The organism is Rhizobium sp. SRDI943 (assembly GCF_057653695.1).
This window is the reverse complement of sequence record NZ_JBYGKN010000003.1, coordinates 230,687-286,445: the sequence shown is the minus strand read 5'-3', so window position 1 is coordinate 286,445 and position 55,759 is coordinate 230,687. Positions and strand designations below refer to the sequence as shown.

Annotated in this window: 56 protein-coding genes (2 of these 56 cut by a window edge); 29 read left to right on the top strand and 27 right to left on the bottom strand. The window is 62.4% G+C overall.

Translation table 11 applies throughout. The features are described from left to right. The 8 genes from AC245Y_RS32570 to AC245Y_RS32535 all read right to left on the bottom strand — a co-directional run. A protein-coding gene (locus AC245Y_RS32570) for an ABC transporter ATP-binding protein (RefSeq protein WP_017997208.1) crosses the window boundary here: on the bottom strand, positions 1–733 show its 5' portion. 47 nt of this gene lie to the left of the window's left edge; the window shows 733 of its 780 coding nt (coding positions 1–733); the start codon lies at positions 731–733; its stop codon lies off the left edge, out of view. Continuing rightward, on the bottom strand, positions 730–1,518 hold the full coding sequence (locus tag AC245Y_RS32565; RefSeq protein WP_017997207.1) for an ABC transporter ATP-binding protein: 789 nt from the start codon (positions 1,516–1,518) through the stop codon (positions 730–732). Before AC245Y_RS32565 ends, AC245Y_RS32570 begins: the two co-directional genes overlap by 4 nt. Further along, the gene (locus AC245Y_RS32560) at positions 1,515–2,339 is read right to left on the bottom strand and encodes an ABC transporter permease (RefSeq protein ID WP_017997206.1); all 825 of its coding nucleotides are present in this window, start codon (positions 2,337–2,339) and stop codon (positions 1,515–1,517) included. Before AC245Y_RS32560 ends, AC245Y_RS32565 begins: the two co-directional genes overlap by 4 nt. Continuing rightward, on the bottom strand, positions 2,336–3,325 hold the full coding sequence (locus tag AC245Y_RS32555) for an ABC transporter permease (protein WP_017997205.1): 990 nt from the start codon (positions 3,323–3,325) through the stop codon (positions 2,336–2,338). Before AC245Y_RS32555 ends, AC245Y_RS32560 begins: the two co-directional genes overlap by 4 nt. Positions 3,326–3,365: 40 nt before the next feature. Then, positions 3,366–4,976: an ABC transporter substrate-binding protein gene (locus AC245Y_RS32550; protein WP_017997204.1), complete on the bottom strand. Its 1,611-nt coding sequence runs from the start codon at positions 4,974–4,976 to the stop codon at positions 3,366–3,368. A 220-nt stretch (positions 4,977–5,196) separates the two neighbouring features. After that, positions 5,197–6,594, bottom strand: a complete 1,398-nt coding sequence (locus AC245Y_RS32545) for an LLM class flavin-dependent oxidoreductase (protein ID WP_017997203.1) — start codon at positions 6,592–6,594, stop codon at positions 5,197–5,199. A gap of 16 nt (positions 6,595–6,610) precedes the next feature. Further along, a complete protein-coding gene (locus AC245Y_RS32540) occupies positions 6,611–7,672 on the bottom strand; it encodes an ABC transporter permease (RefSeq protein WP_017997202.1) in 1,062 nt (353 codons plus the stop codon). After that, positions 7,669–9,153: a sugar ABC transporter ATP-binding protein gene (locus AC245Y_RS32535; protein ID WP_017997201.1), complete on the bottom strand. Its 1,485-nt coding sequence runs from the start codon at positions 9,151–9,153 to the stop codon at positions 7,669–7,671. Before AC245Y_RS32535 ends, AC245Y_RS32540 begins: the two co-directional genes overlap by 4 nt. Positions 9,154–9,388: 235 nt before the next feature. Between AC245Y_RS32535 and AC245Y_RS32530 the strand changes: the two genes are divergently transcribed. Next, a complete protein-coding gene (locus tag AC245Y_RS32530; protein WP_017997200.1) occupies positions 9,389–10,435 on the top strand; it encodes a substrate-binding domain-containing protein in 1,047 nt (348 codons plus the stop codon). A gap of 77 nt (positions 10,436–10,512) precedes the next feature. Next, a complete protein-coding gene (locus AC245Y_RS32525) occupies positions 10,513–11,721 on the top strand; it encodes an acyl-CoA dehydrogenase family protein (protein WP_017997199.1) in 1,209 nt (402 codons plus the stop codon). Between the two features lie 80 nt (positions 11,722–11,801). On the opposite strand, the gene AC245Y_RS32520 is transcribed toward AC245Y_RS32525, so the two are convergent. Beyond that, entirely contained in the window at positions 11,802–13,019 is a 1,218-nt protein-coding gene (locus AC245Y_RS32520) for an SfnB family sulfur acquisition oxidoreductase (protein ID WP_026157696.1), read from the bottom strand. A gap of 170 nt (positions 13,020–13,189) precedes the next feature. Between AC245Y_RS32520 and AC245Y_RS32515 the strand changes: the two genes are divergently transcribed. Then, on the top strand, positions 13,190–13,333 hold the full coding sequence (locus AC245Y_RS32515; RefSeq protein ID WP_017997197.1) for a hypothetical protein: 144 nt from the start codon (positions 13,190–13,192) through the stop codon (positions 13,331–13,333). 8 nt (positions 13,334–13,341) lie between these two features. Continuing rightward, positions 13,342–14,676 carry an LLM class flavin-dependent oxidoreductase gene (locus AC245Y_RS32510; RefSeq protein WP_017997196.1) on the top strand — a complete coding sequence of 445 codons (1,335 nt, stop codon included), beginning with the start codon at positions 13,342–13,344 and terminating at the stop codon, positions 14,674–14,676. A 40-nt stretch (positions 14,677–14,716) separates the two neighbouring features. Here AC245Y_RS32510 and AC245Y_RS32505 read toward each other — a convergent pair whose 3' ends face one another. Continuing rightward, a complete protein-coding gene (locus AC245Y_RS32505; protein ID WP_026157695.1) occupies positions 14,717–15,760 on the bottom strand; it encodes a substrate-binding domain-containing protein in 1,044 nt (347 codons plus the stop codon). A gap of 134 nt (positions 15,761–15,894) precedes the next feature. Between AC245Y_RS32505 and AC245Y_RS32500 the strand changes: the two genes are divergently transcribed. From AC245Y_RS32500 to AC245Y_RS32425, 16 genes are all read left to right on the top strand, one after another. Further along, entirely contained in the window at positions 15,895–16,929 is a 1,035-nt protein-coding gene (locus AC245Y_RS32500) for a Gfo/Idh/MocA family protein (protein ID WP_017997194.1), read from the top strand. An 11-nt stretch (positions 16,930–16,940) separates the two neighbouring features. Continuing rightward, positions 16,941–17,843, top strand: a complete 903-nt coding sequence (locus AC245Y_RS32495) for a sugar phosphate isomerase/epimerase family protein (protein WP_012760055.1) — start codon at positions 16,941–16,943, stop codon at positions 17,841–17,843. Positions 17,844–17,905: 62 nt separating this feature from the next. After that, positions 17,906–19,138 carry an ABC transporter substrate-binding protein gene (locus AC245Y_RS32490; RefSeq protein WP_012760056.1) on the top strand — a complete coding sequence of 411 codons (1,233 nt, stop codon included), beginning with the start codon at positions 17,906–17,908 and terminating at the stop codon, positions 19,136–19,138. A 175-nt stretch (positions 19,139–19,313) separates the two neighbouring features. Then, the gene (locus AC245Y_RS32485; RefSeq protein ID WP_003552007.1) at positions 19,314–20,216 is read left to right on the top strand and encodes a carbohydrate ABC transporter permease; all 903 of its coding nucleotides are present in this window, start codon (positions 19,314–19,316) and stop codon (positions 20,214–20,216) included. Beyond that, the gene (locus AC245Y_RS32480; RefSeq protein ID WP_017997193.1) at positions 20,213–21,040 is read left to right on the top strand and encodes a carbohydrate ABC transporter permease; all 828 of its coding nucleotides are present in this window, start codon (positions 20,213–20,215) and stop codon (positions 21,038–21,040) included. Before AC245Y_RS32485 ends, AC245Y_RS32480 begins: the two co-directional genes overlap by 4 nt. Continuing rightward, positions 21,037–22,107, top strand: coding sequence for an ABC transporter ATP-binding protein (locus AC245Y_RS32475; protein ID WP_012760059.1), 1,071 nt, complete (start codon positions 21,037–21,039; stop codon positions 22,105–22,107). Before AC245Y_RS32480 ends, AC245Y_RS32475 begins: the two co-directional genes overlap by 4 nt. A gap of 254 nt (positions 22,108–22,361) precedes the next feature. Further along, the gene (locus AC245Y_RS32470) at positions 22,362–23,384 is read left to right on the top strand and encodes a LacI family DNA-binding transcriptional regulator (RefSeq protein ID WP_017997192.1); all 1,023 of its coding nucleotides are present in this window, start codon (positions 22,362–22,364) and stop codon (positions 23,382–23,384) included. 38 nt (positions 23,385–23,422) lie between these two features. Further along, positions 23,423–24,376 carry an ABC transporter substrate-binding protein gene (locus tag AC245Y_RS32465; protein WP_017997191.1) on the top strand — a complete coding sequence of 318 codons (954 nt, stop codon included), beginning with the start codon at positions 23,423–23,425 and terminating at the stop codon, positions 24,374–24,376. Beyond that, entirely contained in the window at positions 24,373–25,194 is an 822-nt protein-coding gene (locus AC245Y_RS32460; protein WP_012760062.1) for an ATP-binding cassette domain-containing protein, read from the top strand. The genes AC245Y_RS32465 and AC245Y_RS32460 overlap by 4 nt, the downstream gene beginning before the upstream one ends. Beyond that, positions 25,191–26,195, top strand: a complete 1,005-nt coding sequence (locus tag AC245Y_RS32455; protein WP_017997190.1) for an ABC transporter permease — start codon at positions 25,191–25,193, stop codon at positions 26,193–26,195. The genes AC245Y_RS32460 and AC245Y_RS32455 overlap by 4 nt, the downstream gene beginning before the upstream one ends. Before the next feature lie 4 nt (positions 26,196–26,199). Continuing rightward, positions 26,200–27,279 carry a phosphotriesterase family protein gene (locus AC245Y_RS32450; protein WP_012760064.1) on the top strand — a complete coding sequence of 360 codons (1,080 nt, stop codon included), beginning with the start codon at positions 26,200–26,202 and terminating at the stop codon, positions 27,277–27,279. 37 nt (positions 27,280–27,316) lie between these two features. Further along, positions 27,317–28,090 (top strand): glutamine amidotransferase, encoded by a 774-nt coding sequence (locus tag AC245Y_RS32445; protein ID WP_017997189.1) that lies wholly within the window; start codon positions 27,317–27,319, stop codon positions 28,088–28,090. 38 nt (positions 28,091–28,128) lie between these two features. Beyond that, complete coding sequence (locus tag AC245Y_RS32440; RefSeq protein WP_012760066.1) at positions 28,129–28,971, top strand: BtpA/SgcQ family protein; 843 nt, start codon at positions 28,129–28,131, stop codon at positions 28,969–28,971. Between the two features lie 2 nt (positions 28,972–28,973). Then, positions 28,974–29,621 (top strand): TenA family protein, encoded by a 648-nt coding sequence (locus tag AC245Y_RS32435; protein ID WP_017997188.1) that lies wholly within the window; start codon positions 28,974–28,976, stop codon positions 29,619–29,621. Positions 29,622–29,644: 23 nt separating this feature from the next. Beyond that, on the top strand, positions 29,645–30,538 hold the full coding sequence (locus AC245Y_RS32430) for a ribokinase (RefSeq protein WP_017997187.1): 894 nt from the start codon (positions 29,645–29,647) through the stop codon (positions 30,536–30,538). Positions 30,539–30,633: 95 nt separating this feature from the next. Further along, a complete protein-coding gene (locus AC245Y_RS32425; RefSeq protein WP_026157694.1) occupies positions 30,634–31,467 on the top strand; it encodes an inositol monophosphatase family protein in 834 nt (277 codons plus the stop codon). An 18-nt stretch (positions 31,468–31,485) separates the two neighbouring features. On the opposite strand, the gene AC245Y_RS32420 is transcribed toward AC245Y_RS32425, so the two are convergent. The 4 genes from AC245Y_RS32420 to AC245Y_RS32405 are packed head-to-tail and all read right to left on the bottom strand — an operon-like array spanning position 31,486 to position 35,456. Continuing rightward, entirely contained in the window at positions 31,486–32,565 is a 1,080-nt protein-coding gene (locus tag AC245Y_RS32420; RefSeq protein ID WP_020487150.1) for an ABC transporter ATP-binding protein, read from the bottom strand. A gap of 31 nt (positions 32,566–32,596) precedes the next feature. Then, on the bottom strand, positions 32,597–33,424 hold the full coding sequence (locus AC245Y_RS32415; RefSeq protein ID WP_017997184.1) for an ABC transporter permease: 828 nt from the start codon (positions 33,422–33,424) through the stop codon (positions 32,597–32,599). Beyond that, on the bottom strand, positions 33,421–34,311 hold the full coding sequence (locus AC245Y_RS32410; RefSeq protein WP_017997183.1) for an ABC transporter permease: 891 nt from the start codon (positions 34,309–34,311) through the stop codon (positions 33,421–33,423). The genes AC245Y_RS32415 and AC245Y_RS32410 overlap by 4 nt, the downstream gene beginning before the upstream one ends. Continuing rightward, on the bottom strand, positions 34,311–35,456 hold the full coding sequence (locus AC245Y_RS32405) for an extracellular solute-binding protein (RefSeq protein ID WP_017997182.1): 1,146 nt from the start codon (positions 35,454–35,456) through the stop codon (positions 34,311–34,313). Before AC245Y_RS32405 ends, AC245Y_RS32410 begins: the two co-directional genes overlap by 1 nt. 185 nt (positions 35,457–35,641) lie before the next feature. Between AC245Y_RS32405 and msrA the strand changes: the two genes are divergently transcribed. Further along, a complete protein-coding gene (msrA, locus tag AC245Y_RS32400; RefSeq protein WP_012760071.1) occupies positions 35,642–36,151 on the top strand; it encodes a peptide-methionine (S)-S-oxide reductase MsrA in 510 nt (169 codons plus the stop codon). A gap of 6 nt (positions 36,152–36,157) precedes the next feature. On the opposite strand, the gene AC245Y_RS32395 is transcribed toward msrA, so the two are convergent. Beyond that, the gene (locus tag AC245Y_RS32395; protein ID WP_017997181.1) at positions 36,158–37,030 is read right to left on the bottom strand and encodes a LysR family transcriptional regulator; all 873 of its coding nucleotides are present in this window, start codon (positions 37,028–37,030) and stop codon (positions 36,158–36,160) included. Positions 37,031–37,123: 93 nt separating this feature from the next. Here AC245Y_RS32395 and AC245Y_RS32390 point away from each other — a divergent pair, with 93 nt between their 5' ends. The 3 genes from AC245Y_RS32390 (at position 37,124) to AC245Y_RS32380 (ending at position 39,789) form a co-directional block, all read left to right on the top strand. Next, complete coding sequence (locus AC245Y_RS32390) at positions 37,124–37,909, top strand: SDR family oxidoreductase (protein WP_012760073.1); 786 nt, start codon at positions 37,124–37,126, stop codon at positions 37,907–37,909. Between the two features lie 27 nt (positions 37,910–37,936). Further along, entirely contained in the window at positions 37,937–38,635 is a 699-nt protein-coding gene (locus tag AC245Y_RS32385; RefSeq protein WP_017997180.1) for a ribonuclease activity regulator RraA, read from the top strand. A gap of 269 nt (positions 38,636–38,904) precedes the next feature. Continuing rightward, positions 38,905–39,789: a protein-L-isoaspartate O-methyltransferase family protein gene (locus tag AC245Y_RS32380; RefSeq protein ID WP_012760075.1), complete on the top strand. Its 885-nt coding sequence runs from the start codon at positions 38,905–38,907 to the stop codon at positions 39,787–39,789. Positions 39,790–39,943: 154 nt separating this feature from the next. Here AC245Y_RS32380 and AC245Y_RS32375 read toward each other — a convergent pair whose 3' ends face one another. The 6 genes from AC245Y_RS32375 to AC245Y_RS32350 are packed head-to-tail and all read right to left on the bottom strand — an operon-like array spanning position 39,944 to position 47,176. Beyond that, positions 39,944–41,233, bottom strand: coding sequence for an amidohydrolase family protein (locus AC245Y_RS32375; protein ID WP_020487149.1), 1,290 nt, complete (start codon positions 41,231–41,233; stop codon positions 39,944–39,946). 26 nt (positions 41,234–41,259) lie between these two features. Then, positions 41,260–42,204: an ABC transporter permease gene (locus AC245Y_RS32370; RefSeq protein ID WP_017997178.1), complete on the bottom strand. Its 945-nt coding sequence runs from the start codon at positions 42,202–42,204 to the stop codon at positions 41,260–41,262. Next, positions 42,201–43,250: an ABC transporter permease gene (locus tag AC245Y_RS32365; RefSeq protein ID WP_017997177.1), complete on the bottom strand. Its 1,050-nt coding sequence runs from the start codon at positions 43,248–43,250 to the stop codon at positions 42,201–42,203. The genes AC245Y_RS32370 and AC245Y_RS32365 overlap by 4 nt, the downstream gene beginning before the upstream one ends. After that, entirely contained in the window at positions 43,240–44,772 is a 1,533-nt protein-coding gene (locus AC245Y_RS32360; protein ID WP_017997176.1) for an ABC transporter ATP-binding protein, read from the bottom strand. The genes AC245Y_RS32365 and AC245Y_RS32360 overlap by 11 nt, the downstream gene beginning before the upstream one ends. Further along, a complete protein-coding gene (locus AC245Y_RS32355; protein ID WP_017997175.1) occupies positions 44,769–46,181 on the bottom strand; it encodes an amidase in 1,413 nt (470 codons plus the stop codon). Before AC245Y_RS32355 ends, AC245Y_RS32360 begins: the two co-directional genes overlap by 4 nt. 8 nt (positions 46,182–46,189) lie before the next feature. Next, on the bottom strand, positions 46,190–47,176 hold the full coding sequence (locus tag AC245Y_RS32350) for a BMP family protein (RefSeq protein ID WP_017997174.1): 987 nt from the start codon (positions 47,174–47,176) through the stop codon (positions 46,190–46,192). A 340-nt stretch (positions 47,177–47,516) separates the two neighbouring features. On the opposite strand from AC245Y_RS32350, the gene AC245Y_RS32345 reads away from it, so the two are divergent. The 3 genes from AC245Y_RS32345 to AC245Y_RS32335 are packed head-to-tail and all read left to right on the top strand — an operon-like array spanning position 47,517 to position 49,689. Further along, positions 47,517–48,146, top strand: coding sequence for a CDP-alcohol phosphatidyltransferase family protein (locus AC245Y_RS32345; protein ID WP_017997173.1), 630 nt, complete (start codon positions 47,517–47,519; stop codon positions 48,144–48,146). Beyond that, positions 48,143–48,763 (top strand): lysophospholipid acyltransferase family protein, encoded by a 621-nt coding sequence (locus AC245Y_RS32340; RefSeq protein WP_017997172.1) that lies wholly within the window; start codon positions 48,143–48,145, stop codon positions 48,761–48,763. The genes AC245Y_RS32345 and AC245Y_RS32340 overlap by 4 nt, the downstream gene beginning before the upstream one ends. Then, a complete protein-coding gene (locus AC245Y_RS32335) occupies positions 48,760–49,689 on the top strand; it encodes a phosphatidate cytidylyltransferase (protein WP_017997171.1) in 930 nt (309 codons plus the stop codon). Before AC245Y_RS32340 ends, AC245Y_RS32335 begins: the two co-directional genes overlap by 4 nt. 13 nt (positions 49,690–49,702) lie before the next feature. Here the strand turns inward: AC245Y_RS32335 and AC245Y_RS32330 are convergent, their stop codons facing one another. The 3 genes from AC245Y_RS32330 to AC245Y_RS32320 form a co-directional block, all read right to left on the bottom strand. Continuing rightward, complete coding sequence (locus AC245Y_RS32330; protein WP_026157693.1) at positions 49,703–50,026, bottom strand: chaperone modulator CbpM; 324 nt, start codon at positions 50,024–50,026, stop codon at positions 49,703–49,705. A 2-nt stretch (positions 50,027–50,028) separates the two neighbouring features. After that, entirely contained in the window at positions 50,029–50,943 is a 915-nt protein-coding gene (locus tag AC245Y_RS32325) for a DnaJ C-terminal domain-containing protein (protein WP_017997169.1), read from the bottom strand. A gap of 120 nt (positions 50,944–51,063) precedes the next feature. After that, positions 51,064–51,531: a universal stress protein gene (locus AC245Y_RS32320; RefSeq protein WP_017997168.1), complete on the bottom strand. Its 468-nt coding sequence runs from the start codon at positions 51,529–51,531 to the stop codon at positions 51,064–51,066. A gap of 159 nt (positions 51,532–51,690) precedes the next feature. On the opposite strand from AC245Y_RS32320, the gene AC245Y_RS32315 reads away from it, so the two are divergent. Next, complete coding sequence (locus AC245Y_RS32315; protein WP_017997166.1) at positions 51,691–52,590, top strand: NAD(P)-dependent oxidoreductase; 900 nt, start codon at positions 51,691–51,693, stop codon at positions 52,588–52,590. A gap of 6 nt (positions 52,591–52,596) precedes the next feature. Here the strand turns inward: AC245Y_RS32315 and AC245Y_RS32310 are convergent, their stop codons facing one another. Continuing rightward, positions 52,597–52,845, bottom strand: a complete 249-nt coding sequence (locus AC245Y_RS32310; RefSeq protein ID WP_017997165.1) for a type II toxin-antitoxin system ParD family antitoxin — start codon at positions 52,843–52,845, stop codon at positions 52,597–52,599. 216 nt (positions 52,846–53,061) lie between these two features. On the opposite strand from AC245Y_RS32310, the gene yghU reads away from it, so the two are divergent. Then, positions 53,062–53,937 (top strand): glutathione-dependent disulfide-bond oxidoreductase, encoded by an 876-nt coding sequence (yghU, locus tag AC245Y_RS32305; protein ID WP_017997164.1) that lies wholly within the window; start codon positions 53,062–53,064, stop codon positions 53,935–53,937. A gap of 84 nt (positions 53,938–54,021) precedes the next feature. Here yghU and AC245Y_RS32300 read toward each other — a convergent pair whose 3' ends face one another. Together AC245Y_RS32300 and AC245Y_RS32295 are read right to left on the bottom strand one after the other, a co-directional pair. Continuing rightward, positions 54,022–55,536: an ABC transporter substrate-binding protein gene (locus AC245Y_RS32300; RefSeq protein ID WP_017997163.1), complete on the bottom strand. Its 1,515-nt coding sequence runs from the start codon at positions 55,534–55,536 to the stop codon at positions 54,022–54,024. 19 nt (positions 55,537–55,555) lie between these two features. Then, a protein-coding gene (locus tag AC245Y_RS32295; RefSeq protein WP_017997162.1) for a dipeptide ABC transporter ATP-binding protein crosses the window boundary here: on the bottom strand, positions 55,556–55,759 show its 3' end. It continues 1,509 nt past the right edge of the window; only the last 204 of its 1,713 coding nucleotides appear in the window; its start codon lies off the right edge, out of view; the stop codon is at positions 55,556–55,558.

The window sequence follows — 55,759 nt, the reverse complement described above, 5'->3', positions numbered from 1 at the left end:
GGGCGGCCTCCGATTGCGGAGCGGCAACGACCGCCGCTGCCGGACCGGTCTCGACGATCCGTCCGCCATCGATAACGGCGATGCGGTGGGAAACGGCGCGCACCACGGCCAGATCGTGCGAAATGAACAGACAGGCAATGCCCTGTTCTTTCTGCAGATCGACCAGAAGCTCCAGGATCCTGCCACGCACGGTGACGTCGAGCGCCGAGACCGCCTCGTCGAGCACCAGCATCGACGGCCGCGTCGCAATCGCCCGCGCAATCGCCACGCGCTGGCGCTGGCCGCCGGAGAGCGAACGCACCGGCCGGGCGGCATAATCGGCGGTGAGGCCGACACGCTCTAGCAGATCGACGATCTCGCCGGGGCGCCGGTCTTTTGCGACGCCGTGGATGCGAAGCGGATCGTCGAGCACTGCACTAACGCTCGCCAACGGATTGAAGGCGGCGAGCGGATCCTGAAACACCATCTGCATACGCGCCCGCCGGCGGCGTAAAGGCGCGCCATTCAGCGCGAGCCAATCCTCTCCCTCGAAGCGAATCGAGCCGGCATCGGCAGCAACAAGCCGCAGCAGGATGCGCGACAGCGTCGATTTTCCGCTGCCGGAGGCGCCGACGAGGCCGAGCGTTTCCCCAGGCGCGATCGTCAGCGACACATTGTCGAGAGCGGCAACCTGGCGGCCCGCAGAAGCAAACCCTTTCGACAGGTTTTCGACGGAAAGCAGCACATCGTTCATGGTAGCTCCTCCGCGATCAGCGGCGGCGTCGCGAGGTCACGATGGCTGGCGATGAGGGCGGCAGTATAGTCGCTCTTGGGCGCTGAAAGCACCGAACGGACGGGGCCCGCCTCGACTAGCCTCGCATTGCGGAAGACGGCGATGCGATCGACGAAGCCGGAGACCAGCGCGATGTCATGGGTGATGAAGAGAAGCGTCATGCCATCCTCGCGCACCAGCCCGTCGAGCAGCCGGACGATCTCGGCCTGGACGACGACGTCCAGCGCGCTGGTCGCCTCGTCGGCGATCAGCAGCGCAGGCCTCGCGGCAATGGCCGCCGCAATCGCCACGCGTTGGCGCTGGCCGCCGGAAAGCTGATGCGGAAAGGCCCGCATCGCCTTGTCGGGCTGCGGTATCCGTACCCGCTCGAGTAATTCTTCGGCCCTGGCATAGGCCTGTTTCCAGCTGAGGCCGAGGTGGCGCCTGGCGCCCTCGGCGATCTGCTCGCCGATCGTCAGGACGGGATTGAGGCTGGAGCCCGGATCCTGGAAGACGAAGCCGAAATCGCGGCCGGGACGAGGCGGATGGCCAAGTGCAGGCCAGAGCATCTCGCCCCGGACCTTAGCGCCCTCCGGCAGCAGGCCTGCAAGCGCGCGGGCGAGCGTGCTCTTGCCGGAGCCGCTTTCGCCGATGATCGCCAGCCTTTCGCCGGCGGCGATATCGAGATCGACACTGTCGAGCGCGGCAGCAGCGCCGCGCCCATAGGTGACTGAAAGCTGCCGCAGGCTGCAGAAGATGCCGCTCATGCCGCCCTCGCATCGTTATCGCCGAGCGCCTTGCCGAGACCCTCGCTGAAGAGATGGACGCCGAGCACGGTGATGGCGAGCGCCGCGCCCGGTATGACGGAGAGATAGGATGCCGAGCGCAGCACGCTGCGGCCCTCGGCGATCATCGAACCCCAGGTGGCGATATTGGGGTTGCCGAGGCCAAGGAAGGACAGCGCTGCCTCGGTGAGGATCGCGCCGGCGACGATGGTGGCGGAGAGCGCCAGCACCGGCGGCAGCGCGTTCGGCAGGATTTCCCGGAAGGCGATCTCGGCCGGATGCATGCCGATCACCCTTGCCGAGGCGACGTAATCCTGCTCGCGGATGGCAAGCACCTGCGCTCGCGTCAGCCGCGCCGGATCGGCCCAGGTGCCGAGCGCAATGGCAATGACGACGACAGGCGTCGAGACGCCGATGGTGCTGACGAAGGCAAGGGCAAGCAGAAAAGCCGGCACGATCTGGAAGGCGTCGACCACGCGCATCAGCGCTTCGTCGACGAGCCCGCCGGCAAAACCGGCGGCCATGCCGACGCAGAGCCCAAGCACCATGGCCGAAAACGCTGCCGCAAGGCCAACGGCCAGCGAGGTCCGCGCGCCATAAAGCAGGCCCGCCAGCACGTCGCGGCCGAGCCGGTCGGTGCCGAGCGGAAAAGCCGGATCGGTGAAGGGCGTCAGCAGCGCACGGCCGGCAATCTTCAGTGGATCGCCCGGTGAAAGGATAGGGGCGAGCAGCCCGGCCGAAAGCAGGACGAGAAGGATCACAAGCCCGATCACGCCTTCCGGCGTGCGCAGCAGGCGGCTCATGTGCCGCCCTCCGAAGCGCCGATGCGCGGGTCGAGTGCTGCATAGACGAGATCGACGAGGAAATTGACGGAAATGACGAGGACGGCGCTGGTGACGACGATGCCCATCAACAGCGGCGCGTCGCGGCCATTGACCGCCTCTTGCGCCAGACGCCCGAAACCCGGGATCGCAAAGACGCTCTCGATCACCACGCTGCCGCCGAGCATCGCCGCCGATTGCAGTCCGAGCATGGTGACGAGCGGCAGCAGCGCATTGCGCGCCACGTGGCGCAGCACGATCCGGCTCCGCGACAGGCCCTTGGCGCGGGCGAAGAGCACGAAATCGAGCTTCCACGCCTCGACCATGCCGCTGCGCATCACCCGCAGGAACAAGGCGAGATAGATTAGGGCGAGCGCGCCGACCGGCAGAACGAGATGATCGGCGATATCGAGCGCGCGCGAAAATCCTGTCTTGCCGGAAGCGATCGTCTCGACGCCGGCGATCGGAAACCAGCGCAGCTTCACCGAAAAGGCGATACTCAGAACCAGGCCGAGCCAGAAGCTTGGAATGGCATAGACGATCAGCGAACCGATCGACAGCAGCCGATCGCGCATGCTGCCCGGCCGCGCGCCGGCAAGAATGCCCAGCGCCGAGCCGAGGCCGAAGGAGAGCGCGGTGGCGCTGCCCATCAGGAGCAGCGTATTGGGCAGGCGCTCGGCAATAAGCGCGCCAACCGGCCGGCCGAAGGCGACCGACCAGCCGAGATTGAGCCGCGCCAGCGATGAGAGATAGAGCCAGAGGCGCGCAAGCATGGACTGGTCGAGACCGTAACTCTCGCGCAGCGACTGCCTAAGTGCCGCATCGCCGCCGCCGATCGAGCCGAGATAGGCGTCGACCGCATCGCCCGAGGCTGACTCAAGCAAGAAAAAGGTGAAGATCACCACGATCAGCAGCACCGGAATACTACTGATCGCCCTGCGCCTCAGGAGGATGATGGCTCGTTTCACGCCTGACAGGGCCTCTGGAAGGGAATTGCCGCCGATCCTATCACGATTGCAGCGCGGTATCGCCCCAGTTCGAGACGGCCCAGCGCGGATTGTTCGAGACGTTAAGCACGGTGTCGCGCGCAACGGTTATGAAGCCCCATTCAGCGACGTTGATCAGCGGCAGGTCAGCGACGACGAGCTGCTGGAACTTGCGGTAGAGATCGGTGCGCGCCGCCGTGTCGACGGTTTCGGAGGCCTGCTTGATGATCTTGTCGAGCTCCGGATTGACGTAGCCGCCCTGGTTGGAAAAGGGCACGCCGGCTGGGGTGCCGGACTGGACGAGAATGGTGGTGGAGATCGCCGGATCGCCGCGGAAAACCGGTGGGCCGACGGCGAGGTCGAAGTCGTGGTCGGTATAAACAGCCTTCTGGTGTGCGGCCGCATCGGCATTGACGATCTCGGCATTGATGCCGATCACGGCCAGCGCCTGGCGAAGATAATCGCCGAACTGGCGGGTCTCGTTGAAATAGGGCGCGGGGCGGAGCTTCAGCGTAAAGCGGTTGCCATCAGGGCCCTGCTTATATCCGGCCTTGTCGAGAATGTCGTTGGCCGCAGCCGGATTGAAATCATAGGCCGCGACATCCGGCGTATAAAACTGCAGCGCATTCTTCGGCACCGGGCCGGTCGCGGCGGCGGCGTAACCGAGGAAGATCGTGTCGACCACGAATTTCTTGTCGATCGCCTGCGCGATCGCCTGACGGACCCTGAGGTCGGCCAACTCCTTGCGGCGGTGATTGATCTCGACGACGAGCTGATAGGTCAAAGCCTCATAGCCCTTCGAAATCACCTTGATGCCGGCGACCTTCGAGATGCGGTCGAGATCGGCCAGCGGCACCGCCGAGAAGGCGGCAAGCTGGATTTCCTCGGCTTCGAGCGCCGAACCCGCCGCTTCGCGATCGGGCAGCACGCGGAAGACGATCTCATCGAGTTTCGGCTGGTCCTTGTCCCAATAATTCTCGTTGCGCGCCAGCCGGTAATATTCGCCAGGCTTGTGTTCGGCGAACTTGAACGGGCCGGTGCCGATCAGCGTGTTGTTGGCCGGGTTGGTGGCGATGTCGGTGCCGTCGAAGATGTGCTTGGCGACGACGCTGGTGACGACAGGCAGCGCGTTGCGGATCAATTGGAACGGCGTTGGCTTGGAGAAGCGGAAGATGGCGGTGTAATCGTCGGGCGTGTCGACGGCTTCGAGATTGGCGAAGACCAGGCGGCCGAGATTCTGCAGCGGCTTCCAGATATTGAGCGCGGAGAAGGCGACATCGACTGAGGTGAACGGCTTGCCGTCGTGCCAGGTGACGCCGTCGCGCAGCTTGAAGGTGACGGAGAGGCCGTCATCCGAGCCCTCCCAGGAGGTGGCAAGGCGCGGCGCAAGCCCGTCCTTGCCGTCGAACGACGCTTCGGCCAGCGGCTCGATCACCTTGCTTGCGACGAAGAAGACGCCGTTCGAGGCGACGATCGCAGGATTGAGGTTCTTCGGCTCGGAATCGGCCGCAACGATCAGCCGGCCGCCGGCGGGAGCAGCTTGCGCAAGCGCCTGTCGGGCGAGCGCCGTCGAAGCAAGCAGCAGGGCAGTGCCCTTCATCAGCGTGCGCCGCGAGATAGATGATACGGTCATGACCCCTCCTGGTCGGTGAACAATTCGCCAGACTATATTCGAAGCGAAAAGATCATTGCGACGGATATTAAATTCAAATGCGCAAGCCGGGCGAGATATTTTTCTGCCCTGTGCGCATTCGCCACTGCATAATTCTAAGGAATTATGCAGCAATTCAAAGTGTTACAGCGACCTTTGCGCGTCTAAAAAGACGCGCGGCGCTGTGATCAATCACTGCCGGTCAGCCGCCGGCGGCAAGCCTGACCGGTTCTCCCGCCAGATTACGATAGGCAGCACCCGGATGCGGCGCGACAAGGCGCGGCCCCGCTCCCCCAAGCTTTTCCCGCAACGTCCCCTTGGCGTAGTCGGTCTTGTAGACGCCGCGCTTTTGCAGTTCCGGCACCAGCAGATCGACGGCATCCTCGAAACTCTCGGGCGTCACGGCATAGGCGAGGTTGAAGCCGTCGACATCGGTATCCTCGATCCATTCCTGCATCAGATCGGCGACCGTTTGCGGTGAGCCGACGAAAACAGGGCCGAAACCGCCGATGCCGACCCAATCGGCCATTTCGCGCACTGTCCATTCCTTGGTGGGATCGATTGTCGTGAAGGTTTCGACGGCCGATTGCACCGCATTGGTATGGCGGTGGCGCAGCACCTCGTCCGGTCCGAACTGGCCGAAATCGATGCCGGTCCAGCCGGAGATCAGCGTCAGCGCGCCCTCGAAGGAGGCGTATTTGCGGTATTCGTTGAACTTCCGCTGCGCCTCCGCATCCGTTTCGCCGAGGATCACGGTCTGCAGGTTGAAGGCAAGGATTTCGCGCGGGTTGCGGCCGATCCGTTCGGCCGCCTCGCGGACATTGGCGACATAACGCTTCAGCACAGGCTTCGACGGCGACGCGACGAAGATGCACTCGGCATGGGCGCCGGCGAAATCCTTGCCGCGGCTGGAAGCACCGGCCTGATAGAGCACTGGCGTGCGCTGCGGCGAGGGCTCGCTCAAGTGAATGCCGGGCACGTTGAAATGCTTGCCGGCATGGCGGATCGGGTGGACCTTGTCAGGATGGGTGAAGATACCGCTTTCCCGGTCGCGGACGACGGCGCCATCCTCCCAGCTTCCCTCCCAGAGCTTGTAGCAGACCTCGAGATATTCCTCGGCGAGGTCGTATCGGTCATCATGCTTCGTCTGCGCCGGCTGGCCGATATTGAGCGCGCCGCTGTTGAGATAGGAGGTGACGATATTCCAGCCGACGCGCCCCTTGGTCAGATGGTCGAGCGTCGATATGCGGCGGGCGAAGGTGTAGGGGTGCTCGAAGGAGAGCGACGCCGTGAGGCCGAAGCCAAGATGCTCGGTCTCGTAGGCCATGGTTGGGATCAGTTGCAGCGGATCATTGACCGGCACCTGCGCCGAATGGCGAAGTGCGGCATCGACATTGCCGTTCAGCACATCGTAGACACCGAGCACGTCGGCGATGAACAGCCCATCGAACTTGCCGCGCTCCAGCGTCTTTGCCAGATGCACCCAGTAGTCGAGATCCTTATAGGTCCAGGACTTGTCGCGCGGATGGCGCCAGAGCCCCGGCGACTGGTGTCCGACGCAATTCATGTCGAAGGCGTTCAGCCTGATTTCGCGGGTCATGTTTTCTTCCTTGGAATTAGGGATTGCTGCGGCCGAGGCCGTAGGTCAGCGCTAAGGCTCCGACGAGCACGGCGCCCTTGACGAAATCCTGGGTGTAGTAAGGGGCGTTCAGCATGGTGAGGCCGTTCAGCAGCACGCCGACGAAGACCGCGCCGGCAATGGTGCCAAGCACGTTTGGACGCCGCAGGTTGAAGACGGCAAAGCCGATCAATGCGGCAGCGACCGAATCCATCAGCAGCGAGCCGCCGGACGAGATATCACCACGCCCGACGCGGGCGGCGATGACAATGCCGCCGAGCGATGCCAGCGTGCCCGATAGGACATAGGCGAGCGTCTTCAGCCGCGCCGTCGAGGCGCCGGCAAGCCGGGTGGCGACCTCGTTGCCGCCGGTCGCAAACAATAGCCGGCCGATGCGGGTGCGTTCGGTGAGAATGAAGAGTGCGATGGCGACCACCGCCATCAGCACCACCGAAACGGGCAGGGTGCCGAGGATGCTGTAGCGGCCGATCAGCAAAAAGGCGGGGTCGTAGGCGCCGGTCGCCTTCGAGCCGTCGGGCAAAGTGAGGCCGGCCGAAATCGACCGGCCGGCGGTCGGGATCAGCTGCAGGCCGGAAAGCAGAAACATCATCGCCAGCGTCGCCAAGAGATCCGGCACCTTCAGGCGCACGATGAGGAAGGCGTTGACGAGGCCGATCAGGGCGCCAAAGGCGAGCACCAGCGGCACCGTCGCATAGGCATCAAGGCCCCAGACGATCATCGCGTAACTCGCCGCCATCACGCTCGATGCGGCGACCGCGCCGATCGACAGGTCGAAACCGCCGACAGCCAGTGTGACGGTGACGCCGGCGCCGAGGATGGCGACGACGGACACCGCCTGCAGGATGCTCATCAGATTGGCGATATTGATGAAGGCGGGTTGGGCAATGGTGAAGCCGACGATGAGCAGCGCCAGCAGGATGAACACCGCGCCCGCACGCAGGAACGCCCCGAGGGCGGCGAGACGGCCGTTATCGGCTTGCGGCGAGGCCCTCGGCCGGACGCTTGCCTGTGGAAGAGTGTCGTCGTCGATCGTCGTCATGCGGATATTCCCTGGATGGCAGAGGAAAGAGCGGCCCCGTCTGCCGCAGGCCTCAACACGTGGTGGTCGATCACGAGGATGCGGTCGGCCACCTCATAGGCCTCCTCCGGGTCGGAGGTCGCGATCAGCGTCGCCCGGTCGGTGCGGGCGCGAATTGCCCGGATGATGTCGTGACGGGCGCCGACGTCGACACCCTGGAAGGGTTCGTCGAGCAGCAGCAGCCGGCTCGGTTCCGCCTCCCAGCGGGCGATCACCGCCTTCTGCTGGTTGCCGCCCGACAGCGACCAGATCGAGGCGAGTGGACCCGCGGCCTTGATGCCGAGACGCGTGATCGCCTGTTCGGCCTCGCGTCGCTCACGGCCGCCGACAAGGAAACCGTGCGGATACCATTTGCCAAGATGCGGCAGGCTGATCGTCGCCGACAGCGAATGGCCGGGCCATGCCGGCGGCATCAGCGAGGAACGATGACGGTCTTCGGCCGCCATGGCGACACCCGATGCAATCGCTTCGGCCGGACCTTTCGGCCGGTAGGGCCGACCGCCGAGGAACATCGCACCGCCGGCAAGCGCCGTTACCCCGAAGATCGCCGATAGCAGCCGGCTCTTGCCGGCGCCGAGCACACCGGTCACCGCCACCACCTCGCCCTCATGCAATGACAGATCGAAGGAGGCGGCCCCAGAGAGCAGTCTGATATCGCGCATCTCGAAAATCACTGGTCCGGTCGCAGGCCGCACATCCGGCCGGGCCGCATCCAGTCTGCGGCCGATCATCGTCTCGATGGCGCTCGAAAAATCGATCGGCCGCGCGAAGGTGCCGACGACACGGCCGCCGCGCATGACGAGCGCGCGGTCGGCGATGGCTTCGAGGTCGGCGGTACGGTGCGAGATATAGAGGATCGCCAGTCCGCGCTTGCGCAGGCCGAGCAGAATATCGAAGAGGCGGCGGCCTTCCTCTCCGGAAAGGCTTGCCGTCGGCTCGTCGAGGATGAGGAGGTCGGCGCGGTTGGCAAGCGCCCGGGCGATCGCCACCAGTTGCCGGTCGGCGCTGGTGAGGTCACCGAAATCGCGGTCCAGCGGCAGGGTGAAGCCGGCGGCATCGAGCATGGACTGCGCGGCACGGCGGATGCCGGCGCGCGAGACGAAGAAGGGTGTGCTGCGATCGGCAAACCGGTTGAGCAGCAGGGCATCAGCAACGGTCAGACCGGCCGCGCCGACGAGATCCGTCGATTGATGCACCGTGACGACACCGGCCCTTGCCGCTTCGGCCGGGCTACGTGGCGCAAAGGCGCGGCCATCGAGGCTGACCATGCCGCCATCGGCCGGAAGCACGCCGGAAAGGATCTTGACCAGCGTCGATTTGCCTGCGCCGTTTGCGCCCATCAGCGCCACGATCTCGCCGCGTTCCATAGAAAAATCAGCGCCGGCAAGCGCCCGCGTCGACCCGAAACTGCGGGTGATATTTTCAATGTGAAGAAGCGGCATCGACAAAGGTCCGGGACTGTAATCGAAGCCGGAGTGTGCCCTGTCCGGGCGGTCGAACTCCAGGCACGCCTTTCCGCTGCGAGCCACGCTCAGGGAACAAAGAATCTCCCGCAGCCGGTAAAATCGGATCATTTACTCTACTAAAAACATAGAGATTATATCTAATAATTCAACGCGTCGCAGGGGCTTCCAGACCTGTCAGACGACGCCCCGATTTGCTAGAAGGAACGCGACGATGAAATCCCTCGCACGGCTCGCACTCTCTGCCGCCGTCATTCCGTTCATTTTCATTCAAGGCGCAAAAGCCGACGGTTTATCCGGTGCTCCCGCTCCCTTCGACAAGGGCGGCGTTAAAGTAGCGCTAATCAGCTACATCTCGGCCGGCGATTTCTTCCAGGCCTACCAGGCGGGAGCTGAAGCCCAGGCCAAGGCGCTGGATATCGACCTGCGCATCTTCCCCGGCCGGCAGGATGCCGCCGAGCAGCGCGAGCAGATCCTCCAGGCGATCAATCTCGGTGTCTCCGGCATCGTCATCGACCACGGCCTGCCGGAATCGCTCGGCGACGTCGTGCAGCAGGCGCTCGACAAGGGCATCAAGGTCGTGGCCTTCGACGTCAACCTCAACAACCCAAAGATTCCGCAGGTGGAGCAGAGCGATCACGAGCTTGCATCATTGGCGCTTGAACAGGTGGTGAAGGACAACGGCAACAGCTTCAACGCCGGCTATGTCTATGTCGCGGGCTTTGCGCCGCTCGACCGCCGCAACGAGGTCTGGGACAAGTTCAAGACAGACAATAAAGGCGTGGTCGAAAAGGCCCGTTTCGGCAATGTCAGCGACACGACGGCGACCTCGACCGCCGATCAAGCAAAGGCCGTGCTCACCGCCAATCCCGATATATCGGTCGTCTTCGCCCCCTATGACGAATTCGCCCGCGGTGTGAAGCTCGCCGCCAACGACCTCGGCATATCAAACAAGCTCAAGATCTATTCGGCCGACGTCTCGACGGCCGATATCCAGGAAATCACCGAGGAAGGCAGCCCTTGGGTCGCGACCGTGGCGACCAATCCTGCCGTCGTCGGCGCCGTCTCCATTCGCGCCGCAGCACTCGAAATCGCCGGACAGACGGTTCCCCACCAAATCACCGTGAAGCCGACCCTTCTGACGCAGGAAAGCCTGCGCGCAGCCGGTGTCAAGACGATCGAGGAGCTGGCCGAAAAGATCCCGGCCTTCAGCACGAGCGATGCGGCGACCGCCAACTGGATTCCGGACAAGCTTTTCTGAGGAGGTCACCCTCGATCCTTCCGGCGGGAGCCTCGTCTCCCGCCGGATCATCTTTTTGGAGAATTGGAGTTCCGCCTATGAGCCAGTCCAATGTCGTCTTCGCGACCAGCCGCAACCCGACGCGGGAAGACCTCTTTGCCCGTGCGCAGCATATCTCTGCCGACCTTTCCGGGCGCGCCGCAGACCTCGATCGCGAAGGCCGCCCGCCGCTTGGCGAAATCGTCAAATTGAAGAATGCCGGCCTGCTCAATGCGCTGCATCCCCGTGAGATCGGCGGCGGTGGCCTCGATTGGGTCGACGGGCTGAGGCTGGTGCGCATTCTCGCGCGTGGCGAGAGCTCGATCGGCCAGCTGCTCGGCTACCACTATGTCAACAGCCAGTACATCTATTGGGCCCTTGATACCGCACGCGCCCATGCGCTGGGCAGCGATACGGTCGCCAGGAACCTCTATTGGGGTGCGGCCGTCAATCCGCGCGATCCCGGGCTGGTGCTCACCCGTCGCGGCAACGGCTATGTGCTGAACGGACGCAAGTCCTTCTCCACGGCAGCGCGGGTCTCCGATTACATCAATGCCAATGCGACGCTCGACGACAAGATCGCCGGTTTCGCCGTGCCGACCAATCGTCAAGGTTACGTCGCCAATGACGACTGGGACAATATCGGTCAGCGCCTGTCAGACAGCGGTAGCGTCGAATTTCATGATTTCCCCGTTTACGAGGAGGATTTCGTCGGCGTACCCGCCGCACCCGACGCAGCACCGCCGGTGCTGTCGACCTTCAATACGCCGTTCATCCAGCTGGTCTTCGTTAATTTCTATCTCGGCACCGCGGAAGGCGCGCTGCACGCGGCCGTCGATTACGTCCGCAACACGACCCGGCCGTGGATAACCTCCGGTGTCGAGCGGGCGGCGGATGATCCTTATATCCTCGAACGCGTCGGCGAATTCACTGCCGCGCTGAAGGCCTCGGCGGCCCTTGCCGACAGTGCCGCAGCCGCCGTGCAGGCGGGTCTTGCCCGCGGCCGCGACGTCACCGAGCGCGAGCGCGGCGCCGCGGCGGCGGAAGCCTATGCCGCCAAAGTCCACGCCACTCATGTCTCGCTTGACATCACGTCGCGCGTCTTCGAGCTGACGGGCGCACGCTCAACAGCCGACAAATACCGCTTCGACCGTTTCTGGCGCAATGTCCGCACCCATACTCTGCACGACCCGGTCTTCTACAAGGCGAGGGAAGTCGGCGAATTCGCGCTGAACGACAAGATACCGGAGGTCAGTCTCTACAGCTGAGGCGACCACTCTTCCATCGAAGAACGAAGCCCCATTGCCGGCATCGGCAATGGGGCTTTTCCTTGGTAGGAATGGAGGTTTCAGAGCGCACCATTCTTCGGTGGCGTTACGCCGTTCAAATGGTAGTTGCCAACGACGTGATATTTCCAACGCACGGGATCGTGTAGCGTATGGGTGCGGGCATTGCGCCAGTGGCGGTCGAGGTTGAGGCCTGTTTGTACTGACGAGGTTCCGGCAAGCTCGAAAAGCGTGTTCGAGGCCTCGAGCGCCACTTCGGTCGTCAGTACCTTCGCCGCAGCGACTGCAAGCGTGGCCGCGATCACCTTTTCCTCCGTCGTCTCGACCTGCGCGGCATCGACCTTGTGCCCGGCGCGCTCCACCAGAGCCGTTGCGGCTTCCAGCCGGATGGCGATCTGGCCAACCTTGGCGATCGTTAGCGGATCGTCTGAGGCACGCTCAAGGCCGCTATCCATCCAGGGGCGTGATTTCGTCCTGACGAACTCCAGCGTTTCGGCAAAGGCCGCCCGTGCAATACCGAGATCGACGCCGGCATGGATGATCTGACCAACGGAGCCGATCGTCGTCGGCCGCTCGAAGCCCTTGTGATGGAAAACCACGGAATCGGCGCTGACATAGACATTGTCGAGGATCGTCGTACCGCTGCCGGTGGTGCGCTGGCCAAAACCGTCCCAGTCGTCGACGATCTCGACGCCTTCAGTACCCTTCGGCACGAAGGCCATGGTCAACCGGTCCTCCGGATCGAGCGCGAAGATGGTGATCCAGTCGGCGAAGAGGACGCCGGTCGAATAGAATTTGCGGCCGTTGATCCGGTAACCCGGACCGTCGCGGGTGATGCGCGTGTTGTAGTGGCCGACCGTCTTGGTGCCGCGCTCGGACAGCGCATTACCGAAACGGTCGCCGGCCAGCACGCGGCCGAAGAAATAGCGCTGCTGCTCCTCGCCGCCGTCGGTTCTGAGCGCCTCGAGAATATAGAAATGGTTCTGCGGGATCTGGCCGATCGAACCGTCCGCCTCAGACAGGATCGCGGTGACCTCGGCAAGCACGGCGTTGGAGACGTCAAGCCCGCCATATTGCGCCGGTACGGTGATCGCCAGAAGGCCGGACTGGGCGAGAAGATCGAGTTCACCAAACGGCAGCATCCGTTCGGCGTCGCGCTCGGCGGCGCGTGCGGCAAATTGTGCCGCCAGTCTGCGGGCGGTGGCGATCGCCTCATCATCGCTGCCGATACGGTCGGCCACGGGCCGGATCTGATCTGCTTGCCTTAGCACGGTGTTCATCGATGTCTCCACTTCTGACGATGCTATCGGTGAAAGAAATCGAGCGTCGAGATAAGAGCATAAATTCTATAGACGTCATCGAAAATGAAAAGTGTTTGCTTATCAGCCTCCGGCGGTCGCGATTAGGCTTCCGGTCTGGCGTTCGCGCGAAAACGCGGGTCGGAGAAGCAATGAAATTCCTGCCGGAAATTACCACCGCCGGCCTCGATTTGATTTCACCGACCTCCTACGTAACCGATATCCGATGCGTCGCCGCAGCGGCTCCAGACAGAACGCCCAATGCGGGGCAGGCGGCCGCCTTGCCCGATCCATGAGGAAAGTCATGACCCCACGGCAGTTGCGCCTCGGCGCCTTCATGCGTCCCGTCAGCCTGCATACCGGCGCCTGGCGCTATCCCAGTTCTTATCCCGACGCCAATTTCAATTTCGCGCATCTGAAGTCCTTCGCACAGGCGCTGGAACGGGCGAAATTCGACGCCTTCTTCATGGCCGATCATCTTGCCGTGCTCAACATGCCGGTCGAGGCGCTCAGGCGCAGCCACACCGTGACCTCCTTCGAGCCCTTTACGCTGCTCTCGGCGCTGGCAGCGGTGACGGAGCGCATCGGCCTCGTCGCCACGGCCTCCACCACCTTCGACGAGCCCTATCACATTGCCCGGCGTTTCGCCTCGCTCGACCATATCAGCGGCGGCCGCGCCGGCTGGAACATCGTCACGACGTCGAACCCCGATGCCGCGCTCAATTTCGGCCTCGACGAACATGTGGAGCATGGCGAGCGGTATCATCGCGCCCGGGAATTCTACGACGTGGTCACCGGGCTCTGGGACAGCTTCGCCGACGATGCCTTCATCCGCGATCGGGAAAGCGGCCTGTTCTTCGATCCGGCAAAGATGCATGTGCTGGGCCACAAGGGCGAGGAACTGAGCGTGCGCGGGCCACTCAATATCGCCCGGCCGCCGCAGGGTTGGCCCGTCATCGTCCAGGCCGGCCAGTCGGACCCCGGCCGCCAGCTTGCCGCGGAAACCGCCGAGATGGTCTTCTGTTCGCCGCGCGATCTTGCCGCGGGCAGGGCGCTTTATGCCGATATCAAGGGCCGCATGGAAGCCATCGGCCGTAACCGCGAGCACCTGAAGATCCTGCCCGCCGCCTTCGTCATCGTCGGCGACAGCATCGAGGAGGCGCGCGCCAAACGCGCCACGCTCGACAGTCTGGTGCATTACGACAGCGCCATCGCCTCGCTTTCAATCGCGCTCGGCCATGACGCTTCGGGCTTTGATCCCGACGCGCCGCTACCGGCCGATATTCCCGACACCAATGCCAGCAAGACCGGCCGGGCACAGGTGCTGAAGCTTGCCGCGGAGGAAAATCTGACGGTGCGTCAGTTGGCGCAACGTTATGGCGGCTATGCCGGCCTTGCCTTCGTCGGCACGCCTGCCAGCATCGCCGACGAGATGGAACGCTGGCTTGATGAGGAAGGCTCGGATGGTTTCAACGTCGTCTTCCCCTATCTGCCGCAGGGTCTCCTCGACGTCACCGACCGGCTGGTTCCCGAGCTGCAGCGCCGCGGCCTGTTCCGTAGCGAATACGAGGGCACGACGCTGCGCGAACATCTCGGATTGCCGCGGCCTGAGAACCGGTTCTTTGCAGCAGGTACATGAAGGGGCTCGCTTCTGTTTTCCGGAAGCAAGCCAATAGTGCTCAGGCCATGACCTCAACCCGAAACGCGTCGCTTTCGCCCGCCATCAGTTCGAGGGGCCAGATGATGTTGCGGTCGCCTCCCGGATAGAAATCTCGATAGACCGGCATGGTGGCGAGAAGCATCCGGGCGAGCGCGACGCCGAGATCGTAGAGCGACATTCGAAAGCAGCTGAGCGAGGGCTGCAGGAACCGTGCGCGCGGAGCGTCGCGGAAGCCGATCACCGCAAGGTCGCGGCCGGGCATGACGCCCGATTCCATCAGGCGGCGGTAAAGGCCGATCGCCATCAGCTCGTAGATCAAGATCACCGCCGTCGGCCGCTCTTCGAGCAGCAGCAGCTCATGGGCCGCCAGATAGCCGCCCTGTTCACTCGACTTGATGCGAATGACGAGCGTGGGGTCGAAGGGAATATCGTGCCGCTCGAGCGCGCGGCGATAGCTGTCGATAAAGAGATAGCCGAGGTTGGCCTCGCTCGATGGCGCGGTGATCGCGATCCGGCGGTGGCCCAGCGTGATCAGCCGCTCGACGGCATGGTCGGCCACGCCCTCGAAATCGAGATCGATCCATGGAAAATTGCCGGCCGAAAGGCTGCGGCCGAGCGCGACGAAGGGGATTTTCGCCCTCGACAGAAAATCAATGCGCCGATCGACGCGCTGCGTGTCCGAGATGATCATCGCATCGACGATGCGCCGCGCCACCATCCGCTTCAGATATTCGTGCGGGTCCTCGTCGCTCGGGCAGGGCAGCATGATGAGGTCGAGCTTGTGGCGGGCAAAGACGCTTTGCAGGCCGCTGGTGACGCCGAGGAAGAAGTTGTCGGCGTTCTCGACCGTTTCCTTGCTGGATTCGATCATCAACCCGATGACCTTCGTCTCCCCCTGCCTCAGGCTCCGCCCGGACTGATTGGCGACATAGCCGAGTTCCTTGGCCGCCGCCAGCACCCGCCGGCGGGTTTCCTCATTGACATCGGGCTTGCTGTTCAGCGCACGGGAGACCGTGCCGATCGAGATATCCAGGTATTCGGCAAGCTGGCGAATCCCCTTCATCGGCCGCGATTTTCTTTCGGTCTGCAATTTCGCATTTTGCCTCTATTGACACGGTAAAATGTTTCCGCATACAGTCGTAAACGTTTACGGAGTGCGTGTCATCAGGAGTTGGCGCCATTCTTTCGGAGGAAATCGTGAAATTCAGTGCCATTTTGTGCGGGTGCGGAGCTATGTCCAAAGGTTGGTTGCGCGCCATCGCTTCCAACCCTCTGCTGGCCGAATCCATCACCATCGTCGGCCTTGTCGACCTGAACCGGGAGACGGCCGAAAAGCTTGCCGCGGAGTTCGGCCTTGAAGGCGCCGTCATCGGTTCGGACCTGTCTGCGGTCATCACTGCCACGAAGGCTGATCTGGTCTTCGACATCGTCATTCCGGCTGCGCGCTACGACGTCGTTTCGACGGCACTCAAGGCCGGCTGCCATGTGCTCAGCGAAAAGCCGATGGCGGCCTCGCTTGCCGAGGGCGCTGCGCTGGTCGATCTTGCCGCCGAGACCGGCCGTATCCACGCTGTCATCCAGAACCGTCGCTTCATATCAGGCGTCAGGCGCCTGCGTCGCTTCGTCGACAGCGGCGCGATCGGCGAACTCACCGGCATCCATTGCGACTTCTTCCTGGCGCCGCATTTCGGCGGCTTCCGCGAAGAGATGGACAATGTCCTGCTTCTCGACATGGCAATCCACACCTTCGATTCGGCGCGCTACGTCGCCGACCGGAAGCCGCTCGCCGTCTATTGCGTCGAGCGCAATCCGAAGGGTTCGTGGTACCGGCACGGCGCCTCGGCCAATGCCATTTTCGAATTTACCGACGACATCGTCTTCACCTATCGCGGCTCCTGGTGCGCCGAGGGCGAGCGCACCAGCTGGGAAAGCCAGTGGCGTCTCGTCGGCTCGAAGGGGATGCTCACCTGGGATGGCGAGGAGAGTTTCAAGGCGACTGTTGCCGGCGAAGAGCCCGGCCTTTTGCATGGTTCCGCTGCCGTAAACGTTCCCGGTCCGGAACATGACGAGGAAACCCATGGCCACGCCAGCGTCATCGCCGACTTCATCGCGGCGATCGGCACCGGCAAACGGCCCGAGACGGTCAATTCCGACAATATCCGAAGCCTTGCCATGGTCTTCGGCGCAATCGAAAGCGCCAAGACGGGCAGGCGCGTCGAAATTTCAGCATAGGATGACGTGACGTGAGCAACCCTGCAAAATCCATTCGTATCGGCACCATGGTCAGCGGCAACAAGGGCGATGCCGCCGCGCGCATCGGCGAGATCGCCGGCATGGGCTTCGAAAGCTTCGAGCCCTTCTTCTGGCAGACGACGAAGGGCCAGGACCTGGCCGAGCTCGGCAAGCGTTGCCTCGATGCGATCGGCGACCGCGACATCACCATCTCGACGCTCGGCATGTTCGGCAATCCGCTGGAAGAGACCGCAATCGACCTCGAGACGCTGGAGGGCTGGAAACATTGTATCGACAATGCCCATCACTTCGGCGCCACCTGCGTTGCCGGCTTCACCGGCCGCATCCGCGGCAAGCCGCTGACAGACAGCCTGCCTCGCTACAAGCAGATCTGGAGCGAGCTTGCCAAGCGGGCGGCCGACAAGGGCGTCAAGATTGCTTTCGAGAATTGCGCCATGGACGGCAACTGGGCGACCGGCGACTGGAATATCGCGCATAATCCCGACGCCTGGGAACTGATGTTCAACGAGACGCCTGACGATAATATCGGGCTGGAGTGGGAGCCGTGCCATCAGATGGTCTATCTGATCGACCCTTTGCCGCAGATCCGCAAATGGGCGCACAAGTTCTTCCACGTCCACGGCAAGGACGCGACCATCCGCTGGGAGGTCATCAAGGAACACGGTATCTTCGGCAAGGAGAAATTCGTCTTCATGCGCACGCCGGGCTTCGGCGACAGCAACTGGACCGACATCATTTCTGAACTGCGCCTCGCCGGCTGGTCGGGCTCGATCGACATCGAAGGCTGGCACGACCCGGTCTATCGCGACGCGCTTGAAATGACCGGCCAGGTCTATGCGCTGAACCACCTCAAGCATGCCCGGGGCGGCGAATTCGTCGTCGACCCCATCTGATGATATCGTTTCCGGCAAGGAGGAATTGCCGGAAACGGGGATAACCACAAAGGAGGAGAACCATGGCTATCCGCAAATATGCAATTCTGGGCGCTCTCGCACTTGCAGGCGTCTCGCTGTTCGGTCTTTCGGCCAAGGCCGAAGACGTCACACTGACGCTCTGGTCGCTGGATAAGGACACCCAGCCGGCGCCGAACCTCGTCAAGGAGTTCAACGCCCAGAACAACGGCATCAAGATCGAATATCGGCTGATCCAGTTCGACGACGTCGTCACCGAGGCGATGCGTGCCTATGCGACCGGCCAGGCGCCCGACATCATCGCCGTCGACAATCCGGAGCATGCGCTGTTTTCGTCGCGCGGCGCCTTCCTGGATCTTACCGACATGATCGCCAAGTCGACCGTCATCAAACCGGAGAATTATTTCCCCGGCCCGCTGAAATCGGTCGAGTGGGACGGCAAGTATTTTGGCGTGCCGAAGGCGACCAATACGATCGCGCTTTACTATAACAAGGACATGTTCAAGGCCAAGGGCCTCGACCCGAACAAGCCACCGCAGACTTGGGACGAGCTCGTCGAGGACGCGCGTAAGCTGACCGACCCCGCCAAGAACGTCTATGGTCTCGCCTTCTCGGCCAAGGCCAACGAGGAGGGCACCTTCCAGTTCCTTCCCTGGGCTCAGATGGGCGGCGGCAGCTATGAGAACATCAATGCCGAAGGCGCGGTGAAGGCGCTCGGGATCTGGAAGACGATCATGGACGAGAAGCTCGCTTCTCCCGACACCTTGACGCGCGGCCAGTGGGATTCGACCGGCACCTTCAATTCCGGCAATGCGGCAATGGCGATCTCGGGCCCGTGGGAGCTCGACCGCATGACGCAGGAAGCGAAGTTCGACTGGGGCGTCACGCTGCTCCCGGTTCCCAAGGAAGGGGCTGAACGCTCCTCGGCCATGGGCGACTTCAACTGGGCGATCTTCGCCACCAGCAAACATCCGGCCGAAGCCTTCAAGGCGCTCGAATATTTCGCCTCGCAGGACGACAAGATGTTCAAGAACTTCGGCCAGCTTCCGGCCCGTTCCGACATCTCGATCCCCGAGACCGGCCAGCCGCTGAAGGATGCAGCCCTCAAGGTCTTCCTCGAACAGCTGAAATACGCCAAGCCGCGCGGCCCGCATCCGCAATGGCCGAAGATCTCCAAGGCGATCCAGGACGCCATCCAGGCAGCACTGACCGGCCAGATGAGCCCGAAAGACGCGCTCGACCAGGCAGCCGACAAGATCAAGGCAGTACTAGGCTGATCATTGGCTGCGAGCGAGCCGCTTGCTCCCTCTTCTCCCCAGCGGGGAGAAGAGGAACCGGAAGCAACGCGTCTTTTAACCGGATGAGCCTCGGTTCATCGCATCATTTCCTCCCGGCAGGGGCCGTCTTCCGCAGCATGCGCCAGGCGGCCCCGTTCGGAGTATCGGAGGACCCATGAAGAGGATCCTGATGAGCGTCAGGGACGGCCGCGGTTTCGATATCGTGCTGGTCGCTTTCCCGCTCGGCTTTCTGTTCCTGATGGCGGGGCTGCCGCTGATCTACAATGTCGTGATGAGTTTCCAGGAGGTCGACATGTTCAGCCTCGGGACCTTCTCGCGTCCCTTCGTCGGCTTCAAGAATTATACCGACCTCTTCGCGCAGCCGGAGACGCTGCCGATCCTCTACAACACCGTCATCTTCGTCGTCGGCTCCATCGCCGGCCAGTTCCTGATCGGCTTCGGCCTGGCGCTGTTCTTCTGGGTCAATTTTCCCGGCGCCTCATGGATGCGCGGCCTGTTCCTCGTCTCCTGGGTGATGCCCGGCCTCGTCGTCGGCGCCATCTGGAACTGGATTCTGTCGGGCGATTTCGGCGTGCTGAATTTCATCCTGAAGGAAAGCGGCATTATCTCGGGTAACATCTTCTGGCGCTCGGACCCGCATTATTCGCTTTATGCCGTCATCATCGCCAATGTCTGGCTCGGCACCTCGTTCAACATGATCCTGCTTTCCGTCGGCCTTGCCGGCATTCCCGCCGATCTCTACGAAGCGGCCGAACTCGACGGCGCCAATGTCTGGCAGCGCTTCTGGACGATCACGCTGCCGATGATGCGCTCGACCATCGGCGCCATCATCGCACTTGGCCTGATCTTCACGTTACAGCAATTCGATCTTTTCGCCGCGATCACGTCGGGCGGGCCAAACAATTCATCGAACGTCACGCAATATTGGGCCTGGGATCTCTCCTTCCGCCAATACGACTTCGCCAAGGGCGCAACGATCTCCGTCATCATGATCGTCTTCGTCATGTTCGCGTCCGTCGTCTATGTCCGGTCCACACGCCACGAGGTGCGCGGATGATTACGACGAATCGCGACCGCCTGATGCTCGCCATATCGATCGTCATGGCGGCGATCTATCTGTTCCCGCTCTACTGGATGTACATCACCGCGCTGAAAAGCGGCTCGGAGATGTTCGCGACGCCGCCGAGCTTCTGGCCGGCTGCACCCCAATGGGGCACCTATGCCTATGTCTGGGAAAGCCGCGACATGGGCCGTTATCTCTGGAACTCGCTGGTCATCGCTCTCGGCTCCATGGCGCTCATCACGCTGCTTGGCGTCGGCTGCGCCTATGTGCTCGCCAGATACCGCAATGTCTGGGTGGATATCGGTCTGTTCCTGATCCTGATGCTGCAGGTCCTACCGGCATCGCTGATGATCACGCCAATCTTCGTCGGCTTTTCGCAGATCGGCATGCTGAATTATCCACGCCTTGCCGTCATCATCGCGGTCGCGGCAAAGAGCATGCCCTTCTTCGTCATCCTGGTGCGCGCCACCTTCATGAGCGTTCCCCAGGAGTTGGAGGAGGCGGCTCTCGTCGACGGCAATTCGCGCGTCGGCGCCTTCTTCAACATCGTGCTGCCGCTTGCCCGCAACGGCATCCTGGTCAGCGCCATCCTGATCTTCATGCAGGCCTTCGGCGAATTCGTCTATTCGAAGTCGATGATCCAGGCGGTCGACCTTCAGCCGGCAAGCGTCGGCCTCAATTCCTTCATGGGGCCGAACACCAACGAGTGGAACAACATCATGGCCTACGCCACGATGTATGTGACGCCGATCCTTGCCATCTTCGTTCTCTTGCAGCGCCGCATCGTATCCGGCCTCACCTCTGGAGCCCTCAAATGACCACACAGATCGAGCTCAGAGGCGTCAACAAATATTACGGCGCCTTCCACGCCCTGAAGAACATCGACCTTTCGATCGCCAAGGGCACTTTCGTCGCGCTCGTCGGCCCCTCGGGCTGCGGCAAGTCCACGCTGCTGCGCTCGCTTGCCGGCCTCGAAAGCATTTCGTCGGGCGATCTCAGGATTGCCGGCGAGCTGATGAACGGCGTGCCACCACGCAAGCGCGACGTCGCCATGGTGTTCCAGTCCTATGCCCTCTATCCGCATATGACGGTCGAGGAGAACCTGACCTACAGCCTGCGCATTCGCGGCATCGCCAAGGCCGAGGCCAAGAAGGCGGCCGAAGACGTGGCGGCGACGACCGGTCTTTCGCATCTCCTGAAGCGCTATCCGCGCGAGCTCTCTGGCGGTCAGCGCCAGCGCGTCGCCATGAGCCGCGCCATCATCCGCCATCCCAAGGCCTTCTTGTTCGACGAGCCGCTGTCCAATCTCGATGCTGCGCTGCGCGTCCACATGCGCAAGGAAATCCGGTCGCTGCACGACCGGCTGCACGCAACCTTCGTCTACGTCACGCACGACCAGGTCGAAGCGATGACGATGGCCGACCATGTGGTGGTGATGCGCGACGGCATCATCGAACAGCAAGGCGCGCCGCTCGACCTCTACGACCGGCCGGCGAACCGGTTCGTTGCCGGCTTCATTGGCTCGCCGGCGATGAATTTCATTCCCGCGATCGCCGCGGAAGACGGCAAGAGCCTGATCCTGGACTTCGGCGCGGTGAAGCAGACGCTTGCGATATCACGTGCCATCGAACCCGGCCGCAAGCTCATCGCCGGCATCCGGCCGGAGCACATCGGCGTCGTCGAGCCCGGCCATGGCAGCTTCGACGTGCCGATCGCCTTCGTCGAATCGACCGGCTCGTCGACCTTCATCGTCGCGGAGACCCAGCCGGAACTGACAATCGTCGAGACGCGCCGCGACAGGGTCAAGGCAGGAGACATGATCGGACTTTCGGTCGATCCGGGCCAGGTCCATCTCTTCGACGCGTCGACGGATCACCTCATATAAAGGCAGCAGCCCTCGGCTTGGAATTGTCATAAAATCGAACCCGGCGACGCCGTCGAGCCAGATCTCGAAAGCATCACCGGCGACTGGCTGCGCGACAAGCTCGACCGGACGATCGCCTGAGGGCCTGTCCGGTCGAGCTTCGATCGGATCGCAAGAAAAACGAATGCCGCACGATCATCGCTGTTGACAACGGGGCACAATCGATATTGTCTTGTAAAGCGGTTTACTAAACCGCTTTACAATAGGTTCAGTCAATGGCCAAGGGAACGACACCAAGTCTGAAGGATGTTGCGGCAGCGGCCGGCGTGTCGATCACCACCGTGTCGCGTTTCGTCAATGGCAGTCTCGATCTTCCCTTTCAGACCAAGAAGCGCATCGAGGATGCGATCAAGACGCTGAACTACCGGCCGAACCCGCATGCGCGTCGCTTAAGCAGGGGGCGCTCGGATACGATCGGCCTCGTCGTGCCCGATATCGCCAATCCCTTCTTCGCGACGCTCGTCGCCGCCGTGGAGCAGGCGGCCGATGAAAAGAAGCTCGCGGTCTCCTTGCACGCCACCCTCAACCGGCCGGGACGCGAGATTGAATATCTGCAGCTGATCGAGCGCAATCACGTCGACGGTCTGATCTTCGTCACCAACCACCCCGACGATGGCGCGCTTGCCGCGCTGATCAACGGCAGCGGCAAGGTCATTATCGTCGATGAGGACATTCCCGATTCGAAGGCGCCGAAGCTATTCTGCGACAATGAGCAGGGCGGCTATCTCGCCGGTCAGCACCTGGCCGAACAAGGCCATCGCCATGTCCTCTTCATCGGCGGCGACGAGCGTATGATCAGCGCCCGCAGGCGCTATGACGGCCTGCTGAAGGCGCTCAGGGAGCGGCATGGCGGCGAGGCCCGAGCCGATCGCTATGCCGGCGAATATACGATCGAATATGGCCGTGCGGCGGCACTCGACTATCTCTCCGGAGACCGAAAAGCGACGGCGATCTTTGCCAGCTCCGACGAGATCGCCATCGGGCTGGTCGAGGTCTTCAGAAGCCGAGGCGTCTCGATCCCAGGCGACATCTCAGTCATCGGCTTCGACGACGTCGGTCCGCTTCATCTCTTTGCGCCGCCGCTGACGGCCATCCGCCAGCCGGTGCGTGAGATCGGCCGGCGGTCGCTGGAGCTGCTTCTGGAAACCAATTGGCACGAGTGGAAACCATCCGCCTCGGAAGAACTCCTGCCTGTCGAAATCGTGGTGCGGAACTCCGTTGCGCCGCCTGCGAAATAATAATCAGCAACGTCAAAAAACCAAAAGAGGATGAGAACATGACACTGAATTTGACAAGACGAACGATGATCGCAGCCGCCGGCTTCACGGCATTGACCTTCATCGGCCTGTCCAGCGCCGCGGCGCAGGAAAAGAAGACTGTCGCGCTGGTGCAGATCAACCAGCAGGCGCTTTTCTTCAATCAGATGAATGAGGGCGCCCAGAAGGCGGCCGATGCCGCTGGCGTCAAGCTGGTGATCTTCAACGCCAACAACGAGACGACGGCGCAGAACAGTGCCATCGAAACCTACGTCCAGGAAAAGGTCTCCGGCCTTGCCGTCGTGGCGATCGACGTCAATGGCATCATGCCGGCGGTCAAGCAGGCGGCCGATGCCGGCATTCCGGTCGTCGCCATCGACGCCATCCTGCCTGATGGTCCGCAGAAGGCGCAGATCGGCGTGGACAATGCCGCAGCCGGCGGCGACATGGGCAAATACTTCCTCGACTACGTCAAGGCGAACATGGGCGGCAAGGCCAAGCTCGGCGTTGTCGGAGCGCTGAACTCGTTCATCCAGAATATCCGCCAGGACGGCTTCGAGAAGACCCTGAAAGGCGTCGACGGCATTGAAATGGCCGGCGTCGTCGACGGGCAGAACATCCAGGACAACGCCCTTGCGGCGGCAGAAAACCTGATCACCGCCAATCCTGACCTGACCGCGATCTACGCCACCGGCGAGCCGGCCCTGATGGGGGCGATCGCCGCCGTCCAGAGCCAGGGCAAGCAGGATAAGATCAAGGTGTTCGGCTGGGATCTGACTGCCGAAGCCATTGCCGGCATCGATGCCGGCTTCGTCGTCGCCGTCGTCCAGCAGGATCCGGCCGCAATGGGCGGTGCCGCCGTCGACGCGCTCGTCAAGGCCTCGGCCGGCGAAGCCGTCACCAAGACGATCTCGGTGCCGATCACCATAGTGACCAAGGAGAATGTCGAGCCGTACCGGGCCGTCTTCAAATGATCGAAAGCGGACAGCGTGACATCGCTGCCGCCGGTTCCGGAGGCGTCGCATCCTCCGGAACCGGAACATCCGGCGGCACCCGATCCGACCCGCGCATCTCGCTGCGCGGCATCCGCAAGTCGTTCGGCTCGCACCAGGCCCTGCGCGGCGTCGATCTCGACATCTTCCCCGGCGAATGCCTGGGCCTTGTCGGCGATAACGCCGCCGGCAAATCGACGCTGACGAAAATCATCTCGGGAACCTACATTCCCGATGCCGGCACGATCAGTATGGAAGGCGAAGAGGTTCGCTTCTCCGGCCCCGCGGATGCGCGTGGCAGAAACATCGAAATGGTGTTCCAGGATCTCAGTCTCTGCGACCATATCGATGTCGTAGGCAATCTCTTCCTCGGCCGCGAACTCAGCCGCGGGCCGTTTCTCGACACCAGGACGATGCTGTCCGAAGCCCGCAAGATGCTGGATTCGCTTGAGATCCGCATCCCGAGGCTGACCGGCAAGGTCGCCCAGCTCTCCGGCGGGCAGCGTCAGGCGATCGCGATCGCACGCGCTGCCTCCTTCAAGCCGAAGGTGCTGATCATGGACGAGCCGACGTCGGCACTTGCCGTCGCCGAGGTCGAAGCGGTTCTGGCCCTGATCAACCGCGTCAAGGCGAACGGGGTTTCGGTGATCCTCATTACCCACCGGCTGCAGGATCTCTTTCGGGTCTGTGACCGAATTGCGGTGATGTACGAGGGCACGAAGGTGGCCGAACGGCAGATCGGTAGCACCAATCTCGAAGATCTCGTCAGGCTGATCGTCGGTGAAGGAGCCAGACAATGACGGCTTATACGGAACGCGGCCACGGCTCGCGCGTCGCCGATTTCTTCGGCGAACACGCACAGGTCCTGTCGATCGCCATCTTCTTTCTGGCCTGCATGATCTTCTTCTCGATCGGCAGCGAAACCTTCTTCACGCTCGGCAACATCCTGAACATCGTGCGGCAGGCTGCTCCCATCCTGATCGTCGCCATCGCCATGACATTCGTCATCATCACCGGCGGCATCGATCTTTCGGTCGGCTCGCAGGTCGCCCTCATCAACGCGGTCGCGGCGATCGTTATGGCGATGGGTGTTCCCTGGCCGTCGGTGGTCATCGGCATGATCGTGCTCGGCGGCTTCATGGGACTGGTCCAGGGCTGGTTTGTCGCCTATCAGGGCATCCCGGCCTTCATCGTGACACTTGCCGGCCTATCGATCCTGCGCGGTCTGGCGCTCTATCTGACCCAGGGCTATTCCATTCCGATCAAGGATGCGCCGGGCTTCTTCGCGCTCGGCCGGGGCGAAATCCTCAGCTTCCCGATCCCCGCGGTCATCGCCGTCATCATCGCCATTCTCGGTTACGTCGTTATCACCGCGACCAAGTATGGCCGCCAGGTCGTGGCGGTCGGCTCCAATGCGGAGGCGGCGCGGCGTGTCGGCATGCCCGCCAAATGGATTATCGCCTCGGTCTATATCATCTCCGGCGTCGCCTGCGCCGTCGCCGGCCTGTTGATCGCCGCTCGCCTCGGCTCCGGCTCGTCCAATGCCGCCGTCGGCTTCGAGCTGCAGGTGATCGCGGCCGTCGTGCTCGGCGGAACGTCGCTGATGGGCGGACGCGGCACCATTCTCGGCACCGTACTCGGCACGCTGACCATCGCCGTCATCGGCAATGGCCTGATCCTGATGCACATATCGCCGTTCTTCACCCAGATCGTCACCGGCGCCATCATTCTCGTCGCCATCTGGCTGAACACGCGCATCTTCACGGCCAATTTCCATTTCCGGCTGGGCAGGAAAGGATGAAGCTATGAGCGAACAGGCAGCAGAAAGCCTGTCTGAAGCGCATGTCCGCTCCGGCAAGGTGATGACCGTCACCGGCCCGATTTCGGCGGATGCGCTCGGCGTGACGCTGATGCACGAGCATATCCTCAACGATTGCCGCTGCTGGTGGCACGCGCCGAAGACACCGGAACGGCAATATCTCGCCGAAAGCTTCGTCTGCATGGAGATCCTCGGCGAACTCCGGCAGGACCCCTTCGTCAACAAGCACAATATCACGCTCGACGACGAACATCTGGCGGTGACCGAACTCAAGGATTTCGCCACGGCGGGCGGGCGCACCGTGGTGGAGCCGACCTGCAAGGGCATCGGCCGTGATCCGCTGGCGCTCCAGCGCATCTCGAAAGCATCCGGCCTCAACATCGTGATGGGGGCGGGTTATTACCTCGGCTCCTCGCATCCGGAAGGCGTCGCGGCAATGAGCGTCGATGAGATCGCGGGTGAAATTGTCCGCGAGGCGAGGCAAGGCGTCGACGGCACCGGCGTCAGGATCGGCCTGATCGGCGAGATCGGCGTCTCCTCGGATTTCACCGCCGAGGAGGAAAAGTCGCTACGCGGTGCGGCGCGTGCGCAGGTGCTGACCGGGCTTCCCCTGATGGTGCATCTGCCGGGTTGGTTCCGTCTCGGCCACCGCGTGCTTGACGTGGTCGCCGAAGAGGGGGCGGATCTCCGCCATACCGTGCTTTGCCACATGAACCCGTCGCATGACGACATCGCCTATCAGAGCGAGCTGGCGGAGCGTGGCGCCTTCATCGAATACGACATGATCGGCATGGATTTCTTCTATGCCGACCAGCAGGTGCAATGCCCGAGCGACGAGGAGGCGGCGCGTGCGATCGTGCGTCTCGTCGAGGCCGGATATCTCAACCGGATTCTTCTGTCGCATGACGTCTTTCTGAAGATGATGCTGACGCATTACGGCGGCAATGGCTACGCCTATATCCTTCGCCATTTTCTTCCCCGTCTGGAGCGGCACGGCCTCGATAGGACGGTTCTCGACGAGATGATGCGCGGCAATCCGCGCCGCGTCTTTCATGCCGGAGCGTAGCTCCATCCAATCAATCGATCACAGGTAACCGCAGACCATGACCAAGAAAATCCTCCTTGTCGGCGAGAGCTGGGTCAGCTCCGCCACGCATTACAAAGGCTTCGACCAGTTCGGCAGCGTCACCTTCCATCTCGGCGCCGAACCGCTGGTGAAAGCGCTCGCCGCCAGCGCCTTCGAGCTCACCTATATGCCGGCGCACGAGGCAGTGGAGAAGTTCCCCTTCGATATGGCGGGGCTCGATGCCTATGACGCCATCATCCTCTCGGATATCGGCGCCAATTCGCTGCTGCTGCCGCCGGATGTATGGCTGCATTCGCGCACGGTGCCGAACCGGCTGAAACTTCTGAAGGCATGGGTGGAAAAGGGCGGCGGCCTGCTGATGGTCGGCGGCTACTTCTCCTTCCAGGGCATCGACGGCAAGGCGCGCTGGCGGCGCACCCCCGTCGAAGACACGCTGCCCGTCACGTGCCTGCCTTACGACGACCGCGTCGAGATCCCCGAGGGCACGGTTGCCGAGGTGGTGAAGCCGGAGCATCCGACGGTGCAGGGGCTTGAAGGCGCCTGGCCGGTGCTTCTCGGCGTCAATGAGGTCGAAGTGCGAGCCCGCGCCGATGTCGAGATCGTCGCGCGCCTGCCCGAGGATCAGGGCGGCCATCCGCTGCTCGTCGTCGGCACGCATGGCACTGGCCGGACGGCGGCCTGGACGTCGGATATCGGCCCGCACTGGCTCTCGCCCGCTTTCTGTGAATGGGAGGGCTACGGCCGGCTCTGGAAGAACATCCTCGGCTGGCTCACCGAAAAGCAGGCGTGATGTCGGCACGCGCCAGGAATTGGAAAGGGAGGAATGACATGCAGGAAATTTCGGACAGGCCGTCCCACGCCATCAGGGATATCTTCGGCAGGGACAAGGTTCTGATCGGCATGATCCATTGCCCGGCCTTTCCGGGCGCGCCGCGCTACCGGGGGGCTGCGATGAATGCGATTTACGACGCCTGCATGCGCGACGCCGAAGCCTGCATGGAAGGCGGCCTGCATGGGCTGATCATCGAAAATCACGGCGATGTGCCGTTTTCGAAGCCCGAGGATATCGGCCCCGAGACGACCGGCTTCATGTCTGTCGTCACCGACCGGATCGCGCGCGCGGCCGGCATTCCGCTCGGCGTCAACGTGCTGGCCAATGCGCCGATCCCGGCTTTCGCCATCGCCATGGCCGGTGGCGCCAAATTCATCCGCGTCAATCAGTGGGCCAATGCCTATGTCGCCAATGAAGGTTTTATGGAGGGCAGGGCCGCCGAAGCCATGCGCTACCGCTCGCTGCTGAGGGCCGAACACATCAAGGTCTTTGCTGACAGCCACGTCAAGCATGGCAGCCACGCCATCGTCGCCGACCGTTCGATCCAGGAGCTGACGCGCGATCTCGCCTTCTTCGATGCCGACGGCGTCATCGCCACCGGCCAACGGACCGGCAATTCGGCAACGATGGAGGAGATCGAGGAAATCGGCGCGGCGACACACCTGCCGCTGCTCGTCGGCTCCGGCGTCAACAAGGACAATATCGTCGATATTCTCGCCCGCACCAATGGCGTCATCGTTGCGTCTTCGTTGAAACACGGCGGCGTCTGGTGGAACCCGGTCGATATCGAGCGCGTGCGCGCCTTCCGCGCGGCGGCCGAACCGGGCCTGGAGGGCTGAGCATGGCGGCAGAGAGCCTTTCGGCCCGCATCCTGCGCGAGAACAACGCTGTCCTTGGCGCGATGCTGAACCACCGCTTTGTCGAGGACGTGAAGAACGACAGGCTGAGCAAGGAGGCTTTCGAGCGTTATCTCGTCTATGAAGGCGCCTTCGTCGACAGCGCCATCTCGATCTTCGCCTATGCGGCGGCGACCGCCAACACCATGACGCAGAAGCGCTGGCTGATCGCGGTTCTCGACGCGCTTGCCAACGAGCAGATCGCCTATTTCGAACGCACCTTCGCCGGCCGCGGCATCGATCCCTCGTCCTTCGACACCGGCATCGCCGAGGTCGAGGCCTTTCGCGCCGGCATGTTGGAAATCGCTCGCCAAGGCGGCTTCCTCGACACGGTCGCGGCGATGTTTGCGGCCGAGTGGATGTATTGGACCTGGTCGAAGGAAGCAGCTAACCGCCCGATCAGCGATCCCCTCTTGAAGGAATGGGTCGACCTGCATGTCGATCCGAATTTCGCCGCCCAGGCGCAATGGCTGAAGAATGAACTCGACATGGCAGGAGAAACGCTGGAAGAGGATGAGAAAGCGCGGCTCAGCGCAATCTTCGGCCGGGCGATGCAACTCGAGATCGATTTTCACGATGCGCCTTATCTTTAGCTTCACCTTGCGAAAGCGGATGCATGCGCGCCTACATAGTCGGTAACGTCGCCATCGACGAAACCATCGCCGTCTCCGAACTTCCCGTTATCGGTGCCTCCATCCTCGGCAATGCCGGTGGCAGCGATCTCGGCGGCAAGGGCACGAACCAGGCGGTCGTCATGGCCCGCTGCGGCGTTCCGACAACGCTGGTGGCGCCCATCGGCAGGGATGCGAGGGCCGATACAATACGCCATTACCTCGCGGACGAACCGCTTCGGAGCGAACTGATCGAAATGGAAAATGCATCGAGCGATGTCTCGATCATCTTCCGGCTGCCGGGCGGCGAAAATGCCATCGTCACGACGACGGAAGCGGCGCAGAGCCTGTCCCTGTCCGATGTCAGGCGGATCCTGTCGACGGCCGGCCCTGGCGATCTTATGATGCTGCAGGGCAATCTGTCCGACCAGACGACCCGCGATATCCTGGAGCATGCAAGAGCGATGGGCATGGTCACCGCCTTCAACCCCTCGCCGGTGCGCTCTTATTTCTCTGATCTTTGGGGGTTGATCGACATCGCCTTCCTCAACAAGGGCGAGGCGCAGACCCTGACGGGAACGACGGGCGGGCAGGCTGCCGAATATCTGCTAAGCCGGGGCCTGCGAGACGTCGTTCTGACGCTCGGCAGCGACGGCGCGATGCTCGTGAACCGGCACGATAGTGTCGAAGTACCGGCCCAGGTCTGCGATGTTGTGGATACAACGGGCGCAGGCGATACCTTCATGGCCGCAGCACTGGCATCCTGCGTGATGCGCGGGCAGAGGCTGGACCGTCTAGCCATCGAACACGCAGCCGCGGCCGCAGCCATCACCGTCTCAAGACATGGAACAAGAAAGGCGTTTCCGACCACTTCCGAGCTTGAAGCGATCCTGAGATAACCGGCACGGTGTGACGAGCGCTTCATAAAACCATCATCAGCCTCTGCGAAGGGATGGCTTCTCGCGATTCCCTCCGCTACATCCGGACCTTCCTCATGACATCACCCTCGATTACCGCGCGTCTTTCCCCGACCGCCTCGTCCCGCCTCGTTGTGCTTGCCGAAACGGTATTGAAGGCGGGCGAGACCGCCCGTGGCTCGCTGCGGCGACGAACGTCGGCAGAAATGCTCGCCAAGGCGCCGCGCGATTATCAGACCGAAATCGATGTCGCCGTCGAGCGGATCATCGTCGACGAGATGACGAAGGCCTTCCCGGACTATGCCATCCAGGGCGAGGAAGCCGTCGGCAACCGCACGGCGGGTCCAGAAACGCCGATCATCTACATCGACCCGATCGACGGCACGACCAATTACGCCTGGGGCATTCCGCATTTCGGCATGACGATCTCGATCGTCGAAGGCGGCAGGCTCGTCATGGGCGTCGTCTATGACGCCATGCAGGACGAGCTGTTCAGCGCCGAGATCGGCGGCGGCGCTTATCTCAACGGCGAGCGTATCCGCTGCGCCGATGTCGGCGACATCGAGAATGTGCTTGTCGGCGCCGGGCTGCCGATCCCCGGCCAGGTCACGGCGGTTGCGGAAGCGACCTATTTCGAAGCCATCAAACGGCTGATGGCCAATACGGCGGGTTTGCGCCGCCTCGGCTCGGCAGCCTTGTCGATCGCCTATGTCGCCTGCGGCCGGCTGGACGGATTCTTCGAGGACGGGCTCGCGATCCATGATTTCGGCGCCTCGGCGCTGCTGGTCGAAGAGGCGGGCGGCATCGTCACCCGGTTTTCCGGGGCCGAAGTCAACGGGCAGGGCGATATCCTTGCCGCCAGCAAGGCGCTGCATCCCTGGCTGCTGGAAGGCTTCCAGAGCAAGGCGTGAACCGGCGCGCCCGAGCGTCTAAACTCGCAGGAGCTCTTCGATCTCCACATCGCCCTTTGCCGGCATCGACTGATGGACGAGCTCGTTGTCGCGGAAGACGAAAAAGCCGGCGAAACGCGGCTCGACCCTCATCCCGGCCCGGATGCGATCGTCCGGCGCCACCATCGCCTTCAGACGGCTGCCGTCGGCAAGATCGACATCGACCATCTTGTGGGTGCCGAAATCGACGATGCGATGGACTGTCGCGGCATCGACCCGCTCCGAGGGACGGATGGTCAGCGCTTCCGGGCGGGCGGCCAGCGTCACCGGCCCATCCTCGACAGGAACCGCAAGCGGGAAGAGCGGATGTTCGCAGACGCCGTTTCTGGTCTGACTCTGGACAAAATTCATCGAGCCGATGAAACCGGCGACGAAGGCCGTCTGCGGCTGCCGGTAGATGGTGCTCGGCGGCGCGATCTGTTCGGTGCACCCGTCGCGCATGACGACGATGCGGTCGGCGAGCGCTAAGGCCTCGTCCTGGCCATGGGTGACGAAGAGCGTGGTGATGCCGAGGCGCTGCTGAATATCGCGCACTTCCTCCCGCAGCCTTTCTCGTAAGTGCTGGTCGAGGCTGGCGAAGGGCTCGTCGAGCAGAAGGATCTTCGGCTCAAGCACCAGCGAGCGGGCAAGCGCGACGCGCTGCTGCTGACCGCCTGACAGTTGCGTCGTCATCCGGCGGCCGTAGTCGGCAAGGCCGACCAGCGCAAGCGCATCCTCGACACGCTCACGGATTTCGGATTTCGGCAGCCGGCGGAGCTTCAGGCCGAAGGCGATGTTGTTGAAGACATCCATGTGCGTCCAGAGCGCATGGCTCTGGAATACCATACCGGTCGGGCGTCGCTCGGGCGGCAGCGTCGTCACATCCTTCGCGTCGATGCGGATCGTTCCGCCGCTCGGGCGCTCGAAGCCGCCGATCATCCTGAGAAGCGTCGACTTGCCGGAACCGGATGGGCCAAGCAGGCAGACGAGTTCGCCGTCGCCCACTTCGAGCGAGAAGTCGCGAACGGCAAAGGTGGTCCCGAACAGCTTCGAAACGCCCTCGATCAAAAGATGTGCCATTCTCAAACCCTTCCTTGAACTGGTACGCGCCTCATGCGCCGAAGCCTCGTGCGAATGCGCCGGTGCCGATCACGCGGCGGGCAAACATCAGCGCGATGAAGGACGGCACCCACAGCATGACTGACAGTACGGCGCCGTATTGCACGACGATCTGGTTGTTGATGAAGCTGATCATCAGCACCGGCATGGTGCGGATCTGAGGCGCGCCGATCAGCCAGGCACCTTCGGTCTCGTAGAAGGTGCCGACGAAGGTCAAAAGCAGTGCGGCTGCGATCGTGGGTCCGGCCTGTGGCAGGGTGATCGACCAGAAGACGCGCAGCGGGGTTGCGCCGGCATCGCGCGCCGCCTCTTCCATGCGCCGGTCGACATTCTGGAAGGCTGCGACCGGAATCCAGATCATCAGCATCAGCGTGCCGACAAGCTGGATCAGCACGACGCCCCAGAAGGTGCTGATCAGGCCGAGCTGCAGAAAGATGCCGGCAATGGCGACGAGCAGGCCGAATTTCGGAAAGGCATGCGATGCGAGGAAGGAGAGAAACAAGATATTCCTGCCGGGAAAACGCATGCGCGCGAAGGCGTAAGCGGCGGGAAGGCAGATGATGGCGGAGAGCAGGGTCACCGTCGCCGTCAGCCGCAGGCTGAGGAAGAGCGCGTCCCAGACATCCCCGCGCGCCAGCGTCTGGCCCCAGAAGCGCAGGCCGAATTGCTGCGGGATCACCGAGGGATAACGCCAGACCTCGGTGAAGGCCCAGGTTCCGACGACGATCAGCGGCAGCGCGATGAACAGCGTCAGCAGGCATGCGAAGAGCAGGCCGATCCAGTCGAAGCGCAGGCCGAAGCCCGATCTGCCCGCATTCATGGCTGGGCCTCGCGGTTGCGGGCGATCGACCTGATATAGAGGATGCCGAAGATCAGGCAGAAGCCGAATGTGATGACGGCCTGGGTCATGGCGTTCAGCGGGTCGTTCATGTCGGCGAAGGTCCGCTGCATGAACGGCCCCATCATCTCCGGCGACGCCCCGCCGAGTACATAGGGAAGGGTGAAGGCGGAGAAGATGCCGAGCACGGCGAAGGAAGCGGTCACCAGCAGCGAATTGCCCATGCGCGGCAGAATGATCGAGATGAAGACACGAAGCGGCCTTGCGCCGACATCCCTTGCGGCTTCGACGGCGCTGTTCGAGACGGAGGAGAGCCCTGATGTCAGCATCAGGACCGTCAGCGGGAGATTGTCCCAGACGAGGCCGATGACAGGCCCCCACGGCGTCAGATAGGGGGTGCGCAGCTTGGGCAGGCCGATGGCGTTCAGCAGCAGGTCGACGGTGCCGTTCGGCCCGATGGTGCGGATCAGCGCATAGGCGAGAATGATCGACGGCACGAACATCGGGAAGATTGCCAGCGCCTGCACATAGGCGGCAAGACGCCCTTGCGAGAAGCGGAGGTAAAGCGCGATCGGAAGGCCGATCGCCAGAAGCAGAATGCCACAGACGGCAGTGGTCCAGAGCGTCAGCCACAGATTGCCGAGGCTGTAGCCGTCGGTGAAGAAGAAGCGGTAGGAGGCAACAGAAAACTCCGTCGCGCCGTCAGGGCCACGAACGAAGATCGTGCCGAAGACCGCCGAAAAGATCGGGAAGACGATCAGCCATGCGAGCAGGAAGACCGGCAGGGCAACGAGGAGGAGCCCGATGGAGCTCCCCCTGTTGATGGACCGGTGACGACGCAGAACCGCCCGTGCAATGTCAGTGGACATCAGGTGCGGCTGATGCCTGGAGCGACGTTGCGATACCAGCCGTCATTGATCGTCGTTTCCCAATTGCCGCCTGGGAAGGTCGGAATGGTCGACGGAATGACGTCGGCATATTTCTTGCGAAGGTCGTCGGAAATGTGGTCCCAGGAAATAGCCGGGAAGCCGCCGATCTCGGTGATGATCGCTTCCTGCATTTCCTTCGTCAGCATGAATGCGGCCAGCTTCAGGGCCGCATCCTTGTTGGCGCCGTTGGAGAAGACGGTGATGCTGGAGAAGCCGCCGCAAAGGGCGAGATCGGTAAGCTGCACCAGGCCGGTCGTATCAGGCAGCACACCCTGGGAGATCGCCTGCAGCACCTGGTCCGACCAGACCGGCACCATGGTGACGACGCCCTGGGCGAGCAGCTGGATCGACTGGGTGTTGCCGGCTGTATAAGCGCCCTTGTCGTAGAGCGCAGGGGCGAGGTCGTTGAGGATCTTCCAGGCCGGCGTCAGCGTCTCAGTGGCGAAGTCGGCGGTGAAATTGTCGATCTTGAACTTCTTCGGATCGCGGCCGTTCGCCTCATGGATCGCGCGGCGAACGAAGTTGCCGCCCGAACCGCCCTTGTCGGGTCTGTTGTAAATGAACTGGCCCGGATTGGCCTTGATCCAGGCGGTGAGCTGATCCCAGCTCTTCGGTGCATCCTTCGGATCGAGCTTGGTCTTGTCATAGGCGAGCAGGACCTGCGAACCACGATAGGGCAGCGAATAGGGCGTGTCGAAGGCAAGCGGGTTGATGCGGTCGTAACCGTCGACGTTTTCGGCGGAGAACTTGACCCAGAGCCCGGCGTCGATGCCGCCGGACGGCAGCCGCGGATCGAACTGCTCGAAAAGATCGGCCTGCGGATCGGTCTTCGTCTTCAGCGCGGCGAGCGCGCGGTCGCCGATGGCGCGCAGTCCATTATTGTCGCCGGCATCGGTCACCTTCAGGGCAAGACCCGGATGCGCTTTTTCGAAGGCCGGGCGGATGACGTTGTTCCAGAGGTCGACGATATTGGCATCCGAACCACTGTAGAGATCGATCGTTCCGGCCGCAGCCGATGCGAAACGCGGAAGAGCCAGCAGACCGGCTGCAGCGGACGATGTGATCAGAAATTCGCGTCTATTCATAACCCGTCTCCATCAGGTGTCGAGGCTGCGCCTCCGCAGGATGTCTGGGGCCTTGCTAGCGCCGGCGCGTAACATCGACATGACAGGGGCGGGCGTATCGGCGGAAAATTGCACAGCTGTGCTCTTTGCACCGTGTGGAAATCGGCGGCAGGAGACACTATCTCTTGCGGAAAAGGAGATATCCAATGACCGAAGAACGTGCAGTCCTCGCCGGTGGTTGCTTCTGGGGCATGCAGGACCTCATCCGCCGATACAAGGGCGTGATTTCGACCCGCGTCGGCTATACCGGCGGCGATGTGCCGAATGCCACCTACCGCAACCACGGAACCCATGCCGAGGCGATCGAGATTATCTTCGACCCCGCAAGGATCAGCTATCGGGAAATCCTCGAATTCTTCTTCCAGATCCACGACCCGAGCACGCGCAACCGCCAGGGCAACGACGTCGGCTTGAGCTACCGCTCGGCAATCTTCTACGTCACCCCTGAGCAGGAGCGCGTCGCCAGAGATACGATCGCCGATGTCGATGCATCGGGCCTCTGGCCCGGCAAGGTCGTCACCGAAGTCGTGCCGGTCAGCGATTTCTGGGAAGCCGAACCCGAGCATCAGGATTATCTGGAGCGGATTCCGAACGGCTATACCTGCCATTTCGTCCGGCCCGGCTGGAAACTGCCGGTCCGCCAGAAGATCGCCTGAAATTGATCAGGCTCCCATCGCCGCGCGGCTGGTTTCCAGAAGCGCGGCGACGAGATTTGTCCTCGGCGAGGATCGCGTCACCACGATGCCGACGGTGCGCACGGCGGACGAGCGGGGCAGGGGCAGCTTGAGGATATCAAGGCCAGCCGGCCAGGGCGGCGCCCAATCCGGCACGATCGAGATTCCGAGACCGCGGTCCACCATCACCGCGATTGCCTCCAGCGCGTCGAGCTCATAACGCTCGACCGGGCGGATGCCGATCTCGCGCAGATACTCGTCGGCGATGTGGCCACCCCACTGGTTGCGGTCGTAGCGGATGAAGGGCAGGGTCTGCAGCAGTTCGAGCGGATCCGCCCCTTCGCAATCCCGCGGAGCGATCAGCACCAGCGGTTCCTGGCGCAGTTTGTTGAAAGTCAGCGTCTTCTGCATCGGAAATCGCGGCTCGATGATGAAGGCCGCATCCAGCGCGCCGTTTAAAACCTCGGCATAGAGGTCCATCGACGCGCCCGGCTTGAGGAAGATCTCGATCAGCGGGTAATCCTGGGCGAGACGGTGGAGAATGTCGGGAACGAGGCCGGTCAGCGCCGTATTGATCGCACCGATCCGCATCTCGCCCGAAATCGTCGCCGTACCGGCCATCGCCTTCAGGTCGCGTGTGTCGCGCACCAGATCCCTGCAGCGGTCGAGAATGGCAAATCCCGCCTCCGTCGGCCGCATGACGCGGCCGGAGCGCACCAGCAGCCTCATCCCGAGCTCGGCCTCCAATGCGCGGATACGCTGGGCAACAGCCGCAGGCGTGAGGTTCAGCCGCTGGGCGGCCTCCGCCAGCGAGTGCCGCTCGGCAACGACAATGAAAGTTTCGAGAAAACGTGTGTCCATCGATAGTTTTTCTATCTCTTGAACGAAGCAGAAGCGATATTTTATTTACGATCCATTGCTCCGAAAGATGGCCCGACCATATGAGGAGATGAAATGGATTTCGGCCTGAAGGACAAGACGGCCCTGGTGCTTGGCGCCGGCGGCGGACTGGGCAGCGCGATTGCCGTCAAACTTGCGCGCGAAGGCGCCAGAATTGCCGCAGCGGATATAGATCTCGCCGCCGCTGAGAAGACCGCGGCTTCGGTTGAATCCGAAGGCGGTAAGGCGCTGGCGCTGCAATGGGATCTCTCCGATCTCGGATCGATCGATGCGCGTGTCGCTGCAATCGAGCGCCAGTTCGGACCGGTCGATATCCTCATCAACAATACCGGCGGCCCGCCGCCGACCACCGTCTCCGGCCAGGATCCGACGCTCTGGAACCAGTATTTCCAAAGCATGGTCCTCTCCGTCATCGCCATTACCGATCGCGTGCTGCCTGAGATGCGGGCGCGCAAATGGGGGCGCATCGTCACCTCGACCTCGTCGGGCGTGGTCGCGCCGATCCCCAATCTCGGCCTCTCCAACGCGTTGCGCCTGTCATTGGTCGGCTGGTCGAAAACGCTGGCGCGCGAGGTCGGACGCGACGGCATCACCGTCAACATCGTCCTGCCGGGCCGGATCGCCACCGGCCGCATCACCTTCCTCGACGAGCAGAAGGCCAAACGCGAAAGCCGCTCCATCGATGACGTCGTCGCAGAAAGCACCGGCAGCATTCCGCTCGGCCGCTATGGCCGGCCGGAAGAATATGGCAATGTCGTCACCTTCCTGGCGAGCGAACCTGCCTCCTATCTCACCGGATCGGTGATCCGCGTCGATGGCGGCATGATCCAGAGCATCTGACAGAAACCGAATTGGAACCGAATACCGATGGCCCTCAACGCTGAAGCGATAGCAACTCTCAAGACCGTCTCGACGGCGACCCTGACGACCGTTCTTCTGAAGAAGGGCCTGCGGAACGTCTGGATCCGCGGCGCCGTTCCCCTGAAGCCCGGCCAGCCGCGCATCGTCGGCCCGGCCTTCACCCTGCGCTTCGTTCCGGCCCGCGAAGATCTGGCGACGCCGGCATCCTGGGCCTCGCCGATCTCGACCCGCGCCGCGATCGAAGCGATGCCGGAAGGCTGTGTCGCCGTCGTCGACGCGATGGGCGTCACCGATGCCGGCATCTTCGGCGATATCCTCTGCGCCCGCATGCAGAAGAGAGGCGTTGCCGCACTCGTCACCGACGGCGTCGTGCGCGACCTTGCCGGCGTGCTCGACACCAATCTGCCGGTCTGGTGCCGCGGCGTCGCAGCACCCCCATCGGTCGCCGGCCTTACCTTCGTCGCCTGGCAGCAGCCGATCGGCTGCGGCGGCGTGGCTGTTTTCCCTGACGACATCATCGTCGTCGACCAGGACGGCGCGGTGCTGATCCCAGCCGATCTGCTCGACGTCGTGCTGACAGAAGCGCCGGAACAGGAGCGCATGGAAGCCTGGATCATGACCAGGATCGATGAAGGCGTATCGCTGCCCGGCCTCTACCCGATGAACGCCGAAACCAAGGCGCTTTACGAGGCCTCGAAGAAGTAAAGCACCGGGCCAGGGCGGATTGTAGTGGGCACGGTTTCGCCCAGCCCGTAACCCAACGTGAATTGCTTTGCGACAGAAATTTCCCCGATTTTTCTGCGGTGGCGATTTTTGTCGCGAACTTAGGATTTTTGCAACATTTGAACGGCCGGCTCCGACCCCATCTCGGCCGTTCATGGCAGGAGGCGAGGACGCCTAGAGCGGACTTTGCAGGTCGACATTGACTTGGATCATATCTGTCACATGTTTCGGGACTTTCGCGACAGGAATCCATGGAGTCGGTTCTGCCGATGACACCTGATGAAATGAAGATCGTGCGGCGAGCTTATGCGAAGCAGATCACGGCGGCTGCGAGAGTTGCCGATGAGCGTGTTGAAACAGCTTTTGCCGAAGTGCCGCGGGAAGATTTCCTTGGTCCCGGTCCGTGGCCGATCTTCCGAATGCGAAAAGCCTATGTTCCGACCCCGGCCGCCGACCCGGTTTACCTCTACACGGATGACGTTGTTGGTATCGTCCCTGAGCGCCACATCAACAACGGACAACCGTCACTTCATGCCTTCCTGCTTTCGCAGGCTGCGCCGCGAGCGGGCGAGCATATCGTGCATGTTGGCGCTGGTGCCGGCTACTATTCTGCGATCATGGCGAAACTCGTTGGCGCATCCGGCAAGGTGACGGCGATCGAGTTCGAGCCGGAGCTTGCCGCACGCGCGAAAGCAAATCTCGCTCCCTATCCGAATGTTTCCGTAGTTCCGGGCGATGGCAGTTCCGTGGCTTTCGATACAGCCGATGTGATCTATGTGAACGCGGGCGCGACCCGGCCCGCGAATATCTGGCTGGACCGGCTCAATAATGGCGGAAGGCTGATCCTACCGCTTACGACCGATCTTGGATTTACCAGCAGCAATTGGAGCAACATGCACCTTCGCGGTGCGGTGTTCCTCGTGATGCGCAGGGGTGAGGAATTTCACGCGCAATGGATTTCGCCGGTCGCCATCTTCCCCTGTGAAGGAATGCGCGATGAGGAATCGGAAAAAGCGCTCGCGGCGGCGTTCGAAAGCGGGGAGCACAAGCGGGTGACCCGGCTGTATCGTACTGATGAGGTGCCGGTCGAGCGATGTTGGGTTCGCGCTCCCGGCTGGTGCCTAGCCTATGCTTAGGAGACGGTTCGGCATCATACCGTCGCGTAATTCCTAAATTCCGCGACAGTACCGGAAGCTCTGATTTTCCAGGGATTTTCTGTCGCCTTCGCGGCCCTTTTGTTTTGGCGCAGATGGAAGCTCCTCCGGTAAGCCGGAAAGCCTCCGCAGCATCTCAATAACGAGGCACGTAATCCAACCCGCCGTCGATCCGTGCCGGGCGTCCGTCGAGGAAAAGCTCGCCGATGCGCGGCGCCGAGCGGGCGATGACCTTGCCGCGGCGGATGACCGCCAAGCGGTTCGGCTTCAGCCGCAGCGCTTCCAGCGTGTCGCTGGCCTGGAGGATGACGAGGTCGGCGTTGCATCCCTTTTCCAAGCCGTAATCTGCAAGCCCCATCGTCTTCGCCGAATTGACGGTCAGTGCGTCGAAGATCCTCTTTTTGTCGTCGATGCCGGCCATCTGCGCGACGTGAATTGCCATATGGCCGACCTCCAGCATGTCGCCCGATCCCATCGAATACCAGGGGTCCATGACGCAATCGTGCCCGAAGGACACGTTGAGCCCGGCGTCCATCAATTCCCTAACGCGGGTCATGCCACGGCGTTTCGGATAGGTGTCGTGCCGGCCCTGCAGCATGATGTTGATCAGCGGATTGGGGATGACGTTGATCTCGGCCTCCGCCATTAGCGGAATGAGCTTGGAGACATAATAATTGTCCATCGAATGCATCGAGGTCAGATGCGAGCCGGCAACGCGCCCCTGCAAGCCGAAGCGGATGGTTTCAGCAGCCAGCGTCTCGATATGGCGCGAAAGCGGATCGTCGGTTTCGTCGCAATGGATATCGACAGGCAGGCCGCGATCGGCGGCGATGCGGCAGAGCGCCTCGACGGACGCCGTGCCTTCGCCCATCGTCCGTTCGAAATGGGGAATGCCGCCGACGATATCGACGCCCATGTCGAGGGCCCGGTTCAGCGCATCGATCGCGCCCGGCGAGCGGTAATAGCCGTCCTGAGGGAAGGCGACCAATTGCAGATCGATATAGGGCGCTACCTTTTCGCGAACCTCGATCATCGCCTCGACGGTCACCAGCCTGGGATCACTGGTATCGACATGGCTGCGGATGAAGAGCAGGCCCTGCGTGACCGCCAGATCGCAATAGCGCAGCGCGCGATCGACCAGTTCCTCCTTCGTCACGATCGGGCGCAGCTCCCCCCAGAGCGCAATGCCTTCGAGCAGGGTGCCGGACACGTTCATGCGCGGCAGGCCGAGCGATAGGGTGGCGTCCATATGGAAATGCGGATCGACAAAAGGCGGACTGACCAGCCGGCCGGTCGCGTCGATTTCTTCTCCCGCCTGCGCCTGGAGATTACTCTCAATGGCAACGATCTTGCCGCCCTGGATGCCAATATCAATACCCTTTCGGCCATCGGGGAGATTTGCATTTCTGACGATCAGATCGAACATCGGAGCCTCATTGAGTGTGGGCGGTTTCATCGTTCGCCGCGGCGATAGGGCTGCATCAGTGCCTGCGGAACGCGGGCGCGGCGGGCCATGACGGCAAGGGCGGCAATGGAAAGGATATAGGGCGTCATCAGAAACAGCTGATAAGGCACGAGCCCGCTGAGTGCGGTTTGCAGCCGAAGCTGGAAGGCGTCGAAGAAGGCAAAGAGCAGGGCGCCGAACAGCGCGCGGCCCGGCCGCCACGAAGCGAAGACGACGAGCGCGATGCAGATCCAGCCACGCCCCTGCACCATGGTCGGGAAAAAGCTGTTGAACGCCGACAATGTCAGGAAGGCGCCGCCCATTCCCATCAGCGCGCTTCCCATGATGACGGCGCCATAACGCACCTTCATCGGATTGACGCCCTGGGCTTCGGCCGCATGCGGGTTCTCGCCGGTCATGCGGATTGCAAGGCCGACGGGCGTGCGGAAGATGATGTAGGCCATCAGCAGGGCGATAATGATCGCCAGATAGGTCGGCGCCGTCTGGGTGAAGAAGGCCGGCCCGATGAAAGGCAGCGTCGAGAGACCCGGAATGGCGATCGGCTGGAACGGCACGATGGTGGGTGGGGTATTGGCAAGCGGCACGATCAACCGGAAGACATAGTAGCTGAAGCTGGAGGCAAACAGCGTGACGCCGAGACCGGAGACGTGCTGGGAGAGGCCGAGCGTCACCGTCAGGCCTGCATGCAGCAGACCGAAGACGCCGCCGGCCAGCGCCGCAATCAGCAGGCCGGTCCAGAGATCGGCGCCGTGATAGACGGAAAGCCAGCCAATCATCGCGCCGAAGGTCATGATGCCTTCGATGCCGAGATTGAGCACACCGGCCCGTTCGCAAAGCAGGGCGCCGAGCGTGCCGAAAATCAGCGGCGTGGCGATCCGCAGGATTGCCGCCCAGAGCCCGGCGGAAGCAATGATGTCGAACAGCTGCATCATCGCCGGATCCTGTATTGGGTAAAGAACAAGGCAATCAGCATCGTCAGCAGCGACAGCGCCACCGTGACATCGGCGATATAGGTCGGGATGGCGAGGCCGCGGCTCATGCCATCCGCGCCCACGAACATGGTGGCCGTGAAAATGGCGGCGAAGACGACGCCGAGCGGATTGAGGTTGGCGAGCATGGCGACAACGATACCGGCATATCCGAAGCCGGGCGACAGATCGGTCGTCACATAACCCTTGACGCCCATGACCTCGATCGCGCCCGCCAACCCTGCAAGCCCGCCCGAAAGGCAGGCAACCTTCACCAGCGTCCTGCCGAGCGGGACGCCGGCGAAGACTGCACCTCCGGGATTGAGGCCCGCAGCGCGCGACTGCATGCCGAACACGGTGCGGGACTGGACGAAATGGACGACGACCGCCAGTGCGATCGCGATCGCAAAGCCGATATGCAGGCGCGAGCGGGCGATCAGCTTGGGCAGCATGGCGTGATCGCTGACGGATTGCGACTGCGGCCAGCCGAAGGCGAGCGGGTCTTTGAGGATGCCGTCGATGAGCATCGAGACGAAGAGCACGGCGATGAAATTCAGGAGCAGGCTGGTGACGACTTCATCGACCGAGAAGCGCAGCCTGAGCCAGAGCGGGATCAGGATCAGCACCATGCCGGCAATGGCGCCGACCAGCAGCAGTAGCGGAATGAGGATAGGTGCGGGAAGATTGCCGAGCAATTTCGAGCTTGCCGCGGCAACGGCGATGGCGCCGAGATAGAACTGGCCTTCAGCGCCGATATTCCAGAGCCGCGCCCGGAAAGCGACGGCGGCGGCAAGCCCCGTCAGCATCAGCGGCGTTGCCCGCGTCAGCGTTTCGGTCGCTGACAGCCGCGAGCCGAAAGCACCGGTCAGGATGCGCCAATAGGCATCGAGAACAGGCGCGCCGGCGATTGATATCAGGATGCCAGCCAGCGCCAGCGCTGCGATGACCGCGATCACAGGGGTGACGATCAGCAGGTAAAGCGGACCGTGTTCGCGGCGCTCAAATCGCATGGCCGGCCTCTGGGGTTTCCTGCCATTCGCCGGCCATCATCAACCCCAGCCTGCGGGCATCGGCGCTTTCGGCCGCGACGGGCGGGGACAGGCGGCCGCCGACGATTGCCTGTATGCGATCGGCAAGCGCGATCATCTCGTCGAGGTCTTCGGAGATCAGCAGCACGGCCGTGCCCTGCCGGCGGGCTTCGAGCAGACGAGCGTGCACGGCCGCCACCGCTCCCTCATCGAGGCCACGCGCGGGCTGCGCCGCGATCAGGATGCGCGGCCGCCGATGCAGGTTGCGGCCGAGAATGAGTTTTTGCATATTGCCGCCGGAGAGCAGCCGGGTGCGGATCGCCGGCCCGCCGCCGCGGACATCGAAGCCGTCGATAATCTCCTTCGCGAAGGCCATGCCCGCCTTGCGGTTGACGAGGCCACGGCGAGAAAACGCCGGCGATGCGATGCGCTCGAGCACGGCGTTTTCCCAGATCGCCATTTCGCCGATCACACCCTCCTCGTTGCGGTCCTCGGGAATGCGGCCGATGCCGGCTTCGACGACATCGGTAACACCAAGATTGCCGATGGCTTTCCCGAACAGCAGAAGGTCGCCGGCGCTGCGCGACAGTATGCCGGAAAGAAGATGCGCCAGTGCCGCCTGACCATTGCCGGAAACGCCGATGATGCCGAGGATCTCGCCCTGATGCAGGCGGAAGCTGATCGATTTCAATCGATCGACGCCGTCGATACGCACCGTCACATCGACCGCTTCGAGGGCAACGGCACCGGGTGTGGAAGGCTCGCGTACGGGCCGCGTCACGCGGCGCCCGACCATCAGTTCGGCGAGTTCCGCCTTGCTGGTGTCCGACGCCTTGCGTTCGGCGACCATCTTGCCGCCGCGTAAGACCACGATGCGGTCGGCCGCCGCCATGACTTCGTCCAGCTTGTGGGAGATGAAGATCAGCGACAGGCCCTGGCGGGCCATTTCCCTTAGCGTCGTGAACAGCCGTTCGGCCTCGATATTGGTCAGCACCGCCGTCGGCTCGTCGAGGATCAGGATGCGGGCGTCGTTATAGAGCGCCTTGAGGATCTCGACGCGCTGCTGCTCGCCGACCGACAAGTCGCCAAGGCGGGCATCCGGATCGACCTTGAGGCCGAAGCGCTCGGAAATTGCCAAGAGTTTCTTCCGCGCCGCCGACGTTCCCGAGCGCCAGGACCACAGCCTTTCGGTGCCGGTCATGACATTTTCGAGGACGGTCAGATTGGGCGCCAGCGAGAAATGCTGATGCACCATGCCGACGCCGGCGCGGATCGCCGCACGCGGCTTGCCCTGCGGCACCTCCGTGCCCTCGATCAGAATGCGGCCGGCATCCGGCATGTAATGGCCGAAAAGGATGCTCATCAGCGTGGTCTTGCCCGCGCCGTTCTCGCCGAGCAGGGCCACGACCTCGCCCTTTGCAAGCGTCATGGAAATATCGTCATTGGCAAGATTGTCGCCGAAGCGCTTGCTGACGCCGATAATTTCCAGCACAGGCCCGGTCATGACGGTAGTCCTGTAACGGGAAAACGATGCTGCCATCGCCCCTCGGCCTCCAGGCGCCCGGCAAGCGACAGGAGGCGCGGCTCGTGACCCATCGGCGCCATGATCTGCACCGGCAGCGGCATGGCATGCTCATCCTGTCCGAAAGGCAGTGTCAAAGCAGGAAAACCCGAAATATTGGCGAGGCAGGCAAGCGGCGCAAATGCCGTCATCCGCTCGAGATGCAGATCCGTGTCGGCATGATCGGACGGAAAGGAGCCAATCGCAAGAGGCGCGGAAGACAGCATCGGCATGAGGATGCAATCGACCGTGTCGAACAGCGCCCAAAGGTTACCGCTCACCAGGACGGCCTCGCTCAGCGTGTTCCAAAGCATGGTGGCCGACAGCGCTCGTCCGCGCGCCGCGAAAGCCTGCGTCAGAGGCTCGGCCCTGCCTTCATCGAGAGCCGCCGCCTTCATGAGTGCTGCGAGATTGACCGAGACGATATCGGCGAAGGCGCGGCCGCTTGAAGCGACGCTCCAATCGAACTCGGCCCAGTTCAGCGGAACAATGACGTGTCCGTCGCTTTCGAGCGCACGGGCCGCATCTTCGACGGCTGCGAGCCGATCACCCTCCGTCGGATAGGTCGACCCGGTATCAACAAGCAGGCCGATCCGCAAACGGCCGTTATCGCTGTCGACAGGGGAGGGGTCGGGAAAAGGTCCTCGCGATTTGCCGCTCAGCCTGTCGAAAATCAGCGCCATATCCTGCACCGAACGGCAGACCGCGAGTTCGCTTGCGATACCGGCCAAGTGGTTGCCGAAGGATGGCCCGCCGGGGATGGCGCCGCGCGTCGGCTTCAGTCCGACGAGGCCACAGCAGGCGGCTGGCACACGGATCGAGCCGCCGGCATCGGTGGCATGCGCAATCGCGACGATCCCGGCGGCAACCGCTGCCGCCGCACCGCCGGAAGAGCCGCCCGCGGTTCGTGCCGGATCGAGTGGGTTGCGACAGATCGGTCCGATCGCCGGTTCGCTGGCAAGCGACAGGCCGAATTCCGGGCTCGTCGTCAGGCCAAACAGACAGAAGCCGGCGTCGCGGAAACGGGCAGCCAGATCGGAATCCGCTTCGCCGCCCTTTCTTTCGAAAAGACCGGAACCGGCCGTTACCGGCAGCCCGGCAAAGGGGCCGCCAAGATCCTTCGCCAAGGTCGGCACGCCGGCAAAGGGCCTCGCGGCAAAGCGATCGGGCGCGCTCCGCCGCTCACTGTCGCGGTCGTCGGCCGAGGCAAGGCCCATGGCGGCATCGAGATAGGCGATGGCGCCGAGCGGCTCCTGCAGCACGGCCGCGGCAAGGGACGCCTGCATCGCCTCTGCAGCGCTCAAGCTGCCATGCCTGATCGCTGTCGCCAGATCCGTCGCATCGCCACGCATCAGCCGAATTACTTCGGCTCGTCCATCATCTTCGGAACTTCGAAGGTGCCGGCCTTGATCTCCGCCCGCTTGGCTTCCATGGCAGCCTCAGCCTCGGCGGGCGCCACGCCCTTCACGAAGACGATATCGCTGCCGCCTTCCTTCATCAGGCCGTAGGACGTGTAGTTCCTACCGACCGGCTTTCCGGCAGCGACATCGGCGATCGCAGCGTCCAGGATCGGGCGGAAATACCACATGGCGTTGGCGAATACCGTGTCAGGATAACGCGGCGTATAGTCGATCAACGAGCCGACCGACTTGATGCCGCGCTCCTTGGCGGCATCGGCAGTACCGATGCGCTCGCCGAACAGGATGTCGGCGCCGGCATCGATCTGGGCAAGACCGGCTTCGCGGGCCTTCGGCGGATCGAAGAAGGTGCCGATGAAGGAGACCAGGTGCTTGGCATCGGGATTGACCGCCTTGACGCCGGCTGCGAAGGCGTTGATCAACATGTTGACCTCGGGGATCGGAATGGCGCCGACCGAACCGACGACATTCGACTTGGTCATCTTGCCGGCCAGCATGCCGGCGAGATAGGCGCCGTCATGGTTCCAGGTGCCGAAGACGCCGAAATTGTCGCCGGCCTGCTCGCCGCTCGAACCCAGCACGAAAGCGGTATCGGGATAATCGGCCGCGACCTGCCGGGCTTCTTTCTCCACCGCATAGGCCTCGCCGATGATCAGCTTGTTGCCCTGTTCGGCATATTCGCGCATGGCGCGCGGATAATCGGTGCCGGAGACGCCTTCGGAGAAGACATATTCGATCACGCCTTCCTTGGCGGCGTCCTGCAACGCCTTGTGCAGACAGGAGTTCCAGGCGTTTTCGACCGGCGACGCATGGATGCCGGCAACCTTCAGCGGCGCAGCAGCCCTTGCCAGCGGGGCAAAGCCGCTGACCCCAAGCGCAATGCCGGACGCGATCACTGCCCGGCGTGAAATCAGGATATCTTTGGTCATTGATTGTTCCCCTTTTTTACCATTTGGTTCAAAAATCATAGTAGCGCCCAAAAATGTGTCAAGCGGCAAACAGGCTTAAAAATCAGGCTGTTCAGTCCCCAGTGCAGCCTGTCTTCATCAGCCAATTTTTTCCGAGTTCGGATAGCGTCACGGCTTAGTTGAAAGGACGTGGCATGGCACGCTACGCCGGCAAGTTCTCAAGAAGTCAGGGCTCTCTTCCAAAAAAAGCGCTTTTCCGGGTCAGCGCGACAGACCCTGGGCCGAATATACAGGGCGTTACGACTTGGCGCGACGACATTGGCAGGATATGCAGGGAGGATAGGGGTTGGGGAAAATGATAATGGGGGAAGAAGAAGGCGCCTCGCGGCGACCGATCGCGAGCCGGTCGTCGTCCTGGGCCATCGGCCTCAGCGCGTGGCTGGCGCGCAGCGGCGCGACGCCGAACGGCATTTCGCTTTTATCGGTCGTATTCGCGGGCATAGGCGCGGCGCTCATTGTTTTCACAACACATCCGATTGCCATGGTTTGCGCCGCGATCTCGGTGCAACTGCGGCTCGTCTGCAATCTGCTGGACGGAATGGTCGCGATCGAAGGCGGCAAGAAAACCAAGAGCGGGCCGCTCTATAATGAATTCCCCGACCGGGTCGCCGACAGCCTGTTTCTCGTCGCGGCTGGCTATGCCTGCGGCTTTGGCTGGCTCGGCTGGCTGGCTGCGCTGCTCGCCGCACTCACCGCCTATATCAGGGTCTTTGGAGGATCGGTCGGTCTTCCCCAGGACTTCAGCGGCATCATGGCCAAGCAGCGCCGCATGGCGGTGCTGACGGCGGGCCTCCTCGCCCAGAGCGTCGAGACGCTGGCATCAGGCAGCCACTGGTCGCTGATCTTGGCATCCGCGGTCATCGCGGCCGGCAGCCTTGTCACCTGCATCACACGCACGATAACGCTTGCCCGTTCCCTGGAGAGACTATGATCGCGCTCATCCGTCGCCTTCTCGTGCTGTTCGTCCGTATCCTGGTCGGCGCCCGAAGCGAGTGGCGGGGCTGCGCGCCCGATCCCAGCCGCCGCATCTATTTCGCCAATCACAACAGCCACATCGATACCGTCGCCGTCATGGCCGCCCTGCCATATCAGGTGCGCCGCATGACCCATCCGGTTGCGGCGCGCGATTATTGGGGAACCAGCGCCTTTCGCCGTTTCATCGCGGAGGAATGCCTGCGTGCCGTCCTGATAGACCGCAAGCCTCCGCCGGACAGCGATCCGCTGGCTCCGGTAGAGCGTCTGCTCGAGGAGGGGCATTCGATCCTGATTTTTCCTGAGGGAACGAGAAGCACCACCGATGAGATTGCCCCGTTCCGCAGCGGCATCTATCGCCTCGCCTGCCGTTTTCCGGATGTCGATCTCGTGCCGATCCATCTCGACAACCTTCAGCGCATCCTGCCGAAGGGAAGCATGCTGATCGTGCCGATCACCTGCACGGCGCGCTTCGGCAAGCCGCTCCGCGTCGAACCAGGCGAGGAAAAGACCGAATTCCTGGCTCGTGCCCGTGCTGCGGTCATTGAGCTCGCAGATGGGGGGCATAACGCATGACCAGCCTGTTCTCCATCGTGCTGGCCGCGATCCTCGGCCTGCTTGCCGTCGCCTCCGCGGTCGGTTTCATCCTGCAGCGGCGCGCGACCGAGCCCGGCTCCGTCGCCACCGTCCAAAATCTCAACGCCCGCATCCGCTCCTGGTGGATCATGGTCGCGGTGTTCGGCGGCGCGATCTTGCTCGGCGACACGGCGACGGTCATCCTGTTCGCATTCCTGTCCTTTATGGCGCTTCGCGAATTCTGGACGCTGACACCATCGCGGCGCGGCGATCACCTGGCGCTTTTCCTGTCCTTCTTCGTTGTGCTGCCGCTACATTATGTGCTGCTCGGAACGGAATGGTACGGCCTGTTTGCGATCTTCATCCCAGTCTATGCCTTCCTGATCCTGCCGGCGGTGGCGACCTTGACGGGTGACGTCAACGAATTCCTCGCCCGCAGCGCCAGGGTGCAATGGGGATTGATGCTGACGGTCTATTCGATCAGCCACGCTCCCGCACTGCTCATGCTGGAGACCGGCACGCCGTCCGCACTTCTTCTCGTCTATCTGGTCGTGGTCGTACAGCTCAGCGACGTCTTCCAGTATGTCTGGGGCAAGCTCCTCGGAAAGCACCGCTTCTCGCCGAATATCAGCCCGTCGAAGACGATCGAAGGGCTGGTCGGAGGCGGCGCCTCGGCCATCCTCGTCGGAACACTGCTTTATCGCCTGACGCCGTTCTCGCCGCTGCAGGCCGCTGCCATCAGCACGGTCATCGTCGTCGCGGGCTTCTTCGGCGGCTTCGTGCTCTCGGCCATCAAGCGGGATCTCAATGCCAAGGACTGGGGCTATGTGATCGAGGGCCATGGCGGCGTGCTCGACCGCCTGGACTCCATCACCTTCGCCGCACCGCTGTTCTTCCACATCGTCCGCTATTGGTTCACCGCGTAGAAGCTGGTTCTGTCTAAAACCGATCCATGTCCTCGAGGCTCTCGAACAGCTGGCGCTGAACATCCCGCTCCTGCTTGCCGATGGCGGTCATCAACTTGCCCATCGTTCCCCGCAGGCCGTGCAACTCGTCGACCAGCTCCATGACGATATCGACGCCGGCTTCGTTGACGCCCATGTTTGCCATGAGGTCCAGGATCAGCCGGGCGCGTGCGACGTCGGCGTCACGAAATTGCCTTTGGCCGCCTGAGATCTCCGGGATCAGCCAACCCTGTTCGATCCAGAGATCGAGCTGGACGATGTCGATTTTCAAGTAAAGACGGAATTCGAGATCATTCATGATCAAGCCTCCATGTTCTCTCTCGGATCGTAGGAGTTTGCCGTCGCCCATTCCTTCATCAAGCCCGTCAGCCGCTCATCCGGGGCGTCGGGCAGCACGATCTTCAGCGAAATGTAGACGTCACCGTGTCCGCCGCCGCGTTTTGCGACACCTTTGCTCTTGAGACGCAGGACCTTGCCCGTGTTCGAATGAGGCGGCAGCGTCAGATTGACCGCTCCCGACGGCGTCGGCACGCGAACCTTGCCACCAAGCACGGCCTCACTGAGCGAGATCGGCAGTTCCAGGCGGATATCGTCGCCGTCTCGCGTAAAGAAGCGGTGCGGGCGCACACGGATTTCGATCAAGGCATCGCCCACCGGCCCACCGCCGATGCCCGGCTCGCCCTTGCCGCGCAGCCGCAAGGTCTGGCCGTCGCGCGTCCCCGGCGGGATCTGTACGTCGAGCGCCGGACCATTCGGCATCTTGACCTCCGTCCTGGTGCCGTTGACGGCCTCGAGAAAGTCGACCTCCATGGAAAATTGCCGGTCACGGCCACGACCACGGGTCTGGCCGCCGCCGGCACGGCGTGAAAAGAAGCTGGCGAAGATATCGTCGGCATCGCTGAAATCGGCAAAGCCGGCGCTGTTGTGGTAGGGATCGCCAGGCCCGCTCTTCGACGCGTAGTCGCGGTAATAATTGCGCTGCGCCCGCTCGGCGCCTGTTATATCGATCTCCCCGCGGTCAAAGCGTCCGCGTTTTTCCTCATCACTCAAGATCTCGTAGGCCGCTGAAATTTGCTTGAACCGTTCCTCAGCCTTTTTGTCGCCGGGGTTAAGGTCGGGGTGAAGTTTCTTGGCGAGCTTGCGGAACGCGCTTTGAATATCCTTTTGCGTCGCATCCCGCTTCACGCCCAGAAGCTCATAGGGATCCTGGCTCATACATATCTCCGGTCGGGCAGCGAATACTGCTGGTTGGCTTGGGAATGATATAGGTTGTCTGACCGCCGTCGGGGAGGGGAGGCCGGTTGCTGTGATCGACTTCATCAATCAGCAGCGGAACTAGAACAACGCTGCGTCTTCCACTTGAGGCGCCGAGCCTTCATGCGCAGGATCGGGTCGTCGATCGATTAGAACCGAGCACCCGGCATGGCGCACGACCTTGTCGACTATCGAGGAGAAGACGAAGTCGGTGATATCGGTCACATGGGATGAAACCAGGATAAGATCGGCCGATTTCTCCCTTGCGACGGAGACGAGCAGGGAGGCGGCAACGCCGATACGAACCTCGGTCATCGCCGGAATTCCCAGCTCCTTGCAGAGCGATGCAAGTTTCTTTTCGGCGTCGACGATGGCGGTCGTTTCGAATTCCTCGGGAAGCTCCGTCAGGTGACGGCGCGGGATATGCTCGATGACGTGCATGACGACGATGCTTCCGCCTTCGTCCATCAGCGCAGCAGCCCGGCGCAGAAGGCGGCTGGCCGTTTGGCGGGGACCCATGCCGATGCCGCAGATGATCGTCCGATACATTTGAAATCCATATCCTCGAATGCGAATGATAGCACCGATCATACCGGTGTCGACCGTCCCGGCATTGACGAATATCAAGAAAAAGTGCCGCAACGGCAGCGCGCACGAAGCGGCCGGCTCTTCGGAAGGGGTTTCGGCTGAATCGTCGCAGTTGACGATATGGCCATCGGCAACAGTTCTAATCTGATGACGTCATTGATTGAGGTTCACATGCCGAATTTTGCGATTATCGGATCGGGCGCGATGGGAAGTGCCGTCGCCAAACGGCTGATCGACCACGGCGCTACGGTGCTGACTTACCTCGAGGGCAGGAGCGAGCGGACGATTGCGCGGGCAAAGGCAGCCGGCATGGTGCCGGTCGGCCGCCAGGAGCTGACGAAGGCCGAGCTGATCCTGTCGATCGTTCCGCCGGCTGAGGCGATCAAGGTCGCAGACCTCATCGCGGACATATCGTCGGGGATGCCGACGCCGCCTCCCTTCATCGACCTCAACGCAATCGCGCCGAAAACCATGCAGGCTTTGGCGGCACGCTTCGAAAGCAGCCGCGTCGAGGTGCTTGACGGTGCGATCATCGGCGGGCCGCCGAGCCCCGGCAAACCAGGTCCGACCATTTATATCAGCGGCGATATTGCGGAGCGAAGCAAGCTGCTCGAGGATTGCGGCCTGCGGATCCGCAGGCTCGACGGACCGCTCGGCGCCGCCTCGGCACTGAAGATGTGTTATGCCGGCATCAACAAGGGATTTGTCGGCCTTGGCACCGCCATGCTGCTTGCGGCATCGCGTTCCGGTGCGGCCGAAAGCCTGAAAGCCGAGCTCTCCGAAAGCCTTCCCGACATCGATCGCAAGCTGTCGGGATCCATACCCGACATGTATCCGAAAGCCTATCGGTGGGTTGCCGAAATGCAGGAGATTGCCGATTTCCTTGGAGAAGATGATCCGGCCGCGACCATCTTCCGCGGCATGGCGGATGTCTTCTCCAGGATGGCGAGCGACGTCGAGGGCGATCGCGTGCTCGTGGGGCAGCTGGACGAGATCATCGCGCGGCGGGAGAAAATATGACGCCTGTCATTTCGCCTCGAACGCCGCCCGTTTGCGAGCGTTGAACGCATCGAAATCGAAGGGCGTGGCAGGGCCGGATTCTTCGCCTTCAATCAAGGCGTCCTGCAATGCCTTCACTTTGGCTTCGTGTTCTTCAAGTAGGCGAAGGCCCGCCCGGATAACGTCGCTGGCTGAACCATAGCGGCCAGCCTGAACCTGCGTATCAATGAAGCTGGTGAAATGGTCACTGAGCGATATGGACGTATTTCTAGCCATCCTGAATCTCCTTTAAGCCAATATACCAATTTTTGGTACATAAAAAACCCAGTCTTCACAGCGTGAATCTGATCCCTGGCCAAGGCTCTGACGATTGCGTGAAACCGCTTCGACACCTCTGACAAAACCTCGTCGCCTCTGCTATGTCAGGAAAAATGCGGTGGCCAAACCCATTGGCATCGCGATCCTATCTGACCAATGCCAGGAGTTTGAAAGATGAGCGGTTCTTCCGAATATACACCCCCGAAAGTCTGGACCTGGAACAAGGCGAATGGCGGCCAATTCGCCAGCATCAACCGCCCGATCGCGGGACCGACGCATGACAAAGAGCTTCCGGTCGGCCGTCATCCGCTGCAGCTCTATTCGCTCGGCACGCCGAACGGCCAGAAGGTCACGATCATGCTCGAGGAGCTGCTGGCCCTTGGCCAAAGCGGTGCTGAGTACGACGCCTGGCTGATCAAGATCGGCGATGGCGACCAGTTCGGAAGCGGCTTCGTTGCGGTCAATCCCAATTCCAAGATCCCGGCGCTGATGGATCGTAGCGGACCAAAGCCGATCCGTGTCTTCGAGTCCGGTGCCATCCTCACCTATCTCGCCGAGAAGTTCGGCGCCTTCCTGCCGACCGAACCGAGCGAGCGCGCCGAATGCCTGTCATGGCTGTTCTGGCAGATGGGAAGCGCGCCCTATCTCGGCGGCGGCTTCGGCCATTTCTACGCCTATGCCCCGACGAAGATCGAATACGCGATCGACCGCTTCGCCATGGAAGTGAAGCGCCAGCTCGATGTGCTCGATCGTCGCCTTGCCGAAAGCGAATATCTGGCGGGCAGCGAATACACGATCGCCGATATTGCCGTCTGGCCCTGGTATGGCGGCCTGGTGAAGGGCTGGACCTATGGTGCAGCCGAGTTTCTGCAGGTCGAGGACTATAAGAACGTGCTGCGCTGGGCCGACACCATCCACAGCAGGCCGGCCGTGCAACGCGGCCGGATGGTCAACAGGCTCTCCGGCGATCCCTCGAGCCAGTTGCACGAGCGTCACGACGCCAGCGACTTCGACACCAGGACGCAGGACAAGCTCGCGGCCGCCGAGTAAGCAAGCGGCGCCAGCCACGTGTCGTGGCAACAAATGATGCTCCGCCGCCTTTAGGGCGGCGGAGCGTTTGCGTGCTGCCTGAACTCAGTTCTTGACCGTGTCTTCCAGGAAGAACCGGCCGAGCGGGTTCTGATAGAAGTTCTCGATATTCTTGCGAGAGACGTTGATATAGGGGCTGTAATAGAGGTCGATCCAGTTGACGTCGTCCTTGGCCATCTTCTGCAGATCGACATACATCTGTTCGCGCTTCTTCGGGTCGAGTTCGAGACGCGCCTTGGCAACCAGTTCCTTCACCGCCTCGCTCTTGTAGTTGGTCGAATAGTTGTTGTTGGAATCGTGGCCGAGGACGAAGGTGGTCTTCTGGTCCGGATCGAGAATGTCGTTGGTCCAGTAGTTGACCGAGACGTCGTAGTCGCCGGCAACGATCATGTCCCATTCCTGGCTCGGGTCGACCTTCTGCAGATTGGCGGTGATGCCGGCCTTCTGCAGCTGCTGCTGGACGAGCACAGCCGTCTGTTCGTCGACTTCGTCGCCGGCGCGGACCAGATAGTTCAGCGTCAGGTCCGAGACGCCGGCGGCCGCCAGCAACTCTTTTGCCTTTTCGGGATCATAGGGCCGCTGCAGGTTGTCGGCATAATAATAGAGCGCGCCCTTCGGAATATAGGAGTTGGCGACCGTGCCCTGGCCGAAGGTGACGGTATCGACGATCGCCTTCTTGCCGATCGCGAGATCCAGCGCCTGGCGGACTTCCTTTTTGCCGAGCGCGCCATGCGCATGGTTGATCAGCAGATGATCCTCACGGGTCGAAGCGTCTATATCGACGTTGAGGTTCGGGTCCTTCTTCAGCTCCTCGACCCGAGAAAAGGGAACGAAGATCGCCGTATCCAACTCGCCGGCCTGGACGTTCAGCATGCGGGTATTGTCGTCAGGCACCGAGATCCACTCGACACCGTCGAGCTTCACCCGGTCCGCCTGCCAGAAATTCGGGTTCTTCTTCAGGATGACGCGGTCGCCGCGCCGCCATTCCTCGACGGTGAACGCGCCGGATGCGATCGGCTTTTCACCATAGGCGTCGGCGCCCAGTGATTCCATGCCCTTCTTGGAGATGACGGAGGCATTCGGCAGCGCCAGCGTCGAAAGGAACGGCGCGGACGGGTTCTTGAGCTTGATCGTCAGCGTATGCGCGTCGGTCGCCACCGCCGTGTCGATCACCTTATAGGAATCGCTCCAGAGCGAGGCAGCGTCGTCGCGGATGCGCAGCAGGCTGTAGGCCGCGTCTTCCGCCGTCAGCGGCGAACCGTCGGAAAATTTCGCGTCGCGGATCTTGAACGTGTAGGTCAGCCCGTCATCCGCGGCAGTCCAGCTTTCGGCAAGGCCCGGCTCCAGTTTCGTGCCTGTCTTGTCGACCCGGATCAGCACGTCGTAGACGTTGGAGAACACCCAGTTGTCGATGTTCTGCGCGGTCTTGATCGGATCGAATGTCGTCGAATCCTCGCGGCGGCCGATGGTGAGCACACCAGCGGCCTCGGCATAGCTTGCGCTGAGCGTCAGACCGGCGAGCACGGCTGCAAGCCCGATTGATTTCCACCTGTTTGTCATGAGTTCGTTCCCTTCGTTGTTATGGCATGCGTTTGATTGATTGAATCGGCATCGAATGCGGATCGTCCTTGCCGTCGGCGTCTTGAAGCAGCCGCTTGTCAGGATCGATGTCGGGAATCGCGGCGATCAGCGCCGCCGTATAGGGATGCTTCGGCCGCGCGAAGACTTCTTCGGAACGACCTTCCTCGACGATCTCGCCGCGATACATCACGACGACGCGTTC

Bases quoted from the DNA above. Each gene is read 5' to 3' on its own strand.
- AC245Y_RS32565 (WP_017997207.1), bottom strand. From the start codon at position 1,518: ATGAGCGGCATCTTCTGCAGCCTGCGGCAGCTTTCAGTCACCTATGGG.
- AC245Y_RS32560 (WP_017997206.1), bottom strand. From the start codon at position 2,339: ATGAGCCGCCTGCTGCGCACGCCGGAAGGCGTGATCGGGCTTGTGATC.
- AC245Y_RS32550 (WP_017997204.1), bottom strand. From the start codon at position 4,976: ATGACCGTATCATCTATCTCGCGGCGCACGCTGATGAAGGGCACTGCC.
- AC245Y_RS32545 (WP_017997203.1), bottom strand. From the start codon at position 6,594: ATGACCCGCGAAATCAGGCTGAACGCCTTCGACATGAATTGCGTCGGA.
- AC245Y_RS32540 (WP_017997202.1), bottom strand. From the start codon at position 7,672: ATGACGACGATCGACGACGACACTCTTCCACAGGCAAGCGTCCGGCCG.
- AC245Y_RS32535 (WP_017997201.1), bottom strand. From the start codon at position 9,153: ATGCCGCTTCTTCACATTGAAAATATCACCCGCAGTTTCGGGTCGACG.
- AC245Y_RS32530 (WP_017997200.1), top strand. From the start codon at position 9,389: ATGAAATCCCTCGCACGGCTCGCACTCTCTGCCGCCGTCATTCCGTTC.
- AC245Y_RS32525 (WP_017997199.1), top strand. From the start codon at position 10,513: ATGAGCCAGTCCAATGTCGTCTTCGCGACCAGCCGCAACCCGACGCGG.
- AC245Y_RS32520 (WP_026157696.1), bottom strand. From the start codon at position 13,019: ATGAACACCGTGCTAAGGCAAGCAGATCAGATCCGGCCCGTGGCCGAC.
- AC245Y_RS32515 (WP_017997197.1), top strand. From the start codon at position 13,190: ATGAAATTCCTGCCGGAAATTACCACCGCCGGCCTCGATTTGATTTCA.
- AC245Y_RS32510 (WP_017997196.1), top strand. From the start codon at position 13,342: ATGACCCCACGGCAGTTGCGCCTCGGCGCCTTCATGCGTCCCGTCAGC.
- AC245Y_RS32505 (WP_026157695.1), bottom strand. From the start codon at position 15,760: ATGAAGGGGATTCGCCAGCTTGCCGAATACCTGGATATCTCGATCGGC.
- AC245Y_RS32490 (WP_012760056.1), top strand. From the start codon at position 17,906: ATGGCTATCCGCAAATATGCAATTCTGGGCGCTCTCGCACTTGCAGGC.
- AC245Y_RS32485 (WP_003552007.1), top strand. From the start codon at position 19,314: ATGAAGAGGATCCTGATGAGCGTCAGGGACGGCCGCGGTTTCGATATC.
- AC245Y_RS32480 (WP_017997193.1), top strand. From the start codon at position 20,213: ATGATTACGACGAATCGCGACCGCCTGATGCTCGCCATATCGATCGTC.
- AC245Y_RS32475 (WP_012760059.1), top strand. From the start codon at position 21,037: ATGACCACACAGATCGAGCTCAGAGGCGTCAACAAATATTACGGCGCC.
- AC245Y_RS32470 (WP_017997192.1), top strand. From the start codon at position 22,362: ATGGCCAAGGGAACGACACCAAGTCTGAAGGATGTTGCGGCAGCGGCC.
- AC245Y_RS32465 (WP_017997191.1), top strand. From the start codon at position 23,423: ATGACACTGAATTTGACAAGACGAACGATGATCGCAGCCGCCGGCTTC.
- AC245Y_RS32460 (WP_012760062.1), top strand. From the start codon at position 24,373: ATGATCGAAAGCGGACAGCGTGACATCGCTGCCGCCGGTTCCGGAGGC.
- AC245Y_RS32455 (WP_017997190.1), top strand. From the start codon at position 25,191: ATGACGGCTTATACGGAACGCGGCCACGGCTCGCGCGTCGCCGATTTC.
- AC245Y_RS32450 (WP_012760064.1), top strand. From the start codon at position 26,200: ATGAGCGAACAGGCAGCAGAAAGCCTGTCTGAAGCGCATGTCCGCTCC.
- AC245Y_RS32445 (WP_017997189.1), top strand. From the start codon at position 27,317: ATGACCAAGAAAATCCTCCTTGTCGGCGAGAGCTGGGTCAGCTCCGCC.
- AC245Y_RS32440 (WP_012760066.1), top strand. From the start codon at position 28,129: ATGCAGGAAATTTCGGACAGGCCGTCCCACGCCATCAGGGATATCTTC.
- AC245Y_RS32435 (WP_017997188.1), top strand. From the start codon at position 28,974: ATGGCGGCAGAGAGCCTTTCGGCCCGCATCCTGCGCGAGAACAACGCT.
- AC245Y_RS32430 (WP_017997187.1), top strand. From the start codon at position 29,645: ATGCGCGCCTACATAGTCGGTAACGTCGCCATCGACGAAACCATCGCC.
- AC245Y_RS32425 (WP_026157694.1), top strand. From the start codon at position 30,634: ATGACATCACCCTCGATTACCGCGCGTCTTTCCCCGACCGCCTCGTCC.
- AC245Y_RS32420 (WP_020487150.1), bottom strand. From the start codon at position 32,565: ATGGCACATCTTTTGATCGAGGGCGTTTCGAAGCTGTTCGGGACCACC.
- AC245Y_RS32415 (WP_017997184.1), bottom strand. From the start codon at position 33,424: ATGAATGCGGGCAGATCGGGCTTCGGCCTGCGCTTCGACTGGATCGGC.
- AC245Y_RS32410 (WP_017997183.1), bottom strand. From the start codon at position 34,311: ATGTCCACTGACATTGCACGGGCGGTTCTGCGTCGTCACCGGTCCATC.
- AC245Y_RS32405 (WP_017997182.1), bottom strand. From the start codon at position 35,456: ATGAATAGACGCGAATTTCTGATCACATCGTCCGCTGCAGCCGGTCTG.
- msrA (WP_012760071.1), top strand. From the start codon at position 35,642: ATGACCGAAGAACGTGCAGTCCTCGCCGGTGGTTGCTTCTGGGGCATG.
- AC245Y_RS32395 (WP_017997181.1), bottom strand. From the start codon at position 37,030: ATGGACACACGTTTTCTCGAAACTTTCATTGTCGTTGCCGAGCGGCAC.
- AC245Y_RS32390 (WP_012760073.1), top strand. From the start codon at position 37,124: ATGGATTTCGGCCTGAAGGACAAGACGGCCCTGGTGCTTGGCGCCGGC.
- AC245Y_RS32385 (WP_017997180.1), top strand. From the start codon at position 37,937: ATGGCCCTCAACGCTGAAGCGATAGCAACTCTCAAGACCGTCTCGACG.
- AC245Y_RS32380 (WP_012760075.1), top strand. From the start codon at position 38,905: ATGGAGTCGGTTCTGCCGATGACACCTGATGAAATGAAGATCGTGCGG.
- AC245Y_RS32375 (WP_020487149.1), bottom strand. From the start codon at position 41,233: ATGTTCGATCTGATCGTCAGAAATGCAAATCTCCCCGATGGCCGAAAG.
- AC245Y_RS32370 (WP_017997178.1), bottom strand. From the start codon at position 42,204: ATGATGCAGCTGTTCGACATCATTGCTTCCGCCGGGCTCTGGGCGGCA.
- AC245Y_RS32365 (WP_017997177.1), bottom strand. From the start codon at position 43,250: ATGCGATTTGAGCGCCGCGAACACGGTCCGCTTTACCTGCTGATCGTC.
- AC245Y_RS32360 (WP_017997176.1), bottom strand. From the start codon at position 44,772: ATGACCGGGCCTGTGCTGGAAATTATCGGCGTCAGCAAGCGCTTCGGC.
- AC245Y_RS32355 (WP_017997175.1), bottom strand. From the start codon at position 46,181: ATGCGTGGCGATGCGACGGATCTGGCGACAGCGATCAGGCATGGCAGC.
- AC245Y_RS32350 (WP_017997174.1), bottom strand. From the start codon at position 47,176: ATGACCAAAGATATCCTGATTTCACGCCGGGCAGTGATCGCGTCCGGC.
- AC245Y_RS32345 (WP_017997173.1), top strand. From the start codon at position 47,517: ATGGGGGAAGAAGAAGGCGCCTCGCGGCGACCGATCGCGAGCCGGTCG.
- AC245Y_RS32340 (WP_017997172.1), top strand. From the start codon at position 48,143: ATGATCGCGCTCATCCGTCGCCTTCTCGTGCTGTTCGTCCGTATCCTG.
- AC245Y_RS32335 (WP_017997171.1), top strand. From the start codon at position 48,760: ATGACCAGCCTGTTCTCCATCGTGCTGGCCGCGATCCTCGGCCTGCTT.
- AC245Y_RS32330 (WP_026157693.1), bottom strand. From the start codon at position 50,026: ATGAATGATCTCGAATTCCGTCTTTACTTGAAAATCGACATCGTCCAG.
- AC245Y_RS32325 (WP_017997169.1), bottom strand. From the start codon at position 50,943: ATGAGCCAGGATCCCTATGAGCTTCTGGGCGTGAAGCGGGATGCGACG.
- AC245Y_RS32320 (WP_017997168.1), bottom strand. From the start codon at position 51,531: ATGTATCGGACGATCATCTGCGGCATCGGCATGGGTCCCCGCCAAACG.
- AC245Y_RS32315 (WP_017997166.1), top strand. From the start codon at position 51,691: ATGGCCATCGGCAACAGTTCTAATCTGATGACGTCATTGATTGAGGTT.
- AC245Y_RS32310 (WP_017997165.1), bottom strand. From the start codon at position 52,845: ATGGCTAGAAATACGTCCATATCGCTCAGTGACCATTTCACCAGCTTC.
- yghU (WP_017997164.1), top strand. From the start codon at position 53,062: ATGAGCGGTTCTTCCGAATATACACCCCCGAAAGTCTGGACCTGGAAC.
- AC245Y_RS32300 (WP_017997163.1), bottom strand. From the start codon at position 55,536: ATGACAAACAGGTGGAAATCAATCGGGCTTGCAGCCGTGCTCGCCGGT.